This is a genomic window from bacterium CG_4_10_14_0_2_um_filter_33_32 (assembly GCA_002792735.1).
GTDB lineage: Bacteria > Patescibacteriota > CPR2_A > CG2-30-33-46 > CG2-30-33-46 > CG2-30-33-46.
Genome location: PFOW01000058.1, coordinates 1 through 57671 on the forward strand (window position 1 = coordinate 1; position 57671 = coordinate 57671).

Here is a 57671-nt window from a genome sequence, read left to right on the forward strand (position 1 = left end):
TTTGGGTAATATTTCACCCATTGATTATTTAATAAAAACTGTTCCGGAGTCTCAAATGTGCGTGACGCGTACATAATATTGAAATTTCCACGTAATTATGGTAACCTGTATTATATGATTAAAACAGATAAGAACAACAAAAAAGAAGAATTTAAGAAACACGAAAAGGACACTGGTTCAACAGGTGTTCAAATTGCACAGTTAACTGAGAATATTAACCAGCTTACAGAGCATCTTAAAACTCACAAAAAAGATTTTTCTGGCCGTAGAGGTTTATTAAAGATGGTTGGTAAAAGAAGAAAACTTTTAGATTATTTAGCAAAAAGATCAGCTAAAGAATATAAAAATATCATAGAAAAATTAGGCTTAAAAAGGTAAAATAATTGTGCTAGGGATTGAAGATAAAGTGAATGTTAAAATTTAGGTTTAACGTTAACTTTTCCTTGATTCTTAGCACGTAGTTTTGGAAGGAGAAAAATGGAATTTGTTTCCGTTTTAGGTAAAGTTGGGAATAAAGATGTGGAGATAAGTACAAAAATCATCGCAGAACAGGCTGATGGTTCTGTATTAGTTAAAATAGGTGATACTGTTGTATTGGCAAGCGCTATAATGTCGTCTTCGCCGAGGGAAGATATAGACTTTTTTCCGTTATCTGTTGAATATGAGGAAAGATTATATGCCGCAGGTAAGATTTCTGGCAGCAGATTTGTAAAAAGGGAGGGTAGGCCTACTGATCAAGCGATACTAACAGGAAGATTGATAGATCGTTCAATTAGGCCTTTATTCCCTAAAAATTTAAGGAATGATGTTCAAGTTATCTTAACTGTTCTTTCGGTAGATGGCGAGAACGATTCTGATATTGTAGCAGCTATAGCCGCATCCTCGGCCTTAGCTATTTCAGAAATTCCATTTTTAGGACCTATAGCAACTTTTAGAATTTCTGGGGCAGAAAATCAATTTATTGTAAATCCTACTTATAATGAACAAGAAAATAGCAATTTTGAGGTTATTGTAAGCGTTGTAGATAATAAAATAACAATGATAGAGACTTTAGCGAAAGAGGCAAAAGAAGAAGAGATTGTAAAAGCTTTTGACCTAGCTTTAAAAAATTCGAAAGATATTATCAGCTTACAAGAAGAATTAGTGAAGAAAATAGGCAAAAAGAAAATAGAAACCGTAAAGCCTAGTGAAGATTCGGAAATATTAAAATCGGTAAAGGAATTAACGGATAAAAAATTAAATAATGCTATTTTTGGAACGAAGAAAGAAATTAAAGAAGACTTAAATGATATTAGTGATGAGATAAAAGAAATTTTTAAAGACGATAAAGAGAAAAAAAATCATGCTCTAAAACTTTTTGACGATTTAGTACATAAAGAGATAAGAAAATCTATATTAGAAGAAGATAAAAGACCCGATGGTAGAAAACTTGACCAGTTAAGGAATATTACGGCTGAGGTAGGAGTTCTTCCTAGAACTCATGGATCAGCAATATTCAAAAGAGGAATGACCCAATCTTTAACAGTAACAACTTTAGGATCAACAGCTGATGCTCAAATATTGGATACGATGGAAGAAGATTCCACTAAAAGATATATGCATCATTATAATTTTCCTCCATATTCTGTCGGAGAAACAAAGCCACTAAGGGCTGCGGGAAGAAGAGAAATTGGTCACGGCGCATTGGCAGAGAAAGCATTGATAAATTTAGTACCATCTAAAGAGGAATTTCCGTATACTATTAGAGTTGTATCTGAAATATTATCATCTAATGGTTCAACTTCCATGGCTGCAACATGCGCAAGCACTCTTTCTCTGATGGATGCCGGGATACCTATTAAAAGTCCGGTTGCCGGTATATCAATAGGTCTTGTGGCTTCTGAGGACGAGAAAAGCTTTAAATTACTTACTGATATTGCAGGCTTAGAAGATTTTTCAGGTGATATGGATTTTAAAGTAGCAGGTACAAAAGACGGCATTACTGCAATACAGATGGATACCAAATTAAAAGGCATAACTTTTGAAATTTTAAAAGAAGCTATAGAAAAAGCCAGAATTGCTAGATTGGAAATATTAGATATTATGCTTAAGGTTATTCCAGAGCCGCGTAAAGATTTATCAAAATACGCACCACGAATAAGTAAAGTTACTATTAATCCTGATAAGATTCGCGACGTTGTCGGGTCTGGAGGGAAAATTATTAATAAGATTATCGAAGAAACGGGTGTGGAGATTGATATTGAACCCGATGGAACAGTGATGATATTTTCCAATAATCCTGAAGCAAACAAAAAAGCCGTAGATTGGGTTGAAAGGCTTACTCACGAATTTAAAGCCGGTGAGGTTTTTGACGGAAAAGTCACCAGGGTTCTGGATTTTGGAGCAATGGTTGAGGTTTTGCCTGGGCAAGAAGGTTTAGTGCATGTTTCAAAGCTAAGCAAAGGTTTTATTAAAGATATCAGGACGGTTGTAAAAGTTGGCGATAAAATGAAAGTTGTAGTTACTGAGGTTGATTCAGAGGGTCGTCTCAATCTTCAAAAAATTGGCTAATCCTAAATATCTATTGACAAATTAACGAAATTATATTATAGTATTTTGATTTGGGAAAACACAGCTCTAAATAATTAAATAATTTTCAGGCGTTTTTGGTCTATAAATGATTCTTTGATTTACTTTGATCTCTTTATGATTACAAAAAAAGAAATACTCAATTCTAGGTCTTTGCAGCAAATTAATAATTTAGTATCTAAATGTAAAAGATGCGATCTTTATAAAACAAAAAAATGTGATGTTTCAGGTGAAGGTAATTCTAAGGCCAGTATATTGTTTATTGGTGAAGGTCCAGGCAAAGCAGAGAATAAGACTGGCAGGCCTTTTGTAGGCAGAGCAGGAAAGTTTTTGGATTCTTTATTAGGATCAATCAATATTAATAGAAAAGATATTTTTATTACTAATTTGATTAAACATTGGCCGCCTGATAACAGAAAGCCTAAAAGGGGTGAGATAGGCGCTTGTTTTCCTTATCTTGAGACCCAAATTCGGATTGTTAATCCAACTATAATTGTGTTACTGGGAGGATTTTCATTTAATGTATTTTTCCCGAGTGAGCAAATTTCAAAAGAACACGGTAAATTTTTAAATAAAGATAGTAGGGATTATCTTGCTTTATATCATCCGGCAGCAGCTATTTATAATAACAATTTAACAAATATTTTAATGAATGATTTTCAAAAACTTAAAAAGTACGAAAATTATAATAAGGAGAAAAATGTTGGAAAAGACAGATAAACAAAATATTGGGCCACAGAAAAGTCATCAGCCCACACAAGATCCAAAAGAATCTCAAGAACCTAAATTAAGGATTATTCCTTTAGGAGGTGTTGAAGAGATCGGTAAAAACATGACCATTTTTGAGTATGGTAATGACATAATTATCGTTGATATGGGTTTTCAATTTCCTGACGAAGAAATGTTAGGAATCGATTATGTTATACCTGATACTACTTATCTTGAGGCACATAAGGAAAAAATAAGAGGTGTTATTATAACTCATGGTCACATGGATCATACCGGCGGTATTCCATATATTATACCTAAAAAATTTAGTGTACCAATTTACACCGGTAACCTTACTGCTCATATGATTAAAAAGAGACAGGAAGAATTTGGTAATGCTGCAGAGATTAAGATTAATACAGTAAATCCTGACAAGGATATTATTCAGTTAGGTGTATTCAGAATAGAATTTTTTAGAGTTAATCATAATATTCCTGATGGAATGGGGTTAGCTATCCATACACCAGTCGGCGTAATTATACATACCGGAGATTTTAAATTTGATCATACGCCAGTTGATGAAAAACCTACTGATTTTTCTAAATTAGCAAAATACGGAGGTGAGGGAGTTTTGGTATTAATGTCTGATAGTACTTCAGTAGACAAACCTGGTCACTCAATTTCAGAAAAAGAAATTGGAAATAATCTTAATAATATTTTTGCAGGTGTTAAAGGAAGATTAATCATAGCTTCTTTTTCGTCTCTAATTTCTAGGATTCAGCAAATTATCAATGCAGCTGAAAAGTTTGGAAGAAAAGTGGCAGTTGTTGGAAGAAGCATGAATGATAATGTTCAGATTGCAAGAGAATTAGAATATCTTAAAATTAATAAGGGCGTATTAGTTGATATTTCTGAGACAAAGAGTCTATCAGATAATAGAGTAGTAATTCTTACTACCGGAAGTCAGGGGGAGGAACTTTCCGGTTTAATGCGTATGGCTTCCGGAGAACATAAAGATGTAAAGATAAGAAAAGGTGATACTGTGATTCTATCTTCTTCACCAATTCCTGGCAATGAACGTTCGATTGTATCAATGATGGATAATTTATTTAGAGAAGGTGCACGAGTTATATATAATAAACTAATGGACGTTCATACTGGTGGTCATGCAAGGCAGGAAGATTTAAAACTCATGATTGATTTAGTAAAACCTAAATATATTATTCCTATTCACGGCGAAAGACATAAACTCGTAATGCATAGTGATGTTGCCGCAAGTGTTGGTATTCCTCAAGATAATATTTTTGTTGTTGATAACGGTCAAATTATAGAATTCGATAGCAAACAGCATGGTAGAGTGAAAAGAGAGAAACTGCAGGTTGGTTATGTAATGGTTGATGGATTAGGCGTTGGAGATGTTGGCAATATTGTTCTTCGTGATAGGCAAGTTATGTCTAAGGATGGTATTTTTGTAGTTATTTTGACTATAGATCGGAAAACTGGCCGTTTATTAAATAGTCCAGATATAATTTCTAGGGGATTTGTTTATATGCGTGAATCCGAGGCACTTATAAATGGTGCTCGCGATAGAGTTCGGAAGTCTCTTGAGAAGAAAGACGGTACCTATCCATCTAATTGGGCTTATATTAAGAATAAAATTAGAGAAGATATGGGTGAATTTTTGTATCATCATACTCAAAGACGTCCTATGGTTTTACCAGTTGTCATAGAGGTGTAAGATAAAAAAAACCGGCTTTAAGCCGGTTTTTTTATATGAAATTTATCGGCATTTATTATTTAAAGTTAGCTACTAATTATTTATATTTTGAGGTATAATTATTAGTATATGTCACCAAAGAAAAGGAAAAATAAGCGAAGAAGAAAGTCCTTTTTTTATCCTAAAAGTTCTGAGTCAGAAATGGATTTAAGAGTAAGCCCTGATACTATCAGGGAAATTGCCGGCGTTTCTCTTATTGTATTTGGAGTAGTTTTTTTACTGGCGGTATTAAATTTAGCCGGTAATTTAGGTTCAATTCTTTATTCGCTGTCAAGGATAGTTATAGGCTGGTCTTCTTTTTCCTTGCCAGCTATTTTTATAATTTTAGGAATAGGATTTCTTTATCCTCAAAAAATATTAATTAGGCCATCGACAGTTTTGGGAATAATTATTTTTATTATTTCATCGGCAGCTTTTATACATTTACTTTTTGCTTTTAAAACTACTATCTCACAGTTAAAGCTAGGCATTGGTGGAGGTTATGTAGGTTATGGAATAACTCTTCTTTTTTCACAGGTTTTTGGATTTTGGGCTTCGCTAGTGATATTTTTAGGGGTTTTGATTTCATCTATTCTTTTAACATTTAATACGTCTTTTTCGAGTTTTAGAGATAAGTTAACTGAAATAAAAGATAATCAGAAAAAACCGGAAGTGGTTGTAAACACGCCGCCTGATTTTAAAACAGAAGTAAGGGAGATTTCTAATAAATCAAAGCTTTCTCGAGTATCATTACAGGAAAATAAAGACATAGAACTTTCTTATACTGATACTTTAGATAAAGATTGGAAACTTCCGCCACTGGATTTGCTTTCTGATGCTATTACTGCTCCTGATAGTGGAAACATTAAAGAAAATGTGAAAATTGTAGAAAGAACTTTATCTAATTTTGGAGTTTCGGTTGAAATGGTTGATGTTAATGTTGGTCCAACTGTTACTCAGTATACTTTAAAACCTGATGACGGAGTTAAACTTAACAAAATTACAAGTCTTAATAATGATTTAGCTCTAGCCTTAGCTGCCCATCCCATTCGTATTGAAGCTCCTATCCCGGGTAAATCATTGGTAGGAATAGAAATACCCAATAAATCAGTATCTACAGTAAGATTAAAAAGTTTATTGGAAGCAGAATCATTTCTAAAAAGAAAATCCAATTTAACTATTACTTTAGGTAGAGATGTTGCCGGTTCTCCTTCTTATGCCAATTTGGATAATATGCCTCATCTATTGATTGCCGGTAGTACAGGTTCTGGTAAAAGTGTTTCTATTAATTCATTGCTTATAAGTCTGCTTTATCAGAATTCACCAAGAGATCTTAAACTGCTTTTGGTGGATCCTAAGAGAGTGGAAATGTCTGTTTATAATGGTATTCCTCATCTTTTAACTCCCGTTGTTACAGAAGTGGATAAAACAGTTAATGCTTTAAAGTGGATGGTTTCTGAAATGGAGAGAAGGTATAGGCTTTTTCAGCAAAACGGAAAAAGAGATATAAAATCATATAATCATTCTTTAAAAGATGAAAAAATGCCTTATATAGTTGTTATAATTGATGAATTAGCTGATTTGATGACAGTCGCTTCTAATGAAGTTGAGGGCGCAATTGTAAGATTAGCTCAAATGGCTAGGGCGACCGGAATTCATCTTGTAGTTGCAACCCAAAGACCATCAGTTGATGTTATTACTGGTTTGATTAAAGCTAATATTACGACAAGGGTTGCATTTGCAGTTGCCTCACAGGTAGATTCCCGCACTATTCTAGATATGACTGGCGCAGAGAAACTACTTGGAAAAGGAGATATGCTTTATCTATCTTCTGACAATTCAAAACCAAAAAGAATTCAAGGTGTATATATATCTGATGCTGAAATAAAAAAAGTTACAGAATTTCTTAAAGGCAAGGAAGAAGCTACATATAATAATGAAATTCTTGAAAAGAAGATCGAAGAATCTTCTATTTCAGGTTTAGGGAGTATGGGCGATGATTCTTTATATAGAGAAGCAGTTGAGGTTGTTATTGCCGCAAAGAAAGCTTCTGCTTCCTTACTTCAACGAAGGTTAAGAGTCGGTTATGCGCGTGCCGCAAGATTGTTAGATATATTAGAAGAAAAAGGTATAGTTGCCCCTCAAGAAGGAAGCAAGCCAAGAGATGTTTTAATCTCTAATGCTGGAGAAACTGAGGAGACGGACGAGGAAGAATATCAAAATTTGTGAGGAAAAAGTGGTTCCAAAATTTAAAACAACCGAAGTAACACCTTCTGAAACCTTAGGTGAGAAGCTAAAAAAAATAAGAGAAGGGTTAAAGTTGAGTTTAGCTGATGTAGAGAAATCTACAAAAATACAGAAAAAATACATCAAAGCTATTGAAGAGAACGATTATAACTCTCTGCCCGCAGATGTTTATACAAAAGGTTTTCTAAGTAATTATTCAAAGATTCTACGTATAGACGGTAATAAGGTATTAGAAATCTACAAGAAAGAAAGAGGTATTATTGATAATATTCAACAGACCAAAAAACCAAGAAATATCAATAAACTTAAATCTCCAAAGTTTATAATAACGCCAAAAAGTATGCTGGTATTTTTAGCTGTTATTCTTGCCTTTGGAATTATTAGCTATATCGGTTACGAAATTTTTATATTAACATCTTCTCCAAAACTACAGATTATCTCGCCGGTAGATAATTCAGTTATTAAAAAAAACTTTATAGATATTACAGGTAAGACAGATGAAGGAGCTGACGTTTATATTAATGGTCAAAAGGTAAATATTTCAGAAGCAGGCGATTTTAAGATTAATGTTGGTATTGGACAAAAAGGTGTTAATGTAATTAAGATAGTTGCTAAAAATAATAAAAACGGTAAAACAACCGAAAAAATAACTAATGTTATAGCAGAAATATCAGAAGTTTCTTTACCTAACCAGCCGGCTACCCCAGAGTTGTTAAATAATGTAAAAGTTACTTTAAAAATTGATTCTGGAACGGCATGGATTTCATTAGTCAAAGACGGTAATAAAGATTTTGAAGGTATAATGCTTCCGGGTACAATCAGGGATTTCGAAGCAAAAGATAAAATTATACTAACAACAGGTAATGCTGGAAGTACGGAAGTTATTTTTAATGGTAAAAGTTTAGGTAAAATCGGAGGAGATGGAGAAGTAAAAACAGATTTAGTTTTTGATCAAAATACCAAAGTTGAATGATTGTATAATTCATGATAAGTTAAGTTGTATTAAATAATAAGAATTAATGCCCGTTTGTAACGTTATGCTTGCATAAACGGGCAGGCCCGCCCTCACTTACAGTTTCTGGCGGGCCTCGGCTTCGGCAAAGAATATATATTCCGAAGCCTCGGGAGGTAAAATAATGGATAACAAAGAAAAAGAGCAAAAGTTGCAAGCGGCTAAAATTGCAGTTGAGCAAATCGAAAAGAGATTCGGTAAAGGCTCTATTATGCAATTAGGAGAAGCCAGAAGGGTAGATGTAGATGTCATTCCTACTGGTTCAATATCTATAGATATTGCTTTAGGGGTAGGTGGAATACCAAGAGGACGAATTATTGAAATTTTTGGCCCAGAAAGTTCAGGTAAAACAACACTGGCCCAACATATTGTTGCTGAAGCGCAAAAAAAAGGAGGAGTAGCAGCTTTTATTGATGCTGAGCATGCTTTGGATCCGGAATATGCCAAAAATATAGGTATTAACTTAAATGATTTATTAATTTCTCAGCCTGATACAGGGGAACAGGCTTTGGAAATCACTGAAACATTGGTAAGGTCTAATGCAGTAGATTTAATCGTAGTTGATTCTGTAGCAGCTCTTACACCTAGAATGGAAATTGAAGGAGATATGGGTGACTCATTTATAGGATTACAGGCAAGATTAATGAGTCAAGCTTTAAGAAAGTTAGCCGGTGCTATTTCAAAATCAAACTCCATAGTTATATTCATAAATCAGATTAGAATGAAAATTGGTGTGATGTTTGGTAATCCTGAAACAACACCGGGCGGTAATGCTTTAAAATTCTATTCTTCTGTTAGGATCGATATAAGAAGAATTGGTCAGATAAAAGATAAGGAAAATATTATTGGTAATAGAACAAAAATAAAAGTTGTTAAAAATAAGGTAGCCCCTCCTTTTAAAATTGCGGAATTTGATATCATGTATAAAGAAGGTATATCAAAAGAAGGAGATATTGTAGACTTGGGTGCCGAAATGGGTATTGTTGATAAATCGGGTTCATGGTATCAATATGGAAAGGAAAAGATAGGTCAGGGTAGAGAAGCGGCCAAGCAATATCTAAAAGATAATCGAAAATTAAGAGATGAGATAGAGAAAGAGATAAGAAAAAAAATAAAAGAAGAAGTCGCAGCATAATTTATAAATTATGGTAATGAAGTATAAAAAAATCCAAAAAATTAATCTAGTTTTGGATTTTTTAAAACAATATTATGGGTAAAATATCTAAGATAGAGGTACAGAAAAAAAGAAAAGATCGATATAGTATTTTTGTCGATGGTAAATTTCAAGTTGGTTTGTCGGAAAAAGATTTTTTGGAGCTAGGCATCAAAAAAGATCAGGAACTGAATGAAAAAGATTTAAAAATAATTAAAGACAGAAGCAATGAATCTAAAGTTAGGGAAAAGGCTGTAAGGCTTTTATCAATACGACCGCAAAGCGAAGATGAGATTAGAAAAAAATTAGAAGCGAAAAAATATGACTTTAGACTTATAAAAAAAACCATATCTTGGCTTAAAAAAGAAGCTTTATTAAATGATACAAAGTTTGCCAAAATTTGGATTAATAATAGAAAAAATTTCCATCCTCTAGGCAAAAGAAGGCTATTTTTAGAGCTAAATAAAAAATCTGTTAATAGGAATATAATTGAAAAAGAAATTAAGAAAATTTCTGATACTGAAGAGTTGTCGGCTGCTTCTAGGCTAGTCGAAAGAAGGATTATTCCGTATAAGGGTTTAGAAAAATATAAAAAGAGAGAAAAGATTATTAGTTTTCTTTCTAGGAGAGGTTATAGCTGGGATATTATTAAGGGTGTTATTGATAGGTTTAAGATTTGAATATTTTTTGGCTTCTTTTTATTTTTTCCAAGAATATTAAAAGAGTGGTAATATCGGCAGGAGTAACTTCTGCAATCCTTGATGCTTGGCCGATTGAAATTGGTTTAACTTCTTTTAGCCTTTCTTTTGCGACAAATTTTAATCCTGGTACTGAATCATAATTAATTTTTGGTATTTTTTTATTTTCTAATGAAATATTTTTTATAACCGTTTGTTCTTGTCTTTTTATATAGTCTTCATATTTTGCAAGAATTTCTACTTCATTTAATATTTCTTCTGATAAAGATTCAATCTTTAATTTTTTTGTTCTGTTTTTAGTTATTTTGAAAAGCTTTTGAATATTAATTTCAGGTCTTTTTAAATAACTCCAGGCATTTTTAGAATTAATCTTTATCTTTTTTAATTCTTTAATTGCTGTGTCTATTTTTTTTCTCTTATTTTCTATTGCTAACTTTCTTTTTTTATCTACTAGTCCTAAATTAAAAGCTAAATCAATTAATCTCTCGTCAGCATTATCCTGTCTTAGAAGTAATCTATATTCAGCAGCTGATGTGTATACTCTATATGGTTCTTTGTGTTTTTTGGTAATCAAATCATCTATCATTACGCCGATATATGCTTGATTTCTATTAAGAATAAATGGTTTTTTATTTTTAATTTTCAAAGCGGCATTTATGCCTGCCATAATTCCTTGAGCCGCCGCTTCTTCATAGCCAGAGGTGCCATTCACCTGTCCGGCTAAAAATAGTCCTTTTATTTTTTTTGTTTCAAGATTTTTTTTGATTTGCCAGGACGGTACATAATCGTAAACAACCGCATAACCTGGTTGTAATATTATAGCTTTTTCCATTCCCTTAACAGATCTTATAATTTTAAGTTGTAAGTCTTCAGGCATTGCAGTAGTTAAACCTTGGAGATAAAGTCGGTTAGATTTTCTGCCCTCCGGTTCTACAAAAATTGGATGTCGTTCTTTGTTAGGGAAATTAACTACTTTTCTATCTATAGAAGGGCAGTGTCTGGGTCCATGTTCTTCAATGATCCCTGATTTAATTGGTGAATAATTAATATTTTCATTAATAATTTTATGAGTTTTAGGATTAGTATAAGCAAGCCAACACGGTATTTGTTTATTATATTTTATTACCTCTCTTTCCGGGAAAGAAAATGAACATGGTCCTTTGGTTCCTGGTTGAATTTCCATTTTTGAGCAATCAACTGATTTTTTATCTATCCTTGGTGGAGTAGCGGTTTGTAGTTTTTCTAGCTTTAATCCAATTTTATTTAGACTATTTGATAATTGGTATGATCCGTTTTCGTCAATTCGTCCTCCTTTTCTAATAATTTTATCACCGATAATAATTTTCGCATTTAAAAACGTTCCGGTCGTAATAATTGTTGCCCCACATTCTATTCTTTTGCCCGATTTAGTCTTTACGCCAGTTATAGTTTTTGGATTATTTGCGGCATCTATATCAGTTACTTCATCTTCTAAGATTTTTAGTTTTTTTAGTTTTTTTAAAGTTTCCAGCATGATTTTCTGATAGTCATCTCTTTCGATTTGCGCCCTATAAGCTTGAACAGCCGGACCTTTTGTATGATTTAATAATTTGATTTGAATTAATGATTGATCAGAAACTTTTGCCATTGCGCCACCTAGGCAATCTATTTCTCTAACAAGGTGCCCTTTCCCAGGTCCGCCTATTGCAGGATTGCAAGGCATGGTGGCTATTTTTTTGATTGTAGTTGTAACAAGTAGAGTAGAACAGCCCATTTTCGCCGATACTAAAGCTGCTTCACATCCGGCATGACCGCCACCTATTACCACCACATCGTATTTGTATTTATTTTTTAGGCTTTCGGACATATTATTTATTTGCTTGATATTTTAAATCAATTCCACCAGCCTTTATATTACCGTGTTTTCCCTTAACTTTTTTTAAAGGGAACCTCTCTTTGTATTCTTTTTGGCTTTTCCAGATAGCTTCTTTTAAATCCATATCAAAACTCCCGCATAATTTTAACAGGAGCCAGCCAATGTCACCAATTTGATCTTCTATTTCTCTGTAATGATTTTTTATTACTTTCTCCATTTCTTTTTGGTCTGTTCCGATGTATTTAAAATAATTCCATAGCTCTCCAACTTCTTCTGCTATATTCAAAAGAGTATCATGAGTACCTGTTAAATTATGCCATTCTCTTTCTTCTAGAAAAGAGTTAATTTCTTTTTGTAATTTTTTCATTTATTTCCTTTCTTTCTAATTAGAACTATAATTATATTGTGCGAATTAAATATTATCAATCTAAATGAGTAAAATAGACGAATTAAAAAACGATTTTTTGGAATACTTAGAAATTGAAAGAAACAAAAGTGATCTTACGGTAAAGAACTATAATCATTATCTTGTAAGATTTCTAGACTTTGCCAATAAAGAAGGAGTAAACAGCCCCGAAAGTATAACCATTGACCTTGTCAGAAAATTCCGTCTTTTTTTAAATCGTTTTACTAATGAGAAGGGTCAATCTTTAAAAAAGATCACCCAAAACTATCATATCATAGCATTAAGAGCTTTTTTAAAGTATTTAATTAAAAGAGATATTCAAACATTGCCTGCGGAGAAAATAGAGTTAGGTGACTTTTCTAGAAAAGAGATTGAAGTAATAGAAATATCAGAACTGGAGCGACTTTTAAATATTCCTGATATATCAAAAACAGCAGGAATTAGAGACAGGGCAATTTTAGAAACTTTATTTTCAACTGGCCTTAGAGTTTCTGAACTTGTTAATTTAAACAGAGATCAAATTAATCTTAAAACGGGTGAATTTATGGTGAGAGGCAAAGGCAGGAAAGATAGAATTGTTTTTTTGTCTAAGGATGCAGCTTTTTGGTTATCCAAATACTTGGAGAAAAGAAAGGATAATTATAACCCGGTTTTTATAAATTATAGAGGCAAAGATAATATTTTTGAAGGTGAAAGTAAAAGACTTACGGCAAGAAGTGTTCAAAGAATGGTAAATAAATATGCAAAATTGGCCGGGATAGTAAAGACGGTAACGCCTCATGGCTTACGACATGTATTTGCGACAGATCTTTTGCAAAATGGAGCTGATATTCGTTCGGTTCAGACAATGTTGGGTCATTCTTCAATAACTACCACACAAATATATACTCATATTACGAATAAGCGATTAAAGGAAGTTCATCAGTCTTTTCATACCAGCAAAAGAAAATGATGGTTTTCTAAAGGACTTATTTTTATTGGAAATAATCTAAAAAAATGATAAACTCTTTAAAGTTTATTGGAGGTTATAAATATGGGTTTATCTATAGGAATAGTCGGATTGCCGAATGTGGGAAAATCTACTTTATTTAATGCGCTTACCAAGAATAAAGTGGAAGCTCAGAACTATCCTTTTTGCACAATCGATCCTAATATTGGAATTGTTTCTGTGCCAGACAAGAGACTAGAATTGTTAGCCAAAACTGTAAATACTCAAAAAATTGTTCCAGCTATAGTTGAATTTGTTGACATAGCAGGGATAGTAAAAGGCGCTAATAAAGGGGAAGGATTGGGCAATAAATTCTTATCTCATATAAGAGAATGTGATGCCATTGTTGAGGTTGTCCGAGATTTTGATAACGATAATATTATTCATGTAGAGGGTAAAGTTAATCCAGTTTCTGATATTGAAACAATTAAAACAGAACTTATTCTAGCTGATCTCGAAACTATTACAAAGATTGTTGATAGATTAGAAAAAGAAGCAAAGAAAGAATCTAAAAAGAAAGCAGAGTTAGAAATATCTTTAAAATTAAAAGAAATTTTAGACAAAGGAATGCCTGCTAGAGAATTAGAACTTACTGACGATGAACAATCAATGATAAAAAGTTATAATTTACTTACGGCTAAGCCCCACTTTTATGTTATAAATATTGATGAAGATCATATTTTAGATAATGCAAAAAAATTGAACATGGACAATGCCATCAAAATTTCTGCAAAAATCGAATCAGAACTGTCTGATTTATCTCAAGAAGATGCTGATGAATATCTCAAAGAAATAGGACAAAAAGAATCGGGTCTCAATATGTTAATAAAAAAATCATATGATATTTTATCTCTTCAAACTTTTTTTACAGCTGGAGAAAAAGAAGCCAAAGCTTGGACAATCAAGAAAGGAGCTAAAGCTCCAGAGGCGGCCGGAACTATTCATACAGATTTCGAAAAAGGTTTTATAAAGGCGGAAGTTATTAACTGGAAAGAATTTGTAAGCTTACAAGGATGGGTTAATGCTAGAGAACAAGGGAAGGTTAGGTTGGAAGGTAAGGATTATATTGTGCAGGATGGTGACGTTATGTTATTCAAATTTAATTTATAGTTATTAGTTTTATAGTTGACTTTTTCCATTTACTATATATACTATTAATATATTAGTTTCCTTTTCCCTCGATGAATATTAGCATCGGGGCATAAGTCCAAGAGGAGGAATTTTTTAATTAAAAGGAGGAAAGTTGAGAAATTACGAATTAATGTCAGTAGTTCAGGGACAGATACCCGAGGACCTTGCTAAGGAAGTCATGAATAAGATCAAGAGTATGGTAGGTGATTTGGGAGGCAAGGATTTATCAGAAGATTTTTGGGGTCGGAGAAAGCTGGCTTATAAAATAGGCGGTCAAGAGCATGGTTATTATGATGTATTAAATTTTCAAATTAGTCCTGAAAATGTAAGAAGATTAGAAGAAGAAATTAAATTGATTGGTGAAGTAATAAGATACCTAATGGTTGTAAAAGAAAAGAAGAAGATAGTGATAGCAAAAGAAAAGTCCAATAAAGAAACAGTTTTTAAGAAGGAAGTGAAAGAAAAATCAGTAGAACAAAAAAAGATTGAGAATGTTAAAATAGAAGAAGAGTCCTTAGGAGATATTCAAGGAGAAGAAAAAATAGAAACTGATGAATCTAAGAAGGAAGAAAAAGAAGTAAAGAGAGATCGAGAGAAAGAGGAAAAAGAAGAGAAAAAAGATCAAAAGAGTGATAAAAAGGAAGAAGAAAAGGAAAGACTGCAAGAGCTAGATAGAAAAATTGACGAGATATTAAAAGATTAATATCTACGCTAAAGCGTAGGAAGGAGAAAAATGAGGGATTTAAATAAAGTTCTAATAATAGGGAATCTAACAAGAGATCCTGAATCCCGATTTACCCCATCCGGTCAATCTGTTGCTTCCTTTGCGGTTGCTACAAACAGGAGATGGAAAGGCCAGGATGGAGAAGTAAAAGACAGTGTAGAATATCATGACGTTGTTGCTTGGGGGAAATTGGCAGAAATAGCAGAGAAAATTTTAAAAAAAGGCAGAAGGGCATATATAGAAGGTAGATTACAAACTCGATCATGGGAGGGGCAAGATGGCGTTAAGAGAAATAAAACAGAAATTGTTGCGGCCGATATTATTGTTTTAGATAAAAAGGGCGCAGAAGAAGATTTAGGTACCATAGGAACAGAGCCTGCAGATTCTTCCTCATCTGAAGATAGGCCAAAAGTTTCTGATAAAAAAGATACTAAACCAACTGAAGAATCTGAAGAGGTAAATCTAGATGACATACCTTTCTAGATTGAATAGCTACAATAAATTAAAGCATTAACATTCAACTTATAAATATGCCCACCATTAAAAGTGGCATGCCCGCCCTCACTTACAGTTTTTGGCGGGCTTCGGTCTCGGTAAGGAATATATATTCCGAGACCTCAGGAGGAAAATTTGGAAAGACAAAAATTCTATCAAGTTAAAAAAGTTTGCGAATTTTGTAAAAAAACAACAAAAGATATAGATTATAAAAACGTAAAAGTTTTGCAGAAGTTTATTTCTTTCTACGGTAAAATAGAGTTTAGGAAGAGATCGGGCTGTTGTGCTAAACATCAAAGAATATTAGCAAAAGAAATAAAAAAAGCACGTCACGTAGCGCTACTTCCATTTACGGCTAAGTAAACCCTGTTATAAATAAGGGTTTGGGGTTCGAAGTATATGTATCAAAATTTAAGCAATTCTATTGTAATAGAAATAATTTCTAACAGGGTAAAATGCTAAAAGTAACAGATTTACGAATTGGAAAATTTATTGAATTAGATAATGCACCATTTGAGGTTCTTGAATATTCTCACAGTAAACTTGGTAGGGGCGGTGCTATAGTTAAAACTAAACTCAGAAATTTAAGAACTGGTGCAACTATTGATAAAACTTTTAAAGGTCAGGAGCGAGTAGAGGAAGCCTCTTTGAGCTCTAGCTCCTGCCAATATTTATATTCTGACGCGCAAGAATTTTATTTTATGGATCTTGGTAACTTTAATCAGTTTACAATTTCAAGGGAATCGCTTGGCAATAAAACTAATTTTTTAAAAGAGGGCGATAATATTGATGTTACTTTTTTAGATGATAAAGAGCCCATTAATATTAATTTGCCTATAAAAGTTAACTTTAAAATTACCGAAACCGAACCTGGAGTTAAAGGCGATACAGCTTCTTCAGCAACAAAAGAAGCTATAATAGAAACAGGTTTTAAACTGCACGTTCCTCTATTTATAAAAATTGGTGATGTTATTAAAATAGATACTAGAACTGGAGATTATTTAGAGCGAGTAAATTGATCTAATCATGCAAAAAAACAAAAAAGAGAGATTAGATATACTATTAGTTAAAAGGGGACTAGTGGAGAGTCGTGAAAATGCAGCACGGCTCATTTTGGCTGGGTTAGTAAAAACTGAAGGCCAACTATTAACAAAACCTGGAATGAAAATAAATGAAACAGCAAAAGTAGATATTGAGAAAAGTGAAATTTTTGTTGGAAAAGGCGCAAAAAAGATTGAGAGCGCTTATAAGAAATTTAAACTTAATTTTAATAACAAAATAATAGCGGACATAGGCGCATCGACGGGCGGTTTTACTGATTTTGCTCTAAGTAAGGGCGCTCAAAAAGTTTATGCGGTTGATGTTGGTTATGGTCAATTGGCATATAAACTACGCCAGAATGTTAAAGTTATAAATATGGAAAGAAATGATATCAGAAGTATAGAAAAATTTCCCGATAAAATTGATATATTTCTTATAGATGTTTCTTTCGTCTCTCTTAAAAAAATCTTGCCGAAAATAAAAGAAATAATTAAGAATCAAAATCACAAAGCAGAAGTAGTAATATTAGTTAAACCGCAATTTGAGGTAGGGAAAAAAATTGCCGATAAATTCAAAGGGGTGATAAAAAATAAAAAAATTCAGCAAAAAATCGTAAGAGAAATATCTAAATTTGTAGCAGAAGAGAAATTTGCTGTGATTTCATCTACAAAAGCGGCTGTTCAAGGAGAAAAAGGCAATCAGGAATATTTTTTATATTTAAGATTTCCTAAGATAGTTAAAGTTTTTGGCACTTTTGATTTAGTGCATAAAGGGCACAGTTATTTTTTGAGTAAGGCATCAGAATACGGAGAATTAATAGTTGTTATACCCAGCGACGATAAAGTACTGGAACTCAAAAAGAAAAAACCGATCCACTCATTAGTCCACAGAGTAAAAAATATAGAGAAATTGGGGTTTAAAGCTGAAATAGAAAAAGAAGATCCATGGCAAAATATTATAGAGAATAAAGCAGATGTTATTGTATTAGGTTACGACCAAAGCTGGGAAGCGGAAATTAGAAGAAAAATAAAAGAAACAGGATATTTGGTGAAGATAAGAAAGATTAAAAAAGCCTATAAACCAGAAATTTTTAAGAGTTCTCACTTTAGAAAGAAATTTGATTAGGTAGTTGGACTTTGCTATTATAGTTTAAAGGACGTAAGTCCTTTTATTTTTGACCTTTGACATAGGGAGGCGACTATTTTGAAAAAAAATAGCAGAATAATCATTGCTTTAGATGATATGACAATTCCGGATGCATTGAGACTAGCGGAAAAAACTGGGAGTAAAGTATGGGGGTTTAAAGTAAATTCTTTATATTCACAAAATCCTGAAGTAGTTAAAATGTTAAAGCCTTTTGGTAAGGTATTTGTTGATATGAAGATTCACGATATACCAAAAACGGCTGCTTTGCATGCAGAAAAGCAGCTAAATCATGGCGCTGATATTATTAACTGTCATGTTTCAGGTGGCGTTAAAATGATGAGATACATTAGAACGGTTACGAATGTGAATCATGCCCTAGTAATAGCAGTTACAGTTTTAACCAGTCTTGATAAAGATGACTGTGAAGATATATATGGTGAGAAAAATGTGTTACGTAAAGTTATGCATTTTGCGGAGATGGCATTAGATAATGCTGTTTTGGATGGGATTGTTTGTTCTCCAAATGAAGTTAGAGGAATCAAAGAAGAATGGGGAGACAGATGTATTGCAATAATTCCAGGTATTCGTTTGGTTGGTGATGACACAGAAGATCAAAAACGCCTAGATACCCCATACAATGCCATAATGAATGGCGCTGATTTGTTAGTTATCGGTAGTTCTATAACAAAAGCAGAAGATCCAGTTGAGGCTGTAGATATAATTAACGAACAGATTGAAAAAGCTTTACAGGAAATTAAGAGGTGATTGTTTTGAGGAATCAGTTAGAGCGACAGAGGATAAGCCAACAAATAAAGGAAATCTTTGAGAAGTCAGAAGCTATTATTACAGATGATCATTTTGTTTATGCTAAAAAAGCAGATGGATGGTATCATGGCTCAGCTTATGTAAATAAAGACGCCATATATCCCTATACAAGGTTTGTTAGCTTTTTGTGCAGGGAAATTGCTAATCATTTTAGCGGAAAAGGTATTCAAGTTGTGATTGGTCCAACTATAGGTGGGGTTAGTCTTTCTCAGTGGACAGCTCATTGGTTAATGCCTGAATTAGAAAAAGAATTTCTTGGGGTTTATATGGAAGATATCGATCATGATCATGATTATGATTTTATTAAATCCCAAGGGGAAATATTAGCAGTTTATGCTGATGAAGAAGATACTTTAGAAGAATTTTCAATAGATGTCATAGCCTTAAAAGACTGGAGGTTGGGACAAAAAATTGAATTTTTAGTCGCCGGTCATGTGCAGATAGAACTCGTAGGAAATAAGGGCGGTAAAATGATAGAAAAGATTATTTATCAAACAAAAGTAGGCACGCGGCGTGTTTTAAAACGCGGATATGATAAGTTAGTTAAGGGCAAAGATTGTTTAATAGTTGAAGATATAATTAACTCGGGTGCAACAGTGCAGAAAACAAAACAAGCAATTCGGGATGCCGGTGGAAATGTTGTAGAGGTAGGAACTTTTTGCAATAGAAGCGGAGGCAAGGTTACTACTCAAACTCTTGGTGTATCTGAATTATTTTCACTTTTAGATCTTGATATGGAAATGTATCCAGAGGATAAATGTCCAATTTGCAGAGCAAAAGGTTCACGTTCCGTTAGAACAGATTTAGGTAAAGGCAGAGAATTCCTTATTCGTAAAGGATTAATGATTTTATAGGGAGGTAATGAGATGAAATCGAGAATTGTTTTTATTGATAAGAAAGAGATTATCTTTATTGTTTGTGTGTGGACAACTTGGTTTTTGGTAGGCGCTTTAGCTGATTGTGTACGTACTTTGTAAATACGAGGTGATTAAATGTGATTTTCTTTACTTTCGGCACTCTGATAATGGCATTTGCCTCTGATAAATATAAGTTTTTAGGGTTATTCCTAATTGTCATTCCTTACATTGACTCATTCTGTTGTTTATTTTTCCGTAAACCTCTAAAATAAAATTCAATATAATTTACCATGCGTTCCAATAGGAGCACTTTTTTATACCCAATTCATTAAATTTTTGGTATAATTTAACATATTCATGCTTAGATCAGCTAAATATTTTTTAAATATACCTATTATAAGCCTTTATAATACTGTAAAAGTTGGTTCGCTTATTGATTTTATTATTGATCCCGAGATAGGTAAAGTAGTAGGTATAGTTGGAGATAAGGGTATTGTTAGGGATAAAGTAAAAGTGGTATCAATGGTTGATGTAAGGGAAATGTCTAATGATGCTGTAATTGTCGATAATGAAGATGCTCTGGTGTCTCAAGAAGAAATTGTAAGAATAGACGATATTTTAAAATTAGGCATCAAGATTATCGGAAATAAAGTGATTACAGAATCCGGGCAATATCTTGGTAAGGCGATAGACTTTTTATTAGATGACTTTTTCTATATAAATAAGCTGTATGTTAAGCCATCTATAATGAATATTGTTGACTCACAATTGGTAATTCCGAGAGAGTTGATAATTAAAGTTACGAAAGAAAAAATTATTGTTAGTGATGATTTAATAAAAACCATTAAAGAAGTAGAACCCGTCCCTGCTACACAATAAAATAATTAGGAGTTTTATGATAATGAAAGAGAAAAAATACGATCTTATTATTATAGGAGCTGGTCCGGCCGGTTTAAGCGCTGCCTTGTATGCAACACAATATAAGTTAAATACCATTATTATTAGTGAGAGGTTAGGTGGAACGCTTTTATCATGTTCAGAGATTAGCAATTATCCAGGGCAAGAAATAATACCAGGTCAGGATTTAGCTAAGGTTTTTGAGCAAAGGATAAAAGGTAAAATATCTATAATAGAAGATAATGTAACAAAATTAAGAAAACTTGGTAATGATTTTTTAATTGATATAAAAGATAATAATCAATTTCAATCAGAAGCAGTTATATTGGCGATAGGTGCAGTAAGAAAGAAACTAGGAGTAAAAGGTGAAGAGGAATTTAAAAATAGAGGAGTGAGCTATTGTGCTATTTGTGACTCCCCAATGTTTAAAAATAAGTCAGTTGCTGTAGTTGGTAGCGGTAATGCTGCTCTTCATGCAGGATTGTTAATTTCAGAATACGCAAAAGAAGTTTTTATTTTAGCAAGAAATAGACTTAAAGCCGATCCTGTGTTAATCGATAAAGCTCAAGAAAATGTTAAAATAAAAATGGTTGAAAATATCGGCATCGAAGAAATAAAAGGTAGTGTTTTTGTTGAAAAAATTAATTTATCAAGAAAATTAAACGGTAATAAAAGCATGGATGTTCAAGGAGTTTTTGTTGAAATTGGGATTGAGCCCGATGCAGAAATAATCAGTGATTTTGGTGTTGAAAAAGATTCTGTTGGATTTATTAAAGTGAACAGTGCAATGGAAACAAATATCCCTGAATTATATGCTGCCGGAGATATGACTACCGGTTCTAATGGATTAAGACAAGTAATTACAGCTGCAGCGGAAGGAGCAATTGCAGCTACCAGTGTTTATCACATGGTTAAAGAAAATATGGAAGAATCAGAATAAAAGGAATTATATTGAGGAGATACAGTGAATAATAATCAAAAAATATATGATACAATTATTTTAGGTATGGGTCCAGCTGGTCTTACTGCCGCTCTATATTTAGCAAGAGCTGGTTTAAAGATAATAGTTTTAGGAAAAAAGGAAAACTCTAGGTTGTATAGTGCTCATATGGTGACAAACTATTTTGGCCTTCCAGAGGGTATTGATGGCCGATTTTTATTAGAAAAGGGCTTAGCTCAAGCTAAAGATGCCGGAGCCGAATTAAAGGAAGAGGAATCCGTAGATATAAGAAAGCAAGAAAATAATTTTTTGATTTCAACATCTAATAATAACTATCTTGGAAAAAGTATTTTATTTGCCACGGGCGTAAAAAATATTTCTAGTTTAATTAAGAGTGAAGATAAATTTGTAGGCAGAGGTATTGCTTTTTGTGTAGCGTGCGACGGCTTATATTTTAAAGATAAAAAAGTAGTTGTTATTGGGGAGGGTGATTTTGCAGCAAGGGAGGCTTTGGAGCTTTTAGAATATACCAAAGATGTTAATATTTATTCAGATGGAAAAGATTTTAGCATTAGTGAAGACATCAAAAAGCAGTTAGAGGTTAAAAACATTAATCTATATAAGGATAAAATTAAAGAATTTATTGGCGATAGTAAATTAGAAAGTTTGATGAAAAACGATGGAGAAGAAGTTGATATTGATGGTGTTTTTATTGCTAAGGGTATGCCTAAATCTTCAGACCTCGCCTATAAATTAGGTTTAGATACTTTTAATAATTATATTCAAAGCACTAATAATGGAGAAACTAATATTAAGGGTGTTTTTGTGGCAGGTGATGCGACGGGCATAGGCTTACAGATTGGTACAGCCGTAGGTTCGGCTATTAATGCATCATTTTCTGTAGTATCTTATCTCAAGAATGGAGAATTTAAACAATGAATGAAGTGTTGATATCTTTAGTGTTAGGATTTATTCAGGCTATCACCGAATTTTTACCAATTAGTTCCTCAGGCCATTTAATTTTAGCAAAGGCATTTTTTAATTTTGATTCTAGTTTTTTTAATTTATCCTTTGATATCATTCTTCATCTTGGCAGTCTTGTTGCATTGATTATTTTTTTTAGGAAAGATCTATTAAAAATTTCTGGTTCATTTTTAGTTAAAAGTGGAGATCGGAGATTGGGTTATTCTATTCTCTTGGCTATAATTCCGGCAATTATTCTAGGATTATTACTTGATGGTTCGATTGAGGATAAATTACGCCAGGTACCTGTTGTATTGGTTATGCTTTTTATTGTTGGTATATTATTTATTGTTGCAGAAAATATCTCGAAAAAGAAAAAGGATATAAGTGGTATCAGTCTAAAAGATGCCTTTATAATAGGCATTGCACAATCATTGGCTCTTGTTCCTGGTGTATCAAGATCAGGAATAACAATAACCAGCGGTTTGTTTCTTGGTTTTAAAAGAGACGAAGCGGCAAGATTTTCTTTTTTGCTTTCAATCCCTACGATCCTTCTGGCGTTTATTAAAGATATCTACGAACTATGGAAAGTAAACATATCATCTATTTTTTCAATGCCTTATTTCGTAGGATTTCTAATTTCCGCAGTGACTAGTTTTTTAGTAATAAAATTTTTGATAAATTATCTTAAGAACAATACATTAAAGCCCTTTGCGTATTATAGATTTACATTAGTGATATTATTTTTGGTAATAAGTTATGTTTTTTAATCTACCCCCACAAATAATAATATTTTTACTTTCCATGCTTCCAGTAGGCGAGAAGGTCGCTATCCCTGTGGCTATTAAAGTATATGGTTTATCGCCTTGGGAATCTTTTGTTATAACAGTGATAGGTTCTTTTATACCTACTATTGCTATAGTTTATTTAATGGGTCCTATATCGGAATTTTTTTCTAAAAGGTTTATTAAGGTAAAGAAGTTATTTGATTGGCTTTTTTATCATACCAGGAAAAGGCATACTAAATATTTCGATATTTTTAAAGAATTATCATTATTAGTTTTTGTTTCTATACCTTCTCCTATAACTGGACCATGGGGAGGAGCCTTAGCTTCTTTTGTTTTCGGAATTCCTCCTAAAAAAGCCCTCCCTTTTATATTCGGAGGATGTTTCATATCAGGTATTATAATTACTTTTTTAACTCAAGGTGCTACAATTTTATTTAAATGAAGAATCTAGCATTTTCTCAAAATATATTAAACAATGGCTTGCGTTTCATAAATATTCCAACGGGGAGCATTAACGCTGCTTCTGTTTTAGTATTAGTAAAAGCAGGTTCAAGATATGAATATTCTAACTTATCAGGTATAGCTCATTTTTTAGAGCATATGTTTTTTAAGGGGGGCAAAAAATTTAAGAGTACTCGTGAAATTTCAACCGCTATTGATGGTTTAGGCGGAATTTTTAATGCTATGACAGATAAAGAAGAAGTTGGATTTTTTATTAAATTACCCAGTAAAAAAATAGAGGTTGCTTTAGATATTCTTTCGGATATGTTTTTGAACTCTAAGTTTTATCAAACAGATATTGATCAAGAAAAGAAAGTTATTATAGAAGAAATAAATATGTATGAAGATACGCCAATGTTTCAGACTAACGAATTGCTTGAGAGCATATTATATAAAGGAGGTTCTCTTGGAAGAAGAATAATCGGTAATAGGAAGATTATAGAATCAATTAAGCAAAAAGATTTTATAAATTTTACCAAGCAATTTTATTTTCCTGAAAATATTGTTATTGTAACTGCCGGCGAAACTAAAAATGTGAATGAAAAAATGATTTCCAGATTCTTTAATTTTGAGAATGAGGGTAAGACACCGGAAGAATTTTTCTATAAAGAAGATCAAGCAGAGTCGAGGGTAATTTTAAAATCTAAAGATACTGAACAGAGTCATTTTTCCTTGGGATTTAGAATGCCTGAAGCCAGTTATCATCATGAGGATTATTTTAAAGCAAAGATTTTAAGTGTTATTTTAGGCGAAGGCATGAGTTCTAGGATGTTTTTATCAATAAGAGAAGAAAAAGGTTTAGCCTACAGAATAAGTTCTTCTATACAATCGTTTATTGACACAGGTTATTTGGATGTATCGGCAGGTGTTGATAATAAGCAAGTCTTGATGGCGATAAAGGCTATTTTATTTGAATTCCAAAAAATTAGAGATAAAAAAATTGACGAGAAAGAACTAGATAAATCCAAGGAATATCTTAAAGGTAAGCTTTCTCTAGGGCTCGAAGAGTCCTTAGACGTTGCCTTCTTTTTGGGTAGGCAAGAAATATTAACCAATAAGATTCTAAATGTTCTGGATGTTTTTAAAAAAATAAATGATGTGACTGCGGAAGATATTTTTAATCTTGCTAACAAACGTTTTATTGAAAAAGGTTTGAATATCGGTATTATAGGCCCTGTTATAGATGAAGAATTGATAAGGAGAGGACTTAAGATCGGTTAATATGCGTTATTCATGTTTTGACTTTTTCTTAATAATCTTATAAGATATCTATTATTAAATAAATTAAAGGAATTCATTATGCCAATAAAAAAATCAGCAAAGAAAAGTGTTAGAAAAACAAAGAAACGTACCATTTTTAACAAAAAAGTTAAAAAGACAGTTAAGAAAGTAATGAAAGATACTAAGAAGGCTATTAGCTCTGGATCAAAAGAAGTAGAGGATTTAGCCAGGAAAGCCCAAAAAGTGTTAGGTAAAGCAGTTAAATCCGGTGTTTATCATAAGAATACAGCCGCAAGAAAATTAAGCAGGCTGATTAAAGCTAAAAAATCAAAGACCATAAAAGCAACCGAGAAAAAGACAAAAAAAGAGGTCTCCTAATCAGAGGCCTCTTTTGTAATGAATTTTTTTTGATAAATTATAAAATATATTTCTTAGATGACCTAAGTTCATACTTATGTACATTCTAATTCTTCTTACAAAACCTGTTATCAGTCCCCACTTTTCTTCTTTTAATGATTGGCTTACTCCATCCCACTCAACAAAATAAATTCCTATTTTAAAATTTTTCGATCTATCAGTAATAATATTTTCTATTCCATATTTTACTTTTCCAATATTTTTTATTGTCTTAAATATTTTTATAAATATTTCTTTTTTTGCGGCTCTTTGTCCGCTGCACTTAGTATTTAAGCTTTGGGCAATATCTGTTGACAACCTGCCATTTACAAGTTTAGCCACTGTCATAATTTCTTGGTTAATTAGCAATGGTTTTATTAAATTAATAATATGTGTACTCTTAAGATTTACTAAGTCTCCATCAATAAAAAGACAAAACTCTCCCTTAGCTTCTTTTAGTCCCTCTGCCATTGCATAGGCTTTGCCTTTGTTTTCTTGGAGGTTAATTAATTTTACATGCTTATTTCTTGCTATCATTTCGGTTTTGTCTTTTGAGCCATCATTAACAACTATAATTTCTGATATTAATCCTATCGATTGTGTTTTTTCTAAAACATCTATAACTCTTCCAATATTTTTTTCTTCATTGAAAGCCGGAATTATAGCTGTTATTTTTTGATACATAATTTTGTAGCTAAAATATTTAATGCTATTTTAGGTTCTAATTTCCCATTTTTTATTTTAAGTTCTGTTTCAAATATTTCAGAATACATTTTTTCTAACTCATCGGCGGAAAAATTTCTGGATTGTTTAATGGTTTTTTCTATAACAAAAGGATGCTTCTTTGTTATTTTTGCTATTTCTGTTTTATTTAGATTACGCGATACCAATTCTTTAATAATAATCAAATTTCTTAATTGGTAGACCATCATTCTTAATAAATAAATAATTTCTTCGCCCTTAGTAATTAAATTATTCAAAAATGTAAGTGTTTTTTCAATGTTCTTTTCTCCAATACCGTCAACCAATTGAAAAATATTTGTGTTTATATTAGTAGAAACCAATCTATCGATGTCTTCATCTTGTATCGAGTCGTTATTTTTATTTTTATAAGTTGATAGCTTGTTAATCTCTTGATTTAATTGCCATAGATCATTTCCTACAAATGAAACTAATCTTGATAAGGCCTTTTTATCTATCTCGCTATTATTTTTTTTGAATTCTTCGTCAGCCCATTTTTCTAATTGAGGTATCGATAGCTTACTATAGTTCCAATTTTTTTCTGATATTTTTTCTATTTCTGCAAATATTTTTCCTTGAACTTTATTTTCTTCGTAAATAACAAGGAGTATGAAATCCGGTATTTTTTTTACTTGTTCAATAAAAATTTTCTCATCCTCTTTTTTAAGCTTAGTATTTAAAATGTTTTTTAATATAATCAATCTTTTATCAGAAAGGAAAGGCGGAGAGGATATTGATTTAATAAAATCTTGCATTGAAAATGATTTTTCGTCAAACTCATCTAAATTAGAATTTTCTATATCTTTAGAGGAAAATTTTTCTTTTATTTGAAATAATTTTTTTGAAGATAAGAAATTTTCTTCCCCTGAGATTAGTAGGATCATTTGATTTCCTTATTACTAATTTTTTTGACAAAAAGGGCAGAAATAGGAAGATCTACCTCCTATTTTTACTCTTTTAATACTGCCACCGCACTTTCTTGGGCATTCTTCCTTTTCTTTTTTGTATACTCTTCTACTTTCAGTATAGAAACCTTTTTCGCCGGCAGTGTCTCTATAATCAGAAATACTGGAACCTCTTTTTTCTATAGCTTCTTTTAGTATTTTTTTCATTGCCACATACATTTTTTTTAATCTAGGTAATGTTAGTTTGTCAGCCGACTCTTTGGGATTAATTCTCGCCTCGAATAATATTTCATCAGAATAAATATTACCTATGCCTGCTATGATCTCTTGGTCAAGAAGAACCTGTTTAATGCTTCTTTTTTGTTCCTGTATTACTTTCTTAAAATCACTGAAAGTCAATTTTTCACTCATCGCGTCTGGTCCTAGTTTAGCAAATATCAAAGGTATTTCTGTTTTATCAACAAGTCTTACTGTGGCAAATTTTCTAAGATCCGATAAAAGTAGATTTTTACCTTTGTCTAGGCTAAATCCTAAGTGTACAAAACGGTTTTGAGGGTCTTCTTCTATTGGATCCGGCTTTTTACATTCTTCATTGCTTTTTTTTCTTAGCTTTTCTTTGGTGAATTCCCAACAAGTTGAAACTAGGGGATGGCCTGTCATTTTAAGATGTATAATTAAAGCCTTATCTCTCGATAAATATATTATGATATTTTTACCCCTACGTTCAATTTTTTCAATGATTAAACCTTGAATATCTTTTTCAAACTGTTCATAATCAGGTTTTTTTATTATTTTAGGCCAATCTGAATTAACTCCTAAAATTTTGTGGCCTGATATTTTAGTTTTTAAGTCTTGTACTATTGTTTGTACTTCTGGTAATTCTGGCATCGTTTTATTATAACAAAAAATCCAAATATTTATAATAGCTTTAGAACAGATAAGAATTATTATATAGAATAACTTGAAACTATTGGTTTAAGAGGTCTAATTTATTTCCTTTAACAATAATATCATTCACTTGGGCTAATTCTTTTGATCTATTAAAACCAGTCAAACATTTATTTACATCGATAGTTTCTTGACTTTTCCTATCATAACAAGTTCCGTTTTCGAATTTTCCGTCTAGTGATGGTTGATAAAAAAGATTTTTATCCATAAACGAATTATTTAAAGTATTATTTCTTCTCATCAATACAAAAGGGTTCTTTGTGTTAAACAAGTCTTGACCGAGAGTAGTTTTTGGTATGTTATAACCAAGCAAGTTTACAATTGTCGGGTAAACATCTATTTCACTTGCTGGTATATCTGATTCACCAATCAAAGAGTTATTAGGTAAATGAATAATTGCTGGAATACGATGGATGGCAGCATGAGTTAGATAATTTTCTTTTTTCGCCCCAGGTATACCTAGCCAATCAAGAAAAGCCTTATTATCAATTGCGTTTAATCCACCCTCATGATCACCGTAAATTAAAATTACACTGTTGTCGTATAAGTCTTCTTTTTTCAGTTTATCGATAAACTGTCCGAATGCTTTATCAACATAATGTCCACTCTGCAAATAATCTGTAATTAATTTTCCAAATCTATTTTTGTCTATTTTCAATTCTTGTTTTTTTTCCGGCAGATTGAAAGGATCATGTGAGGAAAGGGTGAGCATAAACGATAGGAATGGTTTTTTTTCTTTTTTCATATAATCTATTGATTGGCTAAAAAAATTTTCGTCTGGCAGTCCCCATCCGATCCCGTCTGTAAATTTATAGTCATCAACGTTATAAAAACGATCAAATCCTAAATTAGGATAAATAACAGCTCTGTTCCAAAAACTTTTTTTGTATCCGTGCATAGCAAATGTTCTATAGCCATTTTCTTTTAAGAGCCCCGGTAAGGCATGGTATTTATTTAACGGGTAATCAAAATAAGCAGATTTATCGTGTAAAAAATAAAGGGAATTTAAAGAGGTGAATTCAGCATCCGCAGTAGTCGAAGGGCCTACTTGATAGTAAAAATTAGTAAACCTAAAATTTTCTTCACTAAACTTATTTAAATTGGGAGTAATCTCCTGACCATCGATAGAGCGTCCTAATAAAAAATCCTGAAAAGACTCTAACTGTATTATTATAACGTTTTTGTTTTTGGCAATCCCTTCAAGATTTTTTCCATCCTCAAAATTTCTATTTTTATTCCATTCTTTTACAAGGGATATTTCTTCTGGTGATGTGCCGTTTTTGGCAAAGAAATATTTTACGAAATCCTGTACTGCATAGTTTACCGCTCCGATTTTCTGGATAATCATAGAACCATCCATGGGTATAACTAAAAAATTGAGATTTTTTTCTTTCAGTATTACAAAAGATGAAAATATTAAACCAAAGATAATAGTTGTAATGAATAGGTATACTCTTGGCTTTAATGCAATCAAGATATCTTCTTTTTTTCTTTTAGCAAAAAAGAAGATGAGTAAAATTATCGGTAAGTCTATAAAAAATAAGGCCGTACGTACATTAATTAATCTTGCGACAATATTAGTTACTGGTGCTAATTGGTAGAAATATTTCAATGAAGAGAAAGAAAAAATGCCATTATTATAGTTATTATAAATATATTGGACCGCGAAAATAATTGAAGTGAAGGATGCAACAAATAATAAATATAATATACGACCCTTGCGTTTAAGTATAATTGCCGGCGAACAAAGCAACAGAAAGGTTCCAAGCGCTGTGATTGTTCTTTCTTTAAACCATAGATCAATAGTTAGTCCCGTCCATAAGTTAAAGATGTGGGTTTTTAAGATAAAGAAAAAAATAACTACTAGAATAAGATAGTATTCTTTTAGTAGGTTGAATATTTTTTTATAAGAAGATTTTATTATTTCTTTTAATTTTATGATCAGTAAGAACTGTAGATTTTATAATAGCAAGAATATTCTATTTATTATCCTGCCAGAATTTAAGTAAATCCTCCTTAGGTTTGTAGCCGACTAATCTTTTGTCATTGAGTATAAAAGTTGGAGTTCCTTCAACACTATATTGAGATAGTAGATTACGATTTTCACCAACATCCATGTATTTAAATTTAACACCTTCTTTTTCTAACTCTTGGACAATCGGCTTTTCTTTTTGGCACCAGCTGCAATAGTTAGAATAGAAAAATAATATTACGCCTTTTTCAGATGCAGTAGTAGCAGGAGGCTTTTTTTGTTGTGTTTCTTCCTTGGTATCGCCGGAATTATTTTTATTCCACTCTTTTGCATTAGAGAAAAATGCTAGCGTAATTGAAGCGGCTATAAAGATAATTAATAATACAATAATTCCTAAATATTTTTTCATTTTTATATCTCCTTTTTAATGTTGGAACCCTTTTGTTTTATTTTTATCGCCCTTTATTATATTTTGCATATCTTTCCAGTTTTTGCCATAAGATATATCTACTCGAATAGGAACTTCTAGTTTAGGATACACTCCTTCCATGATTTTTTCCAGGAAAGACGCTACGGGTTCTATTTCATTATCAGGTATTTCAAACACCAATTCATCATGGACCTGTAGAATCATTTTAGATTTTTGTGACAGTTCTGGCAACCTTTTTTCAATTTCTATCATTGCTATTTTAATGAAATCCGCAGCTGTTCCTTGCGCAGGGAAATTAATAGCCATACGCTCAGCCGCTGATCGGATTTGAAAATTAGAGGAATTTATTTCTGGTATATATCTTTTTCTTTTAAGTAATGTTTCTATGAAGCCTTTTTTTCTTGCTTCATCTGTAGTGTTGTTTATATATTCTAAGATGCCCGGATGTTTTAGATAGTATTTATTAATGTAATCTTGGGCTTCTTCTCTTGTCCACCCTAACTGTTCAGATAACCCATGTCCGCTTATACCATATACTATACCAAAGTTTACTGCCTTTGCGGCTCTCCGCATTTCATAGGTTACGTCATTGAGTGGTATATCATTGACATCCGCAGCAGTTCTGGCATGAATATCTTCGTGTTTTTGAAATGCATCAATCATTTTTTTATCACCAGACAAATGAGCGATTATCCTAAGTTCAATTTGGGAATAATCAGCAGAGATAAGCTTAAACCCTTCGTTAGCTATAAAGGCCTTTCTTATTTCTCTTCCTATTTCTGTTCTTATGGGTATGTTTTGTAGATTAGGGTTTGATGAAGAAAGTCTCCCAGTTGATGTTATTGTTTGATTAAAACTTGTATGAACCCTTCCTGTTTTTGGATGAATAAGATTGGGGAGTGTATCAATATAGGTATTTTTAAGTTTTACTAATTCTCTATATTCTAGAAGAATATTTATTACAGGGTGTGCATTTTTTAACTTTTCTAAAACAGGTGCTGCAGTTGAAAATCCCCCGGACTTAACTTTTTTTAATTCTTTTCTAACGATCGGATTTTCCGCTAGATCTAATTTTTCAAAAAGGATTTCTTTGAGTTGTTGGGGCGAGTTAATATTAAAATCATATCCTGATAATTTATGTATTTCATTTTTTAAATTGATTATCCTTTTTTCTAATTCCTTCGACATTTTTTTAAGGAAATTAACATCTATTTTTACGCCGTTTTTTTCCATTTCAGCTAGAATCGATACTAAGGGTAGCTCAATATCCATGAAGAGGCTTAAGAGATTTTCCGCTTTTAATAGTGGTTTAATTTTTTGATATAGCCTGAAAGTTATTACAGAATCTTCACAAGAATAAGTGGCTACTTTTTTTTCTGGCACCTCGCTTAAATTTTTTTGATTTTTACCTTTGCCGATTAAATCTTCTATAGATATTTTTTCATAATGAAGTTCAAGAAATGCAAGATCATCTAAATTAAATTTTCTATCGCCTGGATGGAGCAAGTAATAACCAATCATAGTATCGAAAATGAAAGGGGACAAATTAATATTATAATTTTTAAGAATATTTAAATCGTATTTAAGGTTATGTCCTATTTTGCCGATGTTTTTTTCTTCGAGTACGGTTTTTAGCTCGCCTAAAAAATCCGTATTATTTTCATTTATAGGTATGTAAAAACCTTCATTTTGGTCAAAACTTATTGATATTCCTATAAGCTTACCGTCTATCGAATCCAGTTTATCTGTCTCTGTGTCTACCACTATTTCGGTTTGTTTTTTAATATTATTAATAAGTTTGATGAGTTCTGATTTTTCTCTTATTATGTTTACTTTAAAGTCTACGCTTTTCTTTTCATCATTATTCAATGATTTGGGTAGCTTAGGCAAAAGAGTTTTGAACTCAAATTTATTGAATATTTTTAATGCTTCTTCGCGCTTATAATTTACTAGTTCAGTTTTCTTTAAATCAAATTCAATTGGTATATTAGTGACTATTTCTGCCAGTTTTTTACTCATTCTTGCTTTTTCTTCGTTTTCCTGCAGCTGTTGAAGCGTTTTAATTCTTACATCTTTAATCTCAGGATCATCGTTGTTTATTTTTTTATATAGATTTTCAATATCGCCAAATTTTTTTATAAGATAAATTGCTGTTTTTTCACCAATTCCTGGCACACCGGGAATGTTATCTGATGGGTCTCCTCTTAAAGCCTTGTAATCTACTACTTGTTTCGGAGTTAATCCTCCAAATTTTTCAGCAACCATTTTTTTATCGTATATAACAGTATCAGTGAAACCTTTCCGCATGGTATAAACAACTGTATTATCTGAAACTAGCTGAACTTCGTCTAGATCTCCAGTGACAACTATCGCTTGGACACCTTCTTCTTTAGCTTTTTTTGCGATGGTGCCTATGATATCATCGGCTTCGTAGCCCGGTTTTTCGAATATTGGGATATTCATACTATTAATAACTTCTTTTACTTTTGGAAATTGTTCAACAAGTTCATCGGCAGCTTTTTGTCTTGTTGCCTTATATTCTTTGTATTCTTTATGTCTAAAGGTTGGTTCTGGGGTATCAAAGGCAACAGCTACATGTTCCGGTTTTAATTCGTTAATCGCTTTCAAAAGAATTACAGAAAATCCGTAAACAGCACTAATCATTTCTCCTGTTTTTAAAGTTAGGGGAGGTAAAGCGTGAAATGCCCTGTGTATTAGGGCATTAGCATCAATAATTAATAGCTTTTCTTTTTTCATTTTATCTTTTCGGATCCTTTTTATCGCTAAAACTAGATCTAAATTTTATATATACATTTTAACCTAAAATCGAGGATAATTCTATTTACACCGTTATTAACTCTGAGGAAATATTTTCATTAGAAATAATGTTAGCTGTAAGGTGATATTATTATAAGAATTTAGTATTTTAAGAAAATATATCTTGAAGTTAATGCGGGGTTTGTTAAGAAAGGTTTCTAAAATTGACTTTTTAGTTGGGGGGGGATAATAAAGAAAATTAAAATGAAAGGTAAAAAATGCAAAAAAGAACTTCCGTGATTATCCTTGGAGTACTTCTTTTAGTATTTGTTTTTACTTCCATCAAGGCAGTAGGTACTATCCCAAGTTCTTATAGTCAAGATGCTCGTGATCTTCTGAGTATGCTCTGGGGCAAGCTAGACCAGGTCATTATCTCCAATTACAATGTCTCTATGGATTTGAGGTATCATGACCATCAAGGAAGCTTGGCTAATGGATCTTTCAAAACAAAAGGGTTACCGCTTGACGGCAGTAAAGCTCTTCAAGACTTCTCGGTTACAGAATCAAAATTAGCTACCGGGTCTGTAAATTCTAGAGTGCTGGATACTTGTCCAATAACAATTACCGTATCAGCTGGAACTAGTAGTGCTTTAGATGATCCATCTGATGATTGTTCTGATTTTGGAACATTGGGATATTATCAAATATTAGGATACTATCCTGCTGGCAATCAAGATCAATTCGTTGATAGTATTGCAATTAATGCAGAACAAGTAGAAGTTAATCTGGCTGGCAATGCCGTAGCGGATAATGTTTTTACGGTTGTTCTTTTGGATATTTATTAATTATAAGCTAAAGTTTTTGAGCGAGTGATGTGTTATTTGTTTACTAAAAAACTGCCTTTTGGCAGTTTTTTAAACCTGACTTTTTAAAGAGTGCTAGGACGAACCTAAGTTCCTTTCTTGCCAAGCCCCTAGCTTTAAAAATAAAAAAGCGGTATAAGCTTTTGTTTATACCGCAGTGAATCTTTTTATTCTTTTTTGAATATCTTGTGTTGTTGGTATTTTGTTTGGAAGGTTGTATATTTTTTCTAATTCTTGTTTGATTGCTTCTTCTATATATTCTATCGCTTTTTCTGTATCCAGATGTGCGCCTCCTTCGGGCTCGTTAATAATTCCGTCTATATAATGTTTATCTAATAGTTGTTTCGAGGTAATTTCTGAATTATTTGCAGCAATCTCCAAACTATTTTTTTCGTCAGGATAAAGTATACTGGCTTTTGCTTCGCAGGCTGCGATAGCCGCATATGCATATTTTTGCATAAGAATTTTATCTGCACATGCTAGAGCAATATAACCACCACTGCCGCCTTCCCCGATATTTATAGCTACAGTCCAAGTCTTTAAATTCAAAATTGTTTTCATCGTTTCATTGAGTTCATAGGCAATATTTCCTCGCTCAGATACAGGATCCATTCTTGCTCCAGAAGTATCCAGTATAAACACAACCGGCAATTTAGCTTTTTCGGCAAATCTTATGATTCTTCTTGCTTTTCTATATTCAGTCGGGCCTGGCATGCCATTATTATAGAAAATCTTTTGGCCAGAGAATAAAGCATCCCCTTTTTCAATAAATTTGCCTTTTTCTATGCCTATTACTATGAGTGGTTTTTTATCAATAAGGGCCAGCCCTGCTATTATCGTTGGTCCATCGCCAGATATTCTGTCTCCTTTTAACTCAACAAATTGATCAAAGATTTTAAGATAATCAATACAGGTGGGTCTTTTGTAGTGCTTAGCTATTCCTAGGATGTTAAACGCATTCATATAGTTGTTGTTAATTTCTGTTTTTATCGCGCTATGATTAGATATTTTTGCTCCTATTGCTATATCAGGCGGTTGGAATTTAATCTTTTGGCACTCAGAATAATTTTTCGAATCAAGACAGTTTAAGATATTAAGCAATATTGTTTTGATATCTTTTCTTTCGGCTATCATATCAACCTTACCGGATTTTAATGCTTCTTCTTCTGTTTGGAACTTGTCAGGTATAGGAATACTTTTTTTTATTATATTTTTTCCGGTAAATCCGAAGATTGATTCTTTTTCCGCAATGATTATATCTCCTTGAACAAAACTGACTGAAGTCCCACCTAAAACTGTTCCCGAAAGGATACTGATATAAGGCATATTTAATTCTGAAAGGTAGTAAGTTATTTTTGGCATCTGATAAAGCGATTCTATATCGAGATACATATTCATTCCATAAGAAGTCCATATGCTAATAAGGGGTAGCTTGTTATTTTTTGCAATCTGGATAGCTCTGGCAAACTTCTCTCCTTCAACAGGTCCTATCGTTCCATTAAAGAAATCAAAGTTAAGAATGGTTAATACAACTGGATGATAATCTATGTTGGTACGCATCGTAATTAAGCCATCTTTAAATCCTGATTTTTTTTTGCTTTCATGTAACTTTTTCTTAAAGCGTGGGTGTTTTGAATGGAGTTCATCTTTTATTTCTTTGTGATGTATTATTTGTTTTACTGATATCTTACCTGTTAAATAATAAATCCAGTCCATTGCTGTAAAAGGTAGATAACAGTTACAATGAGGGCATACTTTTAAATTTTCCGCTAAATCGCTTGTTCTATGGCAGTTAGGGCATTCTTTGGATTTTAAATACTTATCATAGTAATGTTTAATCGGTAATTTAAAATAACCTATCGATCTATCAGGCATTACAAACCAACTCCTAATTTGTTAAAGAACTAGTTAGAAGTTTTAATATATCACGAGTAAGGCAAGAGTCAAATTATTTTAAGAAGGCTAACGCAAGACCTGCTACTAGTGCCATAATAGCAAGACAAATTAAAATAGCCGCGTTTGTTGTAACTTGAAGCTTAAGCTTCTCACATATTTTGTTTTCTTGTTCTTTTATTCTATCTTTCATAAAAATGAAAATTTACATTCTTTAAAAGAAATTATAACATAACGATATGAGAATATTAGGAATTGAAACAAGTTGTGATGATACTTCAAGCGCTGTCATTGAGGCTCAAAAAGAGAAGATAAAATCTTTATCTAGCATTGTTTCTTCACAAAATAAGCTTCATGAGATATATGGTGGTATAGTTCCAGAAGTGGCCTCTCGCGCCCATATAGAGACTATTATTCCAGCCATTAAAGAATCGTTAAAAAGATCCAAGTCTTCTTTGAAGAATATAGATTTGATCTCGGTAACCCGTGGTCCTGGTTTGGTTGGATCTTTATTAATTGGCATAAATACTGCAAAGACGATATCCTTTGTTAATAATTTGCCAATAGTATGCGTAAATCATCTAGAAGGGCATATCTATGCTAATTTTGTTGACCAAAAAGAGAGAATAGAGTTTCCGTTGATTGTACTTATAGTATCCGGCGGTCATACAATGTTGGTTTATATGAAAGACCATTTGAAATATAAGATATTAGGACAAACTAAAGATGATGCTGCAGGGGAAGCTTTTGATAAAGTTGCCAGGGCATTGGGCTTGGGTTATCCTGGGGGGGCAATAATAGAGAAAATATCGAAAGAAGGTGATCCTGAAAAATTTAAGTTTCCAAAAGCAGAAATGGAAAGCAAAATCATTAGATTAGAAAGCGGCTATCTTAAAAAATTGCCACCTAATTTAGATTTTAGTTTTTCTGGCTTGAAAACAGCGGTTATAAATGAAGTTAGGAAACATAAAACAAAGAATAAAAGTTTTATTGCAGATATTGTTGCAAGTTTTCAGAAAACATCTGTTGATATTTTAGTAGCAAAAACAATTTGGGCAGCAGAAAGAAAAAAGGTAAAAACGGTTTTAATATCCGGAGGAGTTGCGGCCAATGCTATATTAAGAAAAGAATTGCAAAAAAAGTGTCAAATTCAAGGTTTTAATTTTTTTGCGCCTCCTAAAAATCTTTGTACTGATAATGCGGCAATGATTGCGGCTGCCGGATATTTCAAATATAAAAATAAAGGTCCCGATCTATTAGAAAAAATAAAAGTTAATCCAAATTTAAAGCTCGGTAAATAAAAGCAAATTTAATCTTTTATTGACCTTATTTTGAACAAGGTTTAAAATATAATTAAATCGATAAAGCGATGAAGGAGACTAACTAACTCCAGAGCTTCGGCTGGTTCGGCCGTTATCGAATCAAAAGAGCGCTCTGATGTATATCAGAGAAATTGGGTGGAACCGCCCACAAGGGTCCCAATGCGTATAGCATTGGATTTTTTATTTAACAGGGTGAAGGAGAAAGGATGGAAGAAGTTTTTAAAATTTCATTTGAGCAAAAGTTTGATCGTAAAGATTGGTCAGTAGTAATTAATTGTGGGGAGAAAATCAAGCTTCCTGATGGAACATTCTTGAATAATTTCGAATCAGGATTATTTAAGAATACGAAATTTTCTGCTGATAAGTTATTAGTTTTTGAGGTTGGAGATAATTTTGAAGTAAGCCAAGCAATTGCCAATTATTGCAAAGAAAATTGGACTCAAGTTTCTGAATTATATCCTGAAATCGAGGAATTTAAGGGAACTGAATTTTATCGATCACCAAAAATAAAACTTAATAACCTTGAATTTAATTTTTGGTACTGTAAAGAAGATTTTTCTTGCAGAATTCATAAAGATCACGACTTTTTCGAGGTTCATATTCAGATATTAGGTCAAGGAGAAATGCAGAAATTTTTCCAGAACGATGAAAATACTATGTATTATCGGGATATTCTATCGTCTGGGCAAACCCATAACCCCTTTTATGATATAAACTGTAAGTATCCATGGCATAGATATTATTCTAATTCTAAATGTATTTGGTTAGCTATCGAAAGCAAAGTAATTATTCCATAAAATTATTATGAGAGATGATATTATCCAAAAAGCAATAAGTAAATTTTATGAAATAAGAGATATACCTTATCATATTTCTGTTAGTGACCAAGAGGAATACAATGATTGTGAAGGAAAGAATAAAAAACTAGCTAAAGCGTTAGAGGATTTGGGTTATAAAGTTAGATTTAGAGTTGGTTTATTTTACTGGAATGTTGTAAAACTGCCAAAAGAGATATTAGAAATACCTCATAATGAAGATTGCTCACACTTTTTTATAGAAGTAACGCTTCCTGATAAAAACGAATGGGTTTTTGTGGATGCTACTTGGAATAAAGAACTTAAAAATGCCGGATTTATAGTAGCTGAATGGGATGGAGTAAATCAAACAGAATTAGCTTTTGAATGTTATGAAGTATTAGGATCTGAAGATTCAAGACGCTACTTAGAAAATATTAATTATGAAAAAGATCTGAAAACAAATGGTAAGTTTTACGAAGCTATAAATAAGTATTGCGACAGCTTTTTAAAGCCTCACAAAAATGAATAATAAATTAAAAGCCCGCCCTCACTTTCAGTTTTTGGCGGGCCTCAGCCTCTACAAAGAATGAATATTTCGAGGCTTTGGGAGAATAACCATGAATAAAAAAGAGAAAAAACAAGATTTACAAACACTAAGGCATTCCGCAGCTCATGTTTTAGCTCAAGCAGTCTTACAAATGTTTCCGGAAGCCAAACTTGCGATAGGACCATCAACTGATGAAGGATTCTATTATGATTTTGATCTGCCAAGAACTTTAATACCGGAAGATTTAGATATTTTAGAAAAAAAGATGAAAGATATAATAAAAGCCGATTATCAGGTTAAGCCAGAGGAAGTAGTAAAGGAAAAAGCGCTGGATTTTTATAAAAAGGGAAAACAGGTATACAAACGCGAGCTAATTAACGATATCCCTAAGAAAAAAGTTTATTTTTATAGGCAGAATGATTTTGTTGATCTATGTGCCGGTCCTCATGTTAAATCAACAGGAGAGATTAAAGCATTTAAACTCTTGAAAATTGCCGGAGCTTACTGGCGAGGGGACGAGAAAAGACCCATGTTGCAGAGGATTTATGGTACTGTTTTTTATACTCAAAAAGAACTTGAAGAATATTTGAAAAATTTAGAAGAAGCGAAAAAAAGAGACCATCGAAGACTAGGGAAAGATTTAGATCTTTTCGTATTTTCAGATTTAGTTGGGCAGGGTCTTCCTTTATTTACACCAAAAGGAACTATTATACGTCAAGAAATGCAGAAATATTCTAGCGAATTGAGAAAAGAAATTGACTATCAGGAAGTTAGTACCCAAGAGATAAATAAAGGTGAATTATTTAAAATCTCCGGCCATTACGAGAAATATAAAGAAGATATGTTTCAAATTTTTTCTCATCACACAAAAGAAGAATATTTTTTAAAGCCCATGAATTGTCCCCAGCACACCCAGATTTACGCCTCTAAAATAAGAAGCTATAAAGATCTACCTTACAAAGTAGCTGATTTCTCAATGATTTATAGAGATGAGAAGCCGGGTGAGGTTGGTGGATTAACTAGAGTCAGAGGGTTTGAGATGGACGATGGACATTGTTTCTGTAGAGAAGATCAGATAGAAGCAGAATTTGATAAAGTTCTAAAAGCCATTAAAAAAGCACTTAAGACCTATGGCATGGATTTTTATGTAAGACTTTCCTTAAGGGATCCGAAAGAGAAAGCTAAATATCTTGGTGATGATCAAGTTTGGAACAAATCTGAAAAAATATTAGAAAAAATAGCTAAAGATAACAAAATCTCTTATGAAATAGGGATAGGTGAAGCAGCTTTTTACGGTCCTAAGATGGATATTATGGCAAAAGATGCTTTAAATAGAGAACACCAGATTTCCACTATCCAGTTGGATTTTAACATGCCTAAGAGGTTTAATTTAAGTTATGCAAGTGATGACGGCAAAAATTATATGCCGGTTATGATTCACAGCGCTCTTATCGGTTCGATTGATAGATTTTTGGGAGTTCTAATCGAACATTATGCCGGCGCTTTTCCAGCTTGGCTAGCTCCTGTTCAGGTAATTATTATTCCGATATCTGATAAGAAACATCTAAAATATGCCAAAGAAATAAGTAAAAATGTTTTAGAAAAAGATATTAGGGTTGAGATTGACTCAAGGCCGGAATCAGTTGGTAAAAAAATAAGAGAAGCGGAACTTCAAAAAATTCCTTACATGTTTATTGTTGGAGATAAAGAGATTAAAGCAAAGAAAATATCGGTTAGAAACTACAAAAAAGGCGATTTAGGCCAAAAGAGTTTAAAATTTATAGATGATATCAAACAAGAGATTGATAAAAGACAGGGTTAGATGACTAGTTATTTCTATGATGCTCGATGATTTTATCAATTTCTCGTAAGGCGTGGTTATAATCTGCATCTATGGTTTTTACAAAATGATCTATTAGTTTTTCTTTTTTAAGGGTTTTTATGTAATCAAGTTCTTTTTCGGTAATTTTTATTCGGTTTCTGATGTATTCTTTGTCATGCCCTCTTTTGATAAGTCTTTTTTTTACATTTTTCAGTATAGGGTCTTCAGTCAAAACGCATATAATTTTTATATGTTTGTAAGTTTTCTTAAGTTTTTTTACTCTATCAACGGTTAAAGTTAAAACACAGTCACCTTTTTGAAGAAATTTTTCTACGTCTTTTTTAAGTTTTCCGTAATAATGGCCGCCAAAAGATGTATATTCTAGTAGTTCCCTGTTTTTTATATGTTTTTCAAACGCCTCTAAAGTAATATGCTGGTATTCAGCTAAATTTCCTTTTCGAGGGGGTCTGGTTGTAGTTGAAGGTATATAAAAAAAACCATGCTTTTCCCGCATGTGTCTTGAGAGATCAGTTTTCCCAACTGCCCCCGGTCCTATTAATCCAAAAAGACAGTTTTTCTTATTTTGTCTCTCCATGTATAAATTATATAGAGTAAACAGCTAACAGTAAACAGTTAACAGATGATCAAGAATTTTAATTGGCTTTTTAAAATAGTTGAATTATAGTAGCATATGAAGATATGAATAATACAAAACTAAAATATTATATTTGGATAATTGGGTGTCAAATGAACAAATCGGATGCAGAACGTGTTGTTTCTGTTCTGAATGATTTGGGATTTGAAAGAACCGAAGATGAAAAATCAGCTGATTTAATTATTGCTTTAGCATGTTCTGTAAGACAAACAGCAATTGACAGAATTTACGGCAAAGCCAAGAAATGGAACGAAATAAAGAAAAATCGAAAATTGATAACTATGCTTTCAGGTTGTGTTCTGGACGCTGATAAGCCAAAAATGGGAAAAATATTCGATTATCTGTTTAATATTTCTGATTTAAGCAAGCTTCCTTTGTTATTAGGCGAAAGTGATTCAGTCAGATGCCAAGATTACTTTAAGATTAAACCGATTTATGAATCTTATTTTTCCGCGTTTATTCCGATAATGACTGGATGCAACAATTTTTGTACTTATTGTGCCGTGCCCTATACAAGGGGAAGAGAAAAATACAGAGAAAGGCAAGAAATAATTAAGGAAATTTTAGGATTAGTAAAAAAAGGCTATAAAGAAATAACGCTTCTTGGGCAGAATGTTAATTCCTACGGAATTAGTAAACAGTTAACAGTAAATACTTCGACTATACTCAGCACAGGTAGTAAACAGGGAGATCAAGAAACTAACAATAAAAACAATTTTGCTGAGTTACTTAGAGAAGTGAATAAAATTCCGGGAAATTTTTGGATAAGATTTTTAACATCAAACCCTCATGACATGTCAGATGAGATAATTGACGCTGTCGCTGAAAGTAAAAAGATATGTGAATACATCCATTTACCAGTGCAGGTAGGCAATAATGAGGTTCTTAAGAATATGAACAGGAAGTATACAAGGGAGCATTATTTAGAATTGATTGAAAAGATAAAGACGAGAATCCCCGGCGTTGCTATTTCTACTGATACCATTGTAGGTTTTCCCGGAGAAACAAAAGAGCAATTTAAAGATACGATTGATATCTATCAAAAGGTAGGTTACACAATGGCCTATATAGCCCAATATTCTCCTCGGTCAGGTACAGTATCAGCTAAAATGAAAGATGATGTATCTAGGGAAGAGAAAAAAAGACGAGATAAAGAATTGACAAGTATTTTAGAAAAAACAGCCCTAAAGGATAATGAAAAATATATCAACGAAACAATTGATGTTTTAGTTGATTTAAAAAAGAAAGACTATTTATATGGAAGAACCAGGACTTATAAATTAGTTCAATTTAAAGGCGAGGAAGATTTAATTGGTAATTTTGTTAAAGTTAAGATTTCTTCGGTTACTCCTTGGGCTATGAAGGGGGACATAATAGAATAAAAAAATCCGTCACTCGTTTATCGTGACGGATTTTAGAATATAAACTGAGACTATTTACCTTGAGATCCCGTTGTTGGCGCAGATTCAAAATTGGGTAATGTTTGAGGCTGTGATGTTGTTGTAAAAAATAAAATTAGGATAAATATGGCTAGCCATATGACTTCTAAGAAAATAATATACACAAGGGATGCCCAATCTTTCGTATAAATCGCATTTAACAATGGGATGGCTACAACGCTAAGTATAAGCAATATAGCTGAAGACACTATAAAGGCAAAGTACATAGTAGCGCTTGTGAAAAACTTTTCCTGTAGTATTCCAGATGCAACTCCTGATGCATATCCGATACCAATTAGGAGTAGAGTAGAGAAGAGACTCAACGTTAGATTTTTAATTGAAAATACTTCTTTTAAGCTTTTTATAGCCTTTTCAACTATCTTATTTTGCTTTTTCTCTGTTTTTTCCTCGGTTTTTACGGATTCCATTGGTTTTTCACTAACTTCAGTTTTTTCAATTGAGCTTTCTTCGTTTTTTGTCTCGTCCATTGTGTTTTCTTCTGGTTTTATTTCGCCTGTCATTTTTTCTCCTTTAATAATAAAATTTAAATATCGAGTATAGTAAAAAAAGTATAGCAGATTATGAAGTTTATAACAATATTAGGGTCTACTGCTTCAGGGAAAACAAGCTTGGCTATTAAGATGGCTAAGAATTTTAATGGTGAAATAGTTAATGCCGATTCAAAAATTCTATATCGATATTTAGATATTGGGACAGATAAACCTTTAAAAAGTAAAAAGGAGACCCTTCGATTTCGCTCAGGGCAGACAGTAAAAAGGAAAAAAGATGAAGAATACATAGTAGAAGGAATTCTTCATCATCTAACAGATATCTTAGAGCCAGATGAAGAATTTTCAATCGCACAATATCAAAAAATAGCATCTATTACTATAAAAGATATCCAAAAGAGAGGGAAAATACCATTTTTAGTCGGCGGCTCACCTCTTTATATAGAATCAGTAATATATAATTATAAAATTCCCAAAATAACTCCAGACAAACGATTAAGAGATAAGCTATCAAAAAAATCATTAGATAATTTAGTAAAGACGTTAAAGAAAATTAACCCTGAAAATTTTCAATTTGTTGATTTAAAAAATAAACGAAGAGTTATAAGAGCGATTGAAATTTCTTTAAATAAAGAAAAAAGTTTGAGAAAAACTAACGCAAGAAAATTATCAAAAAATATATTGGTTTTAGGTATAAAAAAAGATAGAGAAGAACTATACAAAAAGATTAACGACCGGGTGGATAATATGATTAAAAAGGGTTTAGTATCTGAAGTGAAGAAAATAATAAAAAAATACGGCAAAGAAGCGCCGGCCCTTTTTGGTATTGGTTACAGGCAAATTATTCAATACTTAGAAGGAAAAATATTGTTAGATCAGGCAATAGAACTTATTAAAAGAGACTCAAGGAGATTTGCTAAGCGTCAATTAACTTGGTTTAAGCGTGATAAAAATATTAAATGGATAGAATCATCTGCAGAAGCTAGATTACTTATAGAAAATTTCCTTAAATCCTAATAGATTGTTTATTAAGCATACAGATGATAATATATTAATGATAATTATAGAGATCTAATGAAAAACACAAACGATATAAGTACTCCTCCCTTACCTCCTATTCCTCCCCCTGTTTATGTAAAAAAAAGCGGCGGAGAATTTGTAAAAGGCTTGAAATGGAGTTTAGGCATAAATGCTGGTTGTTGCGGTGTTTTTATGATATTTTTCTTTTTAATTTTTACGTTGTTTGCAATTTTGGGGGCATTGGCAGTAGGTATAGGTTCTTCGGATTTGAATAAAACAAAAGAATCATCAATTGAAGGCATAGGTCCTGATAAAATAGCTATCATTAACATATCAGGAGAGATATTGTCGGGGAGCCAATCTTCTGTTTTTGATTCAGCCAATGCTGATTCTAAAACGATAATAAGCCAACTTAAGAAAGCAAAGGAAGACCCATTCGTAAGAGCAGTTGTATTAAGAATCAATACTCCGGGCGGATCCGCTACGGCTAGTGATGAAATTCATAATAAAGTAAAAGAATTAGCAAAAGAGAAAAAGGTTGTAGCTTCTTTCGATGGTTTGGCCGCAAGCGGCGGTTATTATATAGCCTGCGGTTCAGATAAAATTTTTGCCAACCCAGCTACTCTTACTGGAAGTATTGGGGTTATTATAACAATACCTAACCTTTCTAGCTTATATGACAAAATAGGATATAAAGAAGTTGTTATAAAGTCAGGAAAATTAAAAGATATTGGTTCTTCTACAAGAGAGCTAACAAGTGAAGAAAAGGATATTTTTCAGGGCTTGATCGATGATTTTTATGAGCGGTTTGTAGAAGTAGTTTCAGACGGCCGTAAAATGAGTAAAGATGAAGTTAAGAAAATTGCGGATGGCAGGATTTATTCTGGAAAACAGGCCAAAGCATTAAAATTGATTGATAATTTCGGCGGTTTAGACGAAGCTATTAGTGAAGCTAAAATTTTGGCTAATATACAAAATGCGCAAGTGATAGAATACCGCCATTCTTTTTGGGAAGATCTTTCAGGCGTAAGCAGCAGGATCGCTGAGAAAATTAAATTATTTAGTTTTCCTACAAAGAGTTCACCTTCATTAGAATATAAATGGATTGAATAAATTAAATAAATGATCTCTAAAATAAATTCAGCATCAATAGTCGGATTAGAGGCGGTTCCAGTAGAAGTGGAATCTGATATAAGCAACGGTTTGCCGAATTTTCTTATCGTTGGTTTACCTGATAAATCTGTTGAAGAAGCCAAAGAAAGAGTCAGATCTGCTGTTAAAAATTCAAATGCGGTTTTTCCAACAAAAAGAATAACTGTTAATTTAGCGCCCGCTGACTTAAGGAAAGAAGGGTCTTCTTTCGATCTGCCTGTAGCTGTATCAATCATGGCAGCATCAGGTCAAATAAAAGTAGATGACGGTGATTTATTTATAGGAGAATTAGCCTTAGATGGTATGTTAAGGAAAGTTAACGGTATTCTTTCCATTGTTATAATGGCCAGAGAAAGAGGGTTTAAGAATATATTTTTGCCGCTGGAAAATGAGAAAGAGGCATCTGCTGTTGAGGGTGTTAAAATCTTTCCCATAAAAAATTTAGAAGAATTAATGATGGGTTTAAGGGGTGATATTAATTTACGCAAAGTAGAAAGTAATCTTGATATAAAAGATTTTTTAAATAATGAAGAAGATATTCAAAGTGACTTAGATTTTTCTTTGGTTTCAGGGCAAGAGCACGCAAAAAGGGCATTAGAAATAGCTGCCTCTGGAGGTCATAATGTTTTAATGATAGGTCCTCCAGGAACAGGAAAGACATTATTAGCTAAGGCTTTTACAACAATATTGCCTAAGATGACATTTGAAGAAATGCTTGAAATATCCAGGATATATTCTGTTTCAGGTTTTTTAGAGCCAAATAAACCACTTCTAACAAAGCGCCCTTTTAGAAATCCTCATCATACGGCTTCCCGCATAGCTTTAGTCGGAGGAGGTCAAAGGCCCAAGCCTGGTGAGATTAGCCTTGCGCATAGGGGTGTTTTGTTTTTAGATGAATTTTCTGAGTTTCCGAAAGCCGTTTTAGAAGTTTTAAGACAGCCATTAGAAGATGGTAAAATTACTATTTCAAGGGCTTCGGCTAGCTTAACTTATCCGTCAGTTTTTATTCTTATTGCGGCTTCTAATCCTTGTCCTTGCGGATATCTGGGTGACGAAAGCAAAGAGTGTGTATGTTCAAATTCACAAATAATTAACTATTCGAAGAAAATATCAGGACCTATTATGGATAGGATAGATATACATATTAGAGTGCCGAGGGTTAAATATGATAAATTAAGAGATAATAGAAGCGCTGAGTCTTCTTTTATGATTAGGGAGCGAGTTGAAAAAGCCAGGGATATTCAAGTTTCCCGATTTGCTAATAAAAAAATTACATCAAACGCTGAGATGGGTGTTAGGGAAATAAAAGATTTTTGTATTGTAGACTCTGATACTGAATCTATTTTAAAACAAGCAGTAGATAATTTATCAATATCAGTTAGGGGATATCATAAAATTTTAAAACTAGCTAGAACAATCGCGGATTTAGAAAATGAGGATAATATAAAACAATATCATGTGACAGAAGCTATTCAATATAGGCAGGCTAGCTAATAATTCTTATTTAAAAAAAGTATAATATTGTTATAATATTTAAAGTTATTAAAAAAAAGAGATGGCAAAAAAACCCGTAATTAAAACTGTAAATCTCTGCAAATATTATCAGATGGGAAAAACAACGGTTCGTGCGAACCAAAAGATTAATATTGAGGTTTATTCTGGAGAATTTGTTATAATTTTTGGTCAATCAGGCTGCGGCAAGTCAACACTGATGAGCTTGTTGGCTGGTTTAGATGAGCCTACTTCAGGAGAGATCTTGGTAAGAGGTGAAAAACTGAATGGTTTAAACGCGCTTCAGCTTGCAAAATACAGAAGGACTAAGATTGGAATGGTTTTTCAACAATATAATCTTATTAAAACCATGACTGCTGTTGAAAATGTCGCTCTTCCGCTTACGTTTGATGGCAGACCTAAAAGGCTTAGAACTCAAAGAGCTGAAAATTGTTTAGACATGGTAGGTATGCAAAGTTATAAAGACCATACTCCCGCCGAATTATCAGGAGGTCAACAGCAAAGAGTGGCTATTGCCAGAGCTTGGGTTACCAGCCCCTGGATTGTGTTAGCTGATGAGCCAACAGGTAATTTAGACAGTAAATCAGCTAATGACATTATGGAGTTGCTAAAAAAATTAAGCGTTAAATCTAAACGAATAGTTGTTTTGATTACTCATAACCCCGATTATATTAAATACGCTGATAAGGTTTTTTATATAAGAGATGGTGTTATAACTAAAGTTACAGGTAAATCTAAAAGCGTTAAGAAGAGTAAGCCAAAAGCTACTTTAGAATTTTTGGAAATTGATCCTAAAATAGTAAGAGATCTTAAAAAGGTAGGATATAAATCAGCTCAAGATATTATTTCTGCAAAAATATCTGATTTAATACAGGTTTCGGGTGTGAATGAGGTAGAAGCGGCTAAGATTCAAAAAGCTGCCACTAAGTTTTTGGAAGGGGAAGAAACAGGTGATTCAGGATCCACAGAGGGTAATGAAGCAGACGAAGATTTAGAAGGAGAAAATTCTGGCAGCTTAACTAGCTAACAAAGAAGGTAAAATATGAAGATTAGAGACGTTTTTGCTCTATCAACAGGAAATTTAAGAAGAAATAGGATGCGTAGTGTTCTTACTATAACGGGTGTAACCATTGGTATAGCTGCTATTGTTTTTCTAGTATCTTTAGGTTTTGGCCTGCAGAATCTCTCTATTAAAAAAATTACTTCCTTAGATGCTTTAACAACTATTACTGTGTCTCCGGGTAATAATGCCCAAACTAAACTTAATGAAGAGACTGTTAATAAATTTAAAGGTATTAAGGGTGTTTCTAATGTAAGCACTACTTTTTCGGTACCTAGCCAGATATCTTATAATAATAAAACCACTGATTCTGTAACGTATGGGTTAAATCCAGAATATATCGATATAGAAGGATTGAAAATAAAAGAGGGAAAAAGCTTTTCATCAAATGATGCAAAAGAAGTGATTGTTTCACAATCAATATTAAAAGTTTTTGATGTTAAAGATTATAAGAGTGTTTTAGGCCAAGACTTGGAAGTAAATTTTATAGTGTTAGATGATGAAGGTAATATTAAAAAAATAGATGAATCTTTGTCAAAGCAGAAGCTTAAGATAGTTGGTTTTGTTGAAGAAGAGAAAAATAACGTTTATATTTCTATTGATCACTTAAAACCATTAGGGCTTAAACTTTATAATAGAACAAAAGTAAAAGTTAATGATAAGGCAGATTTAGAGTCGATTAGAAGTCAGATAGATGCCTTAGGTTTTACCACAATTTCAGTAAAGGATACTATAAATCAAATTGATAAAGTTTTCTTAATCGTAAAAATCATCCTTGGTGCATTTGGGATGATAGCGCTTTTAGTCGCTTCAATAGGTATTTTTAATACCATGACTATAGCTTTATTAGAAAGAACCCATGAGATTGGTGTTATGAAAGCTATAGGTGCAACTGATAAAGACATCAAATGGACTTTTATATCAGAAGTTTCTGTAATTGGTCTTCTAGGAGGTATCTTAGGAGTTATATCGGGCATAATAGGTGGTTATATTATAAATTGGTTAGTGAATTCTTTAGCAAAAGCGTTGGGTGGAGAACCTAATACTCTTTTTTATACTCCAATAGAATTTATTCTAATAGCTATCGGTTTTTCGTTCTTTGTTAGTACATTGGCAGGGTTTTATCCTGCAAAAAGAGCCTCTAAACTAAGCCCTATAGAGGCATTAAGGTATGAATAGTAGGCTAAGAAGCCCCGATTATTTTAATATATAATTAGATACTTTAGAAATCGAGTTTGTGCTATTCAAGTAATAATAGATTCCAAAGATTATTAGGAATACAAGAGTAGATAAAATAATTGTCTTTTTTATATCTTTTTTAATAAATCGGTGTATTTTGTCTTCTTCTAATATCTCAGCGGTTGTAGCAGTGGTTGCTGGCGTTGTTTCTGATGATAATTCTTCTTTGTTTAAGGATTCATTAAATGTATGCGTCTGAATCTGGTTTTCGAGGTGTTGTTGCATTAGTTGTTTGAACTGTTTTTTTAGTTTTTTATTCTTCTTTTTTCTCATTGGCTTTTGTTTCCTTTTAATTTATAATATTATATTATATCATCCTATAAAAGACTTTTATGGAAACAAACATTTTATTTATTATTATTGCTATTTTATCTATTTTTATAATCTCGCTTCAAATACAAGTGCTATTTCTTAGAAGAAGGATAAGAGATCTCTTTGGCAAAGAAAAAGGCAAGGATATTGAACAGGTACTTAATGATTATGTTAAAGGAGTCAGCCATTATTTTGAAGATGTGGAAGAATTAAAAAAATTCTCCCAAAAGTTGTTTCATCTAGTAAGTAAGAGTATCCAAAAGATAGGTTTTATAAGATTTAATCCTTTTGATGATGTAGGTGGAGATCAAAGTTTCTCAATAGCGCTTTTAGATTTAAATAATGACGGTATTTTGATTTCCAGTTTGTTTGGCAGAGACGGTACAAGAGTGTATAGCAAGCCAATCACCAGCGGTAAATCAAAATACTTTTTGTCTCATGAAGAAGAAAAGGCCTTGGAAGAGGCAATAAAAAATAATAGGAGTTTAGATGTTTCGCAAAAAAAATGAACTAAGCAATGAGATTGAAACGATCGTTGGGCCATCCGTTGCCTTAAAAGGAAATTTACACAGTGATGGTAATATAATTGTTAAAGGTGTAGTTTCAGGGGAAATCAAAACGCAAGGTGATATTTTAGTAGATGAAGGAGCTGAGATTAAAGCTTCAGTCTCAGCAACGAATATTAAAATTGCTGGTACAGTTAATGGTGATCTTGTCTCAGACGGTGAGATAGAAATTACAGAAACAGGTAAAGTAATAGGTAATATTAATTCCTCAGCGCTTATAATCAGAGTAGGAGCAGTATTCATCGGTAAGAGCGTTATGGAATTAAATGAAGATAATGTAAATAAAGCAAAAGAAGATCAAGAAGAGAAAGAAGAACAAGAAGAAGAGGGAAACATAGAACCAGAGCCCGAAATAGAAGAATAGCCACCACGCCTTTTGAGCGGCATCTATGACTTTGAATGCTATACAATCAACTAATTATGATTTACAACCAAGCAACATGTACCCTAGAAGGTGAGGGGTAAAAATGTATTATTATATAATAAATCCCGCTGCAGGTGGCGGTAAGATAAATAAGATACAAACAAGACTTAAAGCCCTACTTAAAGAAAAAAGGATAGATGGGGATTTTGCTAAAAGTATTGGTAAGGGTGACGCTTCAAAGATTACAAAGATAGCGATTAGACAAGGTTTTAAGACTATTATCGCCGTAGGCGGAGATAGTACAGTATTAGAGGTTGTGAATGGAATTATTGATAATTCTGATATTGCGTTAGGCATTCTTCCAATAGGTTCTACAAACGTTATAGCCAGACTTTTCGGCATTAATGATTGGGTTGAGACGACTGATATTCTAGCTCAAAGAAAATTAGAAAAAATAAACTTGGGTCAAGTTAATAACTCTTTTTTTATAAATTCAGTACAGTTGGGGATTGAAAATGAATTGTCACAAGAGAGGAAAGACATATCTCCTTTAAATAATCTGTTATTTAAAGGAAAAGTTATGCGTAAAATACTGCAATTTAAATCTTTTTTTGCAAGATTGGATTTTGAAGAAGGATTTTCTGTAAGCTCAGATATTTTTAATATCTCTGTAATTAATGGAGGAAAGGATTATAATTCTGATAAATTACAAGTTATTTTGGTACCTAATCAGTCTAAGTTCAATCTGCTTAAGAAACTTTCCAAAGTTACCGCTTCTTCGTATGTAGATTTATCTTTTGTAAGTAAATTTCAGACTAAGAAGGTTTCTATCACAACCAAGAAACCTAAGCAAATTTTTGCAGATAATGAATATATAGGTATGACGCCAATGGATATTTCTACTACCTCAAAGAAAATTAAGATTATAGTAAATAAACAAAATATAAGTAGATATTGATTAACTTTCAATTTAAAGCTATTATATTAAAGGAAGGAGAAAAAAATAGTTAAGAAATTTCGTATTAACAAAGAAATTAGATTTTCCCCCCTCAGGGTTATAGATGCTGACGGAACTCAACTAGGGGTATTATCAAAAGAAGAGGCTTTTTCAAGGGCTGAAGAATATGGTTTAGATTTGGTAGAAGTTTCTCCCAATGCTCGTCCTCCCGTTGTTAAGATAATGGATTTTGGTAAATTTAAGTATGAACAGGCAAAAGCAGAAAAAAAGCATAATCAAAAGCAAAAGACAGGAGAGCTTAAAGAAATCAGGTTTGGATTAAAAATAGGTACCCATGATTTAGATATAAAGCTGAGACGAGCAGAAGAATTTTTTAAAGATAATAATAAAGTTCAAATTATTTTAAGATTTAAAGGTCGAGAGATAACTCATAAAGAGTTGGGTTTCGAGCTTTTAAAAAAATTTATTGATAGATTAAACGAAATTAGCAAACTAGAAGGAGGTATTAAGAGTCAGGGTATGTCTATAACTGCCCTTCTAGTACCGAAATAAAATTATGGTAAAAATGAAAACCCACAAGGGTACACAAAAGAGAATAAAGGTTACAAAAACAGGAAAGCTTAAAAGAAGAAGAGCTTATCGAAGTCATTTGTTAGAGAAAAAAAGTCCTAAGAGAAAGTCGAAATACTCAAAATCTTTTGCGGTTAGCTCCGCTGACGAAAAAAATGTTAAGAAATTACTTCCAAGTAGGTAATTTTATAGCTATATTGTATTTGGAAAGGAGAATAAGTTGGTTAGGGTAAAAAGGGGCAAAATAACAAGACAAAAACATAAGAAAGTTTTAAAAGCGACAAAAGGCATGAAGGGCGTTAGGCGTTCTTCAATAAAGAAAGCCAAAGAAGCGGTTATTAAAGCTTTATCTTATTCATATAGAGACAGAAGGGCTAAAAAGAGGGATTTCCGCAAGCTATGGATTATTCGTCTTAATAATGCTTTGGCCGAAAAAGGAATTTCATACTCTAAATTTATAAACCAGCTTAAAGTTAAAAATATTCAGATTGATCGTAAAACGTTATCTGATCTTGCGGTCAATGATTCCGAGGTTTTTAACAAGTTAGTCGATGAGGTTAAAAAATGATTCTTTATGAATATCAATGTAAAAAATGCGAATGTATATTTCAACAATTTTCTAATTCAGAAGACCGTGATAAGGTAATTTGTCCTAGTTGTAATTCTAAGGATACTAAGAGACTTATGGCTACTGTTGCCACTAAAGGATCTGGTGGTTGTTGTCAGAGTGGGGGTGGTTGCTGTGGGTGTAATGGCTGTTAATTAATTTTCTAGATAGGTTGTTATAGAATGTAAAAATTCTCGGTAAATGCCGAGCATTTTTATAATTCAATCAATTTTTTCAACAGGATTAATTACAGATAGTGTTCTATCCAGTCCTGGTTTTAAGAATTCATCTATTCGTTCATATTCTTTTGTTTCAATAATGTAATAAACAGTGTGTTCACCACTTGAATAATATGTTTTTTTAAGTTTAAAATCAGGGATTTCTTCGGGGTTTTTGAAAAGCATTGCGATGCCGCCCTCTTCTTCTGAAGGCATAGACTCGGGTGCGTGTGTTTGCGTTATTAAAAAAATCATGATGGACCTCCTTATTCAATTTTACAAGAAGGATAATTTTTATCTACGGTATTTTTGCTAATGATTTTTATTAGAATATGTAAGATAGAAGAAAAGATCGGTTGACAGAATTCCGTTAAAGCTTTCTTGTTTTTTTTCTATATTACCGCCAAAACTCCTAGTAACCATTCCATCGGGTATTTTGATTATGGTTTTCAGTTTAGAACCTAAGCTACCTGGTTGTTTTTGGGTGATAAGAGAATATTTTGCAATGTTATTATCAGGATTAATTTTAAAAGGTAATTCATATGATATTTGCGCGGTTTTTTTCTCTTTTGGTGCGAGAGAAAATTCTGATCCAAAAACTGTTTTACCATCTTCATTATAAATATCAATTTTATTTTCAAATCCTTCTGCTTTTATTAGCCTGCTACCATTGGGCGTATATATTTTTATATAATTTTTATTGATTCCAACAAGCCACATTTCTCTTTTGGCCCAAGGGTCATAGTATTTATACAGATAATCGGAAGTATGCTCTCTTGTTATCGTTAAATTTTTAATTATTGATCCATCTTCTTTTATTATTATTTCTTGTTGAAGATCCTCGTTAACTTTTAAACTACTTTTGCCTCCACCAAAATTGTTATTAACAACCATAAGGAAGTCATCATTAGGCTTATTATCTATTTTTCCTGTCCAATTTAAAGCATCGGCAATTTTTTGAATTTCGTTATCCGTAGAATATATAAGCATATGTTTTTCATCTATCATTTCTAGCATTGAGAACAACAGCTGCTTTGTTTCTTGTGTATTTAATGAGGATATTTTTGTTACTAATTTATCTTTTATATTGCCAAGTATAGTTTTTGGATTTTTACTATCCTGTTTATCTTTTCCGGCTTCAACTTCTATTTGTAGAGTTTCCAGAAGGTTGCCGCTATTAATAGTGATTCCGTAATCGTCTAATTTAATCGGACCCGTTATTTTTAATATTTTTTCAAGTACAGTGGGGGTTACGGATATTATTCCATCTATTCTTTCCGGATATTTATTATTTTCAGCATATTTAGTTTCTGTTTTATAAAAACTTATTATGTTTTTAGCGGTTTTGGAAAAATCTGGATCTAAATTTGAATCCCTTAGAGCCCAATTACCGGTTGATGCGGGGTTCATAGGCAAAGGAGGCGCTACATAAATGGCTTTACCTGCTGCTACTGCTTTTGAGTATGGATTGTCTAATTTATAAATATCATCTACGTAAAAGTCTTTAATTTCAGCATCTTTCATTTTTAGAATACCAAAACTCCCAATAAATCCGCCCGTACCTCTCATTTCATTATTATTCTGAAATATTAACAAATAATTTTTTTCTTGGGCTAAGCCAGTGATCGTGGGCAGCTGTAAACTTAATTGGTTTCCCAGTGCGACATATTTCTTTATTTTCGGAAAAACGACTTTCATTTTTTCGACTTTCGGAGCAATATTATTATCCAGTATATTTGTATCTATTTTAGATAAAGATATATCTATTTTATCCAATTCCTGCATTATTTGCGGCAGCCGACTTTCTATTTTGTAAATTGTTTCCTTGGGGTCATTTTTTGAATTAGGATTTTGTCTGGCAAAATCTGTAACTTCAATTCCGATCTTAGAAATATTCTTCCCTATTATTATCATATTTTCTGCATTTTTTTCATACTTTGACGCAAAAGGAATTACCGAAGCCGGGGCAGTGATAAGTTTTGCTTTGGAGAATTTATTATCAGCATTATTAAATTCTTCAAGAGATTTTTTAAAGTACAGAGATGATTTTTCTAAATCAAATGAAGACAAATTATTCTTTGCCAATTTTAAATACCGCATTCCTTTATAGCCAGAAGACATAACACTATCTTTGAATCTATAGATTTCAGAAGCTATTGATAGTGAGATAATGATGAAGGTTGCGGATAATATTAATATCGAAAATAACCCAAGATTAAAGACTATTTTATTAATAAAATTATGTTTTGTAATAAAATCGGCTAATTCGTGAGTTTTGGCATGAGAATATATTACAGAATCAACTGCGTATGGAGTTTCAGTTGGGTTGTTTCTTCTAAATTTTTCCCCAAGTGATTCCTTTTGATGGTCTAGGGGGTCAATTTTTCTAGGAATTATGTCTTTCATCTAAAAACCCTTTATATCTTTCAAAAACAAAATTTTCTATTTTTTCTTTAAAATTGTTTTTACTAAATTTTGTGGCATTGTTTCTTATCATTGATGGATCGAAATTTGTTTTTTCAAATTCTCTGATAGTAGAGATCAATGACTCAGCAGTTTGTTCATCAAATAATAATCCGGAAACTTTTGGTGCTACAGTTTCTTTTGCGCCACCTTTGTTATAAGCGATAACGGGTCTACCTGAAGCCATGGATTCTACCGGTGTTATACCAAAGTCCTCTTCGGTGGGGAATATAAAAGCCTTAGCGTTAGAATATAGTTCTCTTAGTCGGTTATCGCTGACCCTGCCTAAAAATTCAATATTATCATTAGCAATATTTTTTAAATCATTCTCGATTGATCCGGTACCCGCAATCTTAAGTGGTAACTTAAGTTTATTAAAGGCCTCAATAACAAGATCTATCTTTTTGTAAGGTATTAGTCTGCTGCATATAAAATAATAATCCTGAACATTATTTGAAATATTGAAGAAATCAGTATTAATAGGAGGATATATAACTTCTGAATCTGCTCGATAGTATTTTTTAATCCTTTTTGCTGTATTTTGTGAGTTAGCGATCCACAAATCAACCCTATCTGCGGCTAATCGATCCCACATTCTTAAGTTATAGGCAATTTTTGGCATCCGCCACCTTATAAGAGGGTTCAATATACCAAATTCCATTTGATTTAGGTATTCATGATAATGACTCCAAAGATATCTTGTGGGCGTATGGCAATAACATATATGGAGTGTTTCTGGTTTGGTGATAACTCCTTTTGATGATGCATGGGAGCTTGATATAATTATGTCAAAATCAGACAAATCGAATTCTTCAAAGGCTTTACCCATAAAAGGAAACAACAGTTGATGTTTAGCAATCGGAAATTTTTGCAGGGAAGACGTGTAAACTTTGCGATTTTTGAATATTTCTGGAAATTTTTCGGGTTTGTATAAAGATGTAAATATAGGTGCTTCCGGGAATACTTCCAAAAGAGCCATCACAACCTGTTCTGCGCCTGCAAAATTGGTTAGCCAATCATGAACTATTGCTATTTTAGGTTTGCTAGTATGCACTTTTTACCTTAAAGAAGACCAATAAAGTTTTAAATAATATTTTTATATCCAAAAAAAGTGACCAATTCTCAATATAGTATATATCCAACTTGGCTCTTTCTGAATAAGTTAAATCATTTCTGCCGCTTATCTGCCATAGTCCAGTCATGCCAGGTTTTAGTATAAGTCTTTGTTGTTTATTGCTGCCATATTTTTCTATTTCTTCTTCAACGACAGGTCTTGGTCCAACCAAACTCATTTCACCCTTTAAGACGTTGATTAGCTGCGGTAATTCATCTAAGCTGGTTTTTCTAAGGAATGTTCCAATAGATGTAACCCTTGGGTCATCTTTTAATTTAAAGTCTTTTGTGAACTCTTCTTTTTTATCTGGATCACTCATTAGCTTTTGGAAATATTCTTCGGCCTGTTTTCCTCCATATCCATCGCCCCGGCAGTATTCTATTTTCATCGTTCTAAATTTATATAGATAGAAGTTTTTGCCAAAACGTCCAAGTCGTTTATGCTTATAAAGCAAAGGACCGTTAGAGCTGATTTTTACTAGTAAAATAACAATTATTAAAATTGGGGAGAAAATTATTAAGGTCATCAAGGATCCAATAATATCCATCAATCTTTTTATTATTCTTCCCCATCCTTCTAGTGGAGTTTTTTTAAGTTCAACTATAGGTATGCCCGCTAAGATATTAACTGAAGTGTTAGTTGTGTAAACTCCAAATAAACTTGGAGCAAACTTAAAATCAATTTTATATTGATCACTTAAGCTAATCATTTCAGCTACGTTAGAAGGTGAAAGTTGGGGGTTGGCTTGTATAATTTCATCTACGTTTCTTTTTCTAGCTAATTCTGGGAGCATATCCTCGCTGCCTATTACTTTATAGCCTAAAAAATCTTCGCCAATTTTTCTTTTATCTAAAATGCCTATAATGTTGTAGCCTAGATAGGGTTTTCTTTTTATTTCGGAAAGGATTAGTTGACTAATTCTGTTGGCCCCGATAACTACAGTGTTTTGTACGCCGACACCAAACTTGAAAAGATATCTTTGTAATTCTCTAAGCAACTGCCTTGAAATAGATACAGCAACAATAGCAATAGCCCAAGCATATATAGGAATAGATTTTGCAGGAAAAATATGCTGTGTTTTAACGAAATCTAGAATAATAATCATCATAACACCTGTAGAAACTGCTAGGAATATTTTTTTAAGTTCATCGATCCTGCTTTCTGGTTTTTTGATATTGTACAGGCCTGCAAAAAAGAAAATAATTATTCCTATAGTGGATAAGGTTAGTACAAGTTTAATGTATGCTATTGCGGTGGTGGGGTTAGCAAGTGGTCTTATATCGATATTTGTTCTAATATGATAAGCCAATAGGAAAGAGAGGGATAGAACAATAAAATCTATACCCAGTGCCATAATGCTAAAAATTAGACGTGATTTTTTCATGGGTAAGTTTATTTTAACCTAAACCCCGTTAGAAATCCATTTTTAGGTTTACGTTTAATAACATAGTAATAGAAGTTTTCTATCTCTAGGGTTTCTATTCATAATGGGGCAAAAACGGATTGAATTCAAAAGCCCCTCCAATATTAATCGGAGGGGCTAGCAGGCAGATCTATAAGCCGAGTTCTGTTCCCGATATTAATCGGGATGCAATCATCT

General features: G+C 32.4%; 59 protein-coding genes and 1 other RNA gene (1 of these 60 running past the window's edge). 43 read left to right on the forward strand and 17 right to left on the reverse strand.

Features of this window, described 5'->3' with window-relative positions:
* Nucleotides 1-114: 114 nt before the first annotated feature.
* From rpsO to COX95_03750, 8 genes are all read left to right on the forward strand, one after another.
* Entirely contained in the window at nucleotides 115-378 is a 264-nt protein-coding gene (gene rpsO, locus COX95_03715; protein PIZ85473.1) for a 30S ribosomal protein S15, read from the forward strand.
* A gap of 99 nt (nucleotides 379-477) precedes the next feature.
* Nucleotides 478-2550 (forward strand): polyribonucleotide nucleotidyltransferase, encoded by a 2073-nt coding sequence (locus COX95_03720; protein ID PIZ85474.1) that lies wholly within the window; start codon nucleotides 478-480, stop codon nucleotides 2548-2550.
* A gap of 114 nt (nucleotides 2551-2664) precedes the next feature.
* Entirely contained in the window at nucleotides 2665-3288 is a 624-nt protein-coding gene (locus tag COX95_03725) for a uracil-DNA glycosylase (protein ID PIZ85475.1), read from the forward strand.
* Nucleotides 3269-5014 (forward strand): ribonuclease J, encoded by a 1746-nt coding sequence (locus COX95_03730; GenBank protein ID PIZ85476.1) that lies wholly within the window; start codon nucleotides 3269-3271, stop codon nucleotides 5012-5014. The genes COX95_03725 and COX95_03730 overlap by 20 nt, the downstream gene beginning before the upstream one ends.
* Nucleotides 5015-5122: 108 nt before the next feature.
* A complete protein-coding gene (locus COX95_03735) occupies nucleotides 5123-7261 on the forward strand; it encodes a hypothetical protein (GenBank protein ID PIZ85477.1) in 2139 nt (712 codons plus the stop codon).
* Entirely contained in the window at nucleotides 7212-8252 is a 1041-nt protein-coding gene (locus COX95_03740) for a hypothetical protein (GenBank protein PIZ85478.1), read from the forward strand. The genes COX95_03735 and COX95_03740 overlap by 50 nt, the downstream gene beginning before the upstream one ends.
* Nucleotides 8253-8415: 163 nt before the next feature.
* Complete coding sequence (gene recA, locus COX95_03745; protein PIZ85479.1) at nucleotides 8416-9426, forward strand: recombinase RecA; 1011 nt, start codon at nucleotides 8416-8418, stop codon at nucleotides 9424-9426.
* A gap of 74 nt (nucleotides 9427-9500) precedes the next feature.
* The gene (locus COX95_03750; protein ID PIZ85480.1) at nucleotides 9501-10124 is read left to right on the forward strand and encodes a hypothetical protein; all 624 of its coding nucleotides are present in this window, start codon (nucleotides 9501-9503) and stop codon (nucleotides 10122-10124) included.
* On the opposite strand, the gene COX95_03755 is transcribed toward COX95_03750, so the two are convergent.
* Together COX95_03755 and COX95_03760 are read right to left on the reverse strand one after the other, a co-directional pair.
* Nucleotides 10114-11988 carry a tRNA uridine-5-carboxymethylaminomethyl(34) synthesis enzyme MnmG gene (locus COX95_03755; GenBank protein PIZ85481.1) on the reverse strand — a complete coding sequence of 625 codons (1875 nt, stop codon included), beginning with the start codon at nucleotides 11986-11988 and terminating at the stop codon, nucleotides 10114-10116. The two genes, COX95_03750 and COX95_03755, sit on opposite strands and share 11 nt — an antisense overlap.
* Nucleotide 11989: 1 nt before the next feature.
* Nucleotides 11990-12364: a hypothetical protein gene (locus COX95_03760; GenBank protein ID PIZ85482.1), complete on the reverse strand. Its 375-nt coding sequence runs from the start codon at nucleotides 12362-12364 to the stop codon at nucleotides 11990-11992.
* Nucleotides 12365-12428: 64 nt separating this feature from the next.
* Here COX95_03760 and COX95_03765 point away from each other — a divergent pair, with 64 nt between their 5' ends.
* From COX95_03765 to COX95_03840, 16 genes are all read left to right on the forward strand, one after another.
* Complete coding sequence (locus tag COX95_03765) at nucleotides 12429-13355, forward strand: hypothetical protein (protein ID PIZ85483.1); 927 nt, start codon at nucleotides 12429-12431, stop codon at nucleotides 13353-13355.
* 81 nt (nucleotides 13356-13436) lie between these two features.
* On the forward strand, nucleotides 13437-14501 hold the full coding sequence (locus tag COX95_03770) for a redox-regulated ATPase YchF (GenBank protein ID PIZ85484.1): 1065 nt from the start codon (nucleotides 13437-13439) through the stop codon (nucleotides 14499-14501).
* A 151-nt stretch (nucleotides 14502-14652) separates the two neighbouring features.
* Nucleotides 14653-15225, forward strand: coding sequence for a 30S ribosomal protein S6 (gene rpsF / locus COX95_03775; protein ID PIZ85485.1), 573 nt, complete (start codon nucleotides 14653-14655; stop codon nucleotides 15223-15225).
* A 30-nt stretch (nucleotides 15226-15255) separates the two neighbouring features.
* Nucleotides 15256-15729 carry a single-stranded DNA-binding protein gene (locus tag COX95_03780; GenBank protein ID PIZ85486.1) on the forward strand — a complete coding sequence of 158 codons (474 nt, stop codon included), beginning with the start codon at nucleotides 15256-15258 and terminating at the stop codon, nucleotides 15727-15729.
* Between the two features lie 147 nt (nucleotides 15730-15876).
* Nucleotides 15877-16104 (forward strand): 30S ribosomal protein S18, encoded by a 228-nt coding sequence (rpsR, locus tag COX95_03785; protein PIZ85487.1) that lies wholly within the window; start codon nucleotides 15877-15879, stop codon nucleotides 16102-16104.
* A gap of 92 nt (nucleotides 16105-16196) precedes the next feature.
* A complete protein-coding gene (efp, locus tag COX95_03790) occupies nucleotides 16197-16760 on the forward strand; it encodes an elongation factor P (GenBank protein ID PIZ85488.1) in 564 nt (187 codons plus the stop codon).
* 7 nt (nucleotides 16761-16767) lie between these two features.
* The gene (locus tag COX95_03795) at nucleotides 16768-17907 is read left to right on the forward strand and encodes a hypothetical protein (protein PIZ85489.1); all 1140 of its coding nucleotides are present in this window, start codon (nucleotides 16768-16770) and stop codon (nucleotides 17905-17907) included.
* A 78-nt stretch (nucleotides 17908-17985) separates the two neighbouring features.
* Nucleotides 17986-18693: an orotidine-5'-phosphate decarboxylase gene (locus COX95_03800; GenBank protein PIZ85490.1), complete on the forward strand. Its 708-nt coding sequence runs from the start codon at nucleotides 17986-17988 to the stop codon at nucleotides 18691-18693.
* A gap of 44 nt (nucleotides 18694-18737) precedes the next feature.
* Entirely contained in the window at nucleotides 18738-19607 is an 870-nt protein-coding gene (locus COX95_03805) for a hypothetical protein (GenBank protein PIZ85532.1), read from the forward strand.
* Nucleotides 19608-19967: 360 nt separating this feature from the next.
* The gene (locus COX95_03810) at nucleotides 19968-20489 is read left to right on the forward strand and encodes a hypothetical protein (protein ID PIZ85491.1); all 522 of its coding nucleotides are present in this window, start codon (nucleotides 19968-19970) and stop codon (nucleotides 20487-20489) included.
* 16 nt (nucleotides 20490-20505) lie between these two features.
* Complete coding sequence (locus COX95_03815) at nucleotides 20506-21447, forward strand: thioredoxin reductase (protein ID PIZ85492.1); 942 nt, start codon at nucleotides 20506-20508, stop codon at nucleotides 21445-21447.
* 24 nt (nucleotides 21448-21471) lie between these two features.
* Nucleotides 21472-22386, forward strand: coding sequence for an NAD(P)/FAD-dependent oxidoreductase (locus COX95_03820; GenBank protein ID PIZ85493.1), 915 nt, complete (start codon nucleotides 21472-21474; stop codon nucleotides 22384-22386).
* Nucleotides 22383-23180, forward strand: a complete 798-nt coding sequence (gene uppP, locus COX95_03825) for an undecaprenyl-diphosphatase UppP (GenBank protein PIZ85494.1) — start codon at nucleotides 22383-22385, stop codon at nucleotides 23178-23180. The genes COX95_03820 and uppP overlap by 4 nt, the downstream gene beginning before the upstream one ends.
* Nucleotides 23170-23640, forward strand: coding sequence for a ligand-binding protein SH3 (locus tag COX95_03830; GenBank protein PIZ85495.1), 471 nt, complete (start codon nucleotides 23170-23172; stop codon nucleotides 23638-23640). The genes uppP and COX95_03830 overlap by 11 nt, the downstream gene beginning before the upstream one ends.
* Nucleotides 23637-24920 (forward strand): hypothetical protein, encoded by a 1284-nt coding sequence (locus COX95_03835; GenBank protein ID PIZ85496.1) that lies wholly within the window; start codon nucleotides 23637-23639, stop codon nucleotides 24918-24920. The genes COX95_03830 and COX95_03835 overlap by 4 nt, the downstream gene beginning before the upstream one ends.
* 78 nt (nucleotides 24921-24998) lie before the next feature.
* Nucleotides 24999-25298, forward strand: a complete 300-nt coding sequence (locus COX95_03840; protein ID PIZ85497.1) for a 30S ribosomal protein S20 — start codon at nucleotides 24999-25001, stop codon at nucleotides 25296-25298.
* On the opposite strand, the gene COX95_03845 is transcribed toward COX95_03840, so the two are convergent.
* From COX95_03845 to COX95_03860, 4 genes are all read right to left on the reverse strand, one after another.
* Nucleotides 25299-26000 carry a glycosyl transferase family 2 gene (locus tag COX95_03845; GenBank protein PIZ85498.1) on the reverse strand — a complete coding sequence of 234 codons (702 nt, stop codon included), beginning with the start codon at nucleotides 25998-26000 and terminating at the stop codon, nucleotides 25299-25301.
* Nucleotides 25985-26941 carry a DNA polymerase III subunit delta gene (gene holA / locus COX95_03850; protein PIZ85499.1) on the reverse strand — a complete coding sequence of 319 codons (957 nt, stop codon included), beginning with the start codon at nucleotides 26939-26941 and terminating at the stop codon, nucleotides 25985-25987. Before holA ends, COX95_03845 begins: the two co-directional genes overlap by 16 nt.
* A gap of 15 nt (nucleotides 26942-26956) precedes the next feature.
* Nucleotides 26957-27850, reverse strand: coding sequence for a bifunctional DNA-formamidopyrimidine glycosylase/DNA-(apurinic or apyrimidinic site) lyase (locus COX95_03855; protein ID PIZ85500.1), 894 nt, complete (start codon nucleotides 27848-27850; stop codon nucleotides 26957-26959).
* Between the two features lie 79 nt (nucleotides 27851-27929).
* Nucleotides 27930-29270 (reverse strand): hypothetical protein, encoded by a 1341-nt coding sequence (locus tag COX95_03860; protein PIZ85501.1) that lies wholly within the window; start codon nucleotides 29268-29270, stop codon nucleotides 27930-27932.
* Here COX95_03860 and COX95_03865 point away from each other — a divergent pair.
* A complete protein-coding gene (locus tag COX95_03865; GenBank protein PIZ85502.1) occupies nucleotides 29269-29511 on the forward strand; it encodes a hypothetical protein in 243 nt (80 codons plus the stop codon). The two genes, COX95_03860 and COX95_03865, sit on opposite strands and share 2 nt — an antisense overlap.
* Nucleotides 29512-29889: 378 nt before the next feature.
* Here the strand turns inward: COX95_03865 and COX95_03870 are convergent, their stop codons facing one another.
* Complete coding sequence (locus COX95_03870) at nucleotides 29890-30291, reverse strand: hypothetical protein (protein PIZ85503.1); 402 nt, start codon at nucleotides 30289-30291, stop codon at nucleotides 29890-29892.
* 15 nt (nucleotides 30292-30306) lie between these two features.
* Nucleotides 30307-33069, reverse strand: coding sequence for a DNA polymerase I (locus COX95_03875; GenBank protein ID PIZ85504.1), 2763 nt, complete (start codon nucleotides 33067-33069; stop codon nucleotides 30307-30309).
* A gap of 278 nt (nucleotides 33070-33347) precedes the next feature.
* Here COX95_03875 and COX95_03880 point away from each other — a divergent pair, with 278 nt between their 5' ends.
* Nucleotides 33348-33914 (forward strand): hypothetical protein, encoded by a 567-nt coding sequence (locus COX95_03880; GenBank protein ID PIZ85505.1) that lies wholly within the window; start codon nucleotides 33348-33350, stop codon nucleotides 33912-33914.
* Nucleotides 33915-34079: 165 nt separating this feature from the next.
* On the opposite strand, the gene COX95_03885 is transcribed toward COX95_03880, so the two are convergent.
* Nucleotides 34080-35807 carry a hypothetical protein gene (locus tag COX95_03885; protein ID PIZ85506.1) on the reverse strand — a complete coding sequence of 576 codons (1728 nt, stop codon included), beginning with the start codon at nucleotides 35805-35807 and terminating at the stop codon, nucleotides 34080-34082.
* Nucleotides 35808-36064: 257 nt separating this feature from the next.
* Here COX95_03885 and tsaD point away from each other — a divergent pair, with 257 nt between their 5' ends.
* From tsaD to COX95_03905, 4 genes are all read left to right on the forward strand, one after another.
* Nucleotides 36065-37126, forward strand: coding sequence for a tRNA (adenosine(37)-N6)-threonylcarbamoyltransferase complex transferase subunit TsaD (gene tsaD, locus COX95_03890; protein ID PIZ85507.1), 1062 nt, complete (start codon nucleotides 36065-36067; stop codon nucleotides 37124-37126).
* Nucleotides 37127-37353: 227 nt separating this feature from the next.
* Complete coding sequence (locus tag COX95_03895) at nucleotides 37354-37944, forward strand: hypothetical protein (protein PIZ85508.1); 591 nt, start codon at nucleotides 37354-37356, stop codon at nucleotides 37942-37944.
* A 7-nt stretch (nucleotides 37945-37951) separates the two neighbouring features.
* Nucleotides 37952-38473 (forward strand): hypothetical protein, encoded by a 522-nt coding sequence (locus COX95_03900; GenBank protein ID PIZ85509.1) that lies wholly within the window; start codon nucleotides 37952-37954, stop codon nucleotides 38471-38473.
* A gap of 88 nt (nucleotides 38474-38561) precedes the next feature.
* A complete protein-coding gene (locus tag COX95_03905; GenBank protein PIZ85510.1) occupies nucleotides 38562-40313 on the forward strand; it encodes a threonine--tRNA ligase in 1752 nt (583 codons plus the stop codon).
* Nucleotides 40314-40317: 4 nt separating this feature from the next.
* Here the strand turns inward: COX95_03905 and COX95_03910 are convergent, their stop codons facing one another.
* Nucleotides 40318-40908: a hypothetical protein gene (locus COX95_03910; protein PIZ85511.1), complete on the reverse strand. Its 591-nt coding sequence runs from the start codon at nucleotides 40906-40908 to the stop codon at nucleotides 40318-40320.
* A 104-nt stretch (nucleotides 40909-41012) separates the two neighbouring features.
* Between COX95_03910 and miaB the strand changes: the two genes are divergently transcribed.
* Entirely contained in the window at nucleotides 41013-42350 is a 1338-nt protein-coding gene (miaB, locus tag COX95_03915) for a tRNA (N6-isopentenyl adenosine(37)-C2)-methylthiotransferase MiaB (protein PIZ85512.1), read from the forward strand.
* A 50-nt stretch (nucleotides 42351-42400) separates the two neighbouring features.
* Here the strand turns inward: miaB and COX95_03920 are convergent, their stop codons facing one another.
* The gene (locus COX95_03920; GenBank protein ID PIZ85513.1) at nucleotides 42401-42928 is read right to left on the reverse strand and encodes a hypothetical protein; all 528 of its coding nucleotides are present in this window, start codon (nucleotides 42926-42928) and stop codon (nucleotides 42401-42403) included.
* Between the two features lie 60 nt (nucleotides 42929-42988).
* Here COX95_03920 and miaA point away from each other — a divergent pair, with 60 nt between their 5' ends.
* The 5 genes from miaA (at nucleotide 42989) to COX95_03945 (ending at nucleotide 48839) form a co-directional block, all read left to right on the forward strand.
* Nucleotides 42989-43933: a tRNA (adenosine(37)-N6)-dimethylallyltransferase MiaA gene (gene miaA / locus COX95_03925; GenBank protein ID PIZ85514.1), complete on the forward strand. Its 945-nt coding sequence runs from the start codon at nucleotides 42989-42991 to the stop codon at nucleotides 43931-43933.
* 57 nt (nucleotides 43934-43990) lie between these two features.
* Nucleotides 43991-45049, forward strand: a complete 1059-nt coding sequence (gene sppA / locus COX95_03930) for a signal peptide peptidase SppA (protein ID PIZ85515.1) — start codon at nucleotides 43991-43993, stop codon at nucleotides 45047-45049.
* A gap of 9 nt (nucleotides 45050-45058) precedes the next feature.
* Nucleotides 45059-46582 (forward strand): magnesium chelatase, encoded by a 1524-nt coding sequence (locus tag COX95_03935; protein ID PIZ85516.1) that lies wholly within the window; start codon nucleotides 45059-45061, stop codon nucleotides 46580-46582.
* A 61-nt stretch (nucleotides 46583-46643) separates the two neighbouring features.
* Nucleotides 46644-47627 carry an ABC transporter ATP-binding protein gene (locus COX95_03940; protein ID PIZ85517.1) on the forward strand — a complete coding sequence of 328 codons (984 nt, stop codon included), beginning with the start codon at nucleotides 46644-46646 and terminating at the stop codon, nucleotides 47625-47627.
* A 15-nt stretch (nucleotides 47628-47642) separates the two neighbouring features.
* Complete coding sequence (locus tag COX95_03945; GenBank protein PIZ85518.1) at nucleotides 47643-48839, forward strand: hypothetical protein; 1197 nt, start codon at nucleotides 47643-47645, stop codon at nucleotides 48837-48839.
* 18 nt (nucleotides 48840-48857) lie between these two features.
* Here the strand turns inward: COX95_03945 and COX95_03950 are convergent, their stop codons facing one another.
* Nucleotides 48858-49172, reverse strand: a complete 315-nt coding sequence (locus COX95_03950) for a hypothetical protein (protein PIZ85519.1) — start codon at nucleotides 49170-49172, stop codon at nucleotides 48858-48860.
* Nucleotides 49173-49231: 59 nt separating this feature from the next.
* Between COX95_03950 and COX95_03955 the strand changes: the two genes are divergently transcribed.
* The 7 genes from COX95_03955 (at nucleotide 49232) to COX95_03985 (ending at nucleotide 52431) form a co-directional block, all read left to right on the forward strand.
* Nucleotides 49232-49720 carry a DUF4446 domain-containing protein gene (locus tag COX95_03955; protein ID PIZ85520.1) on the forward strand — a complete coding sequence of 163 codons (489 nt, stop codon included), beginning with the start codon at nucleotides 49232-49234 and terminating at the stop codon, nucleotides 49718-49720.
* Nucleotides 49701-50141 carry a hypothetical protein gene (locus COX95_03960; GenBank protein ID PIZ85521.1) on the forward strand — a complete coding sequence of 147 codons (441 nt, stop codon included), beginning with the start codon at nucleotides 49701-49703 and terminating at the stop codon, nucleotides 50139-50141. The genes COX95_03955 and COX95_03960 overlap by 20 nt, the downstream gene beginning before the upstream one ends.
* 103 nt (nucleotides 50142-50244) lie before the next feature.
* Complete coding sequence (locus COX95_03965) at nucleotides 50245-51099, forward strand: hypothetical protein (GenBank protein ID PIZ85522.1); 855 nt, start codon at nucleotides 50245-50247, stop codon at nucleotides 51097-51099.
* Between the two features lie 45 nt (nucleotides 51100-51144).
* Entirely contained in the window at nucleotides 51145-51651 is a 507-nt protein-coding gene (locus COX95_03970; protein PIZ85523.1) for a translation initiation factor IF-3, read from the forward strand.
* Nucleotides 51652-51655: 4 nt separating this feature from the next.
* Complete coding sequence (locus COX95_03975; protein ID PIZ85524.1) at nucleotides 51656-51853, forward strand: 50S ribosomal protein L35; 198 nt, start codon at nucleotides 51656-51658, stop codon at nucleotides 51851-51853.
* Between the two features lie 36 nt (nucleotides 51854-51889).
* Nucleotides 51890-52237, forward strand: a complete 348-nt coding sequence (locus tag COX95_03980) for a 50S ribosomal protein L20 (protein ID PIZ85525.1) — start codon at nucleotides 51890-51892, stop codon at nucleotides 52235-52237.
* Entirely contained in the window at nucleotides 52234-52431 is a 198-nt protein-coding gene (locus COX95_03985; GenBank protein PIZ85526.1) for an FmdB family transcriptional regulator, read from the forward strand. Before COX95_03980 ends, COX95_03985 begins: the two co-directional genes overlap by 4 nt.
* A 66-nt stretch (nucleotides 52432-52497) precedes the next feature.
* On the opposite strand, the gene COX95_03990 is transcribed toward COX95_03985, so the two are convergent.
* The 5 genes from COX95_03990 to rnpB form a co-directional block, all read right to left on the reverse strand.
* Nucleotides 52498-52749 carry a hypothetical protein gene (locus COX95_03990; protein PIZ85527.1) on the reverse strand — a complete coding sequence of 84 codons (252 nt, stop codon included), beginning with the start codon at nucleotides 52747-52749 and terminating at the stop codon, nucleotides 52498-52500.
* Nucleotides 52750-52806: 57 nt separating this feature from the next.
* Nucleotides 52807-54900, reverse strand: a complete 2094-nt coding sequence (locus COX95_03995) for a hypothetical protein (protein PIZ85528.1) — start codon at nucleotides 54898-54900, stop codon at nucleotides 52807-52809.
* The gene (locus COX95_04000; GenBank protein PIZ85533.1) at nucleotides 54881-55936 is read right to left on the reverse strand and encodes a glycosyltransferase family 4 protein; all 1056 of its coding nucleotides are present in this window, start codon (nucleotides 55934-55936) and stop codon (nucleotides 54881-54883) included. The genes COX95_03995 and COX95_04000 overlap by 20 nt, the downstream gene beginning before the upstream one ends.
* A gap of 64 nt (nucleotides 55937-56000) precedes the next feature.
* The gene (locus COX95_04005) at nucleotides 56001-57455 is read right to left on the reverse strand and encodes a hypothetical protein (GenBank protein ID PIZ85529.1); all 1455 of its coding nucleotides are present in this window, start codon (nucleotides 57453-57455) and stop codon (nucleotides 56001-56003) included.
* A 156-nt stretch (nucleotides 57456-57611) separates the two neighbouring features.
* Nucleotides 57612-57671: RNase P RNA component class A (gene rnpB, locus COX95_04010), an RNA gene on the reverse strand (it continues 375 nt past the right edge of the window).

Bases quoted from the DNA above. Each gene is read 5' to 3' on its own strand.
- rpsO (PIZ85473.1), top strand. From the start codon at position 115: ATGATTAAAACAGATAAGAACAACAAAAAAGAAGAATTTAAGAAACAC.
- COX95_03720 (PIZ85474.1), top strand. From the start codon at position 478: ATGGAATTTGTTTCCGTTTTAGGTAAAGTTGGGAATAAAGATGTGGAG.
- COX95_03730 (PIZ85476.1), top strand. From the start codon at position 3,269: ATGTTGGAAAAGACAGATAAACAAAATATTGGGCCACAGAAAAGTCAT.
- COX95_03735 (PIZ85477.1), top strand. From the start codon at position 5,123: ATGTCACCAAAGAAAAGGAAAAATAAGCGAAGAAGAAAGTCCTTTTTT.
- COX95_03740 (PIZ85478.1), top strand. From the start codon at position 7,212: ATGCTGGAGAAACTGAGGAGACGGACGAGGAAGAATATCAAAATTTGT.
- recA (PIZ85479.1), top strand. From the start codon at position 8,416: ATGGATAACAAAGAAAAAGAGCAAAAGTTGCAAGCGGCTAAAATTGCA.
- COX95_03750 (PIZ85480.1), top strand. From the start codon at position 9,501: ATGGGTAAAATATCTAAGATAGAGGTACAGAAAAAAAGAAAAGATCGA.
- COX95_03755 (PIZ85481.1), bottom strand. From the start codon at position 11,988: ATGTCCGAAAGCCTAAAAAATAAATACAAATACGATGTGGTGGTAATA.
- COX95_03760 (PIZ85482.1), bottom strand. From the start codon at position 12,364: ATGAAAAAATTACAAAAAGAAATTAACTCTTTTCTAGAAGAAAGAGAA.
- COX95_03765 (PIZ85483.1), top strand. From the start codon at position 12,429: ATGAGTAAAATAGACGAATTAAAAAACGATTTTTTGGAATACTTAGAA.
- COX95_03770 (PIZ85484.1), top strand. From the start codon at position 13,437: ATGGGTTTATCTATAGGAATAGTCGGATTGCCGAATGTGGGAAAATCT.
- rpsF (PIZ85485.1), top strand. From the start codon at position 14,653: ATGTCAGTAGTTCAGGGACAGATACCCGAGGACCTTGCTAAGGAAGTC.
- COX95_03780 (PIZ85486.1), top strand. From the start codon at position 15,256: ATGAGGGATTTAAATAAAGTTCTAATAATAGGGAATCTAACAAGAGAT.
- efp (PIZ85488.1), top strand. From the start codon at position 16,197: ATGCTAAAAGTAACAGATTTACGAATTGGAAAATTTATTGAATTAGAT.
- COX95_03795 (PIZ85489.1), top strand. From the start codon at position 16,768: ATGCAAAAAAACAAAAAAGAGAGATTAGATATACTATTAGTTAAAAGG.
- COX95_03810 (PIZ85491.1), top strand. From the start codon at position 19,968: ATGCTTAGATCAGCTAAATATTTTTTAAATATACCTATTATAAGCCTT.
- COX95_03815 (PIZ85492.1), top strand. From the start codon at position 20,506: ATGATAATGAAAGAGAAAAAATACGATCTTATTATTATAGGAGCTGGT.
- uppP (PIZ85494.1), top strand. From the start codon at position 22,383: ATGAATGAAGTGTTGATATCTTTAGTGTTAGGATTTATTCAGGCTATC.
- COX95_03830 (PIZ85495.1), top strand. From the start codon at position 23,170: ATGTTTTTTAATCTACCCCCACAAATAATAATATTTTTACTTTCCATG.
- COX95_03835 (PIZ85496.1), top strand. From the start codon at position 23,637: ATGAAGAATCTAGCATTTTCTCAAAATATATTAAACAATGGCTTGCGT.
- COX95_03840 (PIZ85497.1), top strand. From the start codon at position 24,999: ATGCCAATAAAAAAATCAGCAAAGAAAAGTGTTAGAAAAACAAAGAAA.
- COX95_03845 (PIZ85498.1), bottom strand. From the start codon at position 26,000: ATGTATCAAAAAATAACAGCTATAATTCCGGCTTTCAATGAAGAAAAA.
- holA (PIZ85499.1), bottom strand. From the start codon at position 26,941: ATGATCCTACTAATCTCAGGGGAAGAAAATTTCTTATCTTCAAAAAAA.
- COX95_03855 (PIZ85500.1), bottom strand. From the start codon at position 27,850: ATGCCAGAATTACCAGAAGTACAAACAATAGTACAAGACTTAAAAACT.
- COX95_03865 (PIZ85502.1), top strand. From the start codon at position 29,269: ATGGGTATAACTAAAAAATTGAGATTTTTTTCTTTCAGTATTACAAAA.
- COX95_03860 (PIZ85501.1), bottom strand. From the start codon at position 29,270: ATGGATGGTTCTATGATTATCCAGAAAATCGGAGCGGTAAACTATGCA.
- COX95_03870 (PIZ85503.1), bottom strand. From the start codon at position 30,291: ATGAAAAAATATTTAGGAATTATTGTATTATTAATTATCTTTATAGCC.
- COX95_03875 (PIZ85504.1), bottom strand. From the start codon at position 33,069: ATGAAAAAAGAAAAGCTATTAATTATTGATGCTAATGCCCTAATACAC.
- COX95_03880 (PIZ85505.1), top strand. From the start codon at position 33,348: ATGCAAAAAAGAACTTCCGTGATTATCCTTGGAGTACTTCTTTTAGTA.
- COX95_03885 (PIZ85506.1), bottom strand. From the start codon at position 35,807: ATGCCTGATAGATCGATAGGTTATTTTAAATTACCGATTAAACATTAC.
- tsaD (PIZ85507.1), top strand. From the start codon at position 36,065: ATGAGAATATTAGGAATTGAAACAAGTTGTGATGATACTTCAAGCGCT.
- COX95_03895 (PIZ85508.1), top strand. From the start codon at position 37,354: ATGGAAGAAGTTTTTAAAATTTCATTTGAGCAAAAGTTTGATCGTAAA.
- COX95_03900 (PIZ85509.1), top strand. From the start codon at position 37,952: ATGAGAGATGATATTATCCAAAAAGCAATAAGTAAATTTTATGAAATA.
- COX95_03905 (PIZ85510.1), top strand. From the start codon at position 38,562: ATGAATAAAAAAGAGAAAAAACAAGATTTACAAACACTAAGGCATTCC.
- COX95_03910 (PIZ85511.1), bottom strand. From the start codon at position 40,908: ATGGAGAGACAAAATAAGAAAAACTGTCTTTTTGGATTAATAGGACCG.
- miaB (PIZ85512.1), top strand. From the start codon at position 41,013: ATGAATAATACAAAACTAAAATATTATATTTGGATAATTGGGTGTCAA.
- COX95_03920 (PIZ85513.1), bottom strand. From the start codon at position 42,928: ATGACAGGCGAAATAAAACCAGAAGAAAACACAATGGACGAGACAAAA.
- miaA (PIZ85514.1), top strand. From the start codon at position 42,989: ATGAAGTTTATAACAATATTAGGGTCTACTGCTTCAGGGAAAACAAGC.
- sppA (PIZ85515.1), top strand. From the start codon at position 43,991: ATGAAAAACACAAACGATATAAGTACTCCTCCCTTACCTCCTATTCCT.
- COX95_03935 (PIZ85516.1), top strand. From the start codon at position 45,059: ATGATCTCTAAAATAAATTCAGCATCAATAGTCGGATTAGAGGCGGTT.
- COX95_03940 (PIZ85517.1), top strand. From the start codon at position 46,644: ATGGCAAAAAAACCCGTAATTAAAACTGTAAATCTCTGCAAATATTAT.
- COX95_03945 (PIZ85518.1), top strand. From the start codon at position 47,643: ATGAAGATTAGAGACGTTTTTGCTCTATCAACAGGAAATTTAAGAAGA.
- COX95_03950 (PIZ85519.1), bottom strand. From the start codon at position 49,172: ATGAGAAAAAAGAAGAATAAAAAACTAAAAAAACAGTTCAAACAACTA.
- COX95_03955 (PIZ85520.1), top strand. From the start codon at position 49,232: ATGGAAACAAACATTTTATTTATTATTATTGCTATTTTATCTATTTTT.
- COX95_03960 (PIZ85521.1), top strand. From the start codon at position 49,701: ATGTTTCGCAAAAAAAATGAACTAAGCAATGAGATTGAAACGATCGTT.
- COX95_03965 (PIZ85522.1), top strand. From the start codon at position 50,245: ATGTATTATTATATAATAAATCCCGCTGCAGGTGGCGGTAAGATAAAT.
- COX95_03975 (PIZ85524.1), top strand. From the start codon at position 51,656: ATGGTAAAAATGAAAACCCACAAGGGTACACAAAAGAGAATAAAGGTT.
- COX95_03985 (PIZ85526.1), top strand. From the start codon at position 52,234: ATGATTCTTTATGAATATCAATGTAAAAAATGCGAATGTATATTTCAA.
- COX95_03990 (PIZ85527.1), bottom strand. From the start codon at position 52,749: ATGATTTTTTTAATAACGCAAACACACGCACCCGAGTCTATGCCTTCA.
- COX95_03995 (PIZ85528.1), bottom strand. From the start codon at position 54,900: ATGAAAGACATAATTCCTAGAAAAATTGACCCCCTAGACCATCAAAAG.
- COX95_04000 (PIZ85533.1), bottom strand. From the start codon at position 55,936: ATGGCTCTTTTGGAAGTATTCCCGGAAGCACCTATATTTACATCTTTA.
- COX95_04005 (PIZ85529.1), bottom strand. From the start codon at position 57,455: ATGAAAAAATCACGTCTAATTTTTAGCATTATGGCACTGGGTATAGAT.